Genomic DNA, 54657 nt, shown 5'->3' with positions numbered 1-54657 from the left:
CCACGACCTTGGGGGAATTCAGCAGCAACCTGGCAAATGCCAGCCGCTGCTGTTCTCCCAGAGAGAGCAACCGCGGCCAGTCCTGCTTGATATCGAGGTCGGGGTAACGCTGCAGCAATTTCGCGAGCATCACCTGATCCAGAACGGCCCGCAGCTGTTCATCGCTGAAACGGGCCTGATCTAATGGGTAACAGAGCTGTTCACGGAGCGATCCCAGAGCCATATAAGGCTTCTGCGGAATGAACAGAAGGTCCCCCTGTCCTGGGGAATACACAGTGCCTGTCGGTGATCCCCATAACCCACTCACAACCCGCAGCAATGAGGTCTTGCCACAGCCAGAGGGCCCGACCACAAGCAAGCCTTCAGAGGTGTCGAGCGAAAAGCTGAGATCGCGCACCAGCACGTTGTCGGTGCGCGGTGTTTTGACCGTGACCCCTTGAAGCGCCAAACGGTCGGACGGCACAATCCGCGGAGCGAAATCACTCCACTCCTCACGATCAAGGTTCGAGATATTCGACTGGAAACCTTCCAGCCGGTTAATTGATGCTGAGAATCGGGCCAGCGCTTCGATGTTGTAGACAATGAAGAAGAGCGATCCCTCAACCAGGTTGTAAGCAACATTTGCCTGAGCGAAGCCGCCGTAATCCATCTCACCCGCCAGAATCGGCGCAGCAAGAATCAGATAAGGGATAAAATTACTTGCGTAGATGCTGGAACGCTGCAGCACACGCAGCAACACCTCCCAGACGATCAGAAGATTGAAGTTCTCAACAACAGTGGCCAAGCGACGCGTTACCTCCTTGGCTTCCTGTTGTTCACCTGCATAGAAAGCAATCGATTCGGCGTTATCCCTTACCCGAACAAGGCCGTAGCGGTAATCCGCTTCGAAACGCAACTGAAAATTATTCAGACGCACTAGCTTGCGACCGGCAACAATCATCAAGACCGAAATAGCAGCGGCATAGGCCAACAAAGCGAAGGTCAAGCCCTCACTCACCGAGTAAAGGATGAGGATATTGAGAGAAAAGGTGAGAATCGAATCAAAGATATTGAGTGCGAAGCCAAGGGCTTGAGCCGTGAAATCACGAACATCTTCTGAAATGCGCTGATCAGGGTTATCAACGTTGGTCGCCGCCTCATCGTTGGGGTTGAGGACGTAATACGCCCGATCCCGGAGATAGTCGTCCACCAAACTCAGCGACAACCATTCCCGCCAGAACAGACCCAATTTCTGGGTGAAATAAAACTGCAGACTGCGAATCGGCAGGGCAACCGCAAAACAGGCGCCATAGACCCAGAGATTGCGGTAGGACGCATCACCGTCCTTGGCGATCAACGCATTGGTGAGATCCCGGGCCAGGAAAGTGATCCCCGCGTTGATGCCGTTCACACACAGCAGCATCAGGATGATCAGACCCAGAAACAGCCAAGGCAGCCAGCGACGGTGACGCAACTGTGAGCGCACAGATGCGAACACCACAGCCCCCAGCACAAAAAGGGCACTGATGCCCGCCCCCCATCCACGGGACCAGAGCATGGCCAGGGAGGACTGGACGCCACCGAGGTACTGGCTGGTCAACTCCGGCAGCAGCCACGACAGACCGTTCATCAGACCGGTCACCAGGAACAGCACGATCCCGGCCACACAGAACAGCAGGCTCACCAGAAGCCCGATGAACTGCCAACCGTTGTCTTCGGTGTATGGAAAGAAGTAGGGCTGCGAAAGTCGACGCAGCTTGGCGGCCTGATCCCGCAGGTTCTGAAGCTGGTGGGTCATGCCACTGCTGAACTTTGCTCAGTCTGGCGGCCATTGCACTGCTTCGCCGTCAGCATCAGCCGGGGGGCCAGGCCAGAGAACGCCCACCGATCACATGCACATGAAGGTGAAACACCGTCTGGCCAGCACCGGCGCCGCTGTTGATCACCGTGCGGAAGTCGTCCAGCCCCTCCTGTTTGGCGACCCGAGCAGCGACCAGCAGCAGATGGCCCAGCAGTGGAGCATCCTCTGCAGCACCGGAGCGCAGGCTCTCGATCGGCTTGCGGGGAATCACCAGCACATGAACCGGTGCCTGGGGGGCGACATCCCGAAAGGCCAGGCACTGCTCATCGCTATAGACCTCATCGCACGGGATCTCGCCGCGAAGGATCTTGCCGAAGATCGTGTCGTCTGCCATGGGCCTTGAGAACGAAGGAACAGCCATACCGGTGTGACAGCAGGGGCATGAATCTCCTGCGTCACCCACTTCAGAATGCTGGCACGTTGTCTCAGTGCATCCCTACAAGGTCTGGAGGCCAGGCCTGTGGTGGTGGAAGTGGATCTCGCCCCAGGCCTGCCGGGCGTCCAGCTGGTGGGTCTGCCGGACAAGGCCATTCAGGAATCGCGGGAGCGCGTCCGCTCCGCCCTGCGCAACAGCGGCTTCCGCGGCCCCCTGGTTCGCGTGGTGATCAACCTTGCTCCGGCCGATCTACGCAAGGAAGGCCCCTCCTTTGATCTCCCGATCGCCTTGGCACTGTTGGTGGCCAGCGGGCAGCTCGCCCGCCCCCAGTTGGAGGGCCTCTGGTGTGCCGGCGAACTGGGGCTCGACGGCAGCCTCAGATCCTGTCGCGGGGTGATCGCCCTGGCCGATCAGGCCCATCAACAGCAGGCCCGAGCCCTGATCGTCCCCCCCAGCAATGCCAGCGAAGCCAGCTTGATTGAGGGGCTGCCAATCCACACCGCGCCCAACCTGCGGGAGCTGGTTCTGCAACTCAAAGGAGAGCAACCGTGGCCCGTCATCGGTTGCAACGGCTCCCGATCATCAGGCTGCATCAACAGCCCGGAGCCCTTGCCATCCATTGAGACAAGCCTGGCTTCACGCGCCCTAGCCCTTTCCGCTGCAGGCGGCCACCATCTCCTGCTGGTGGGTCCCCCCGGCTGCGGCAAGACCCGCCTGGCCCATCACTTGCCACACCTGCTGCCGCCCCTGAGCCGGAAGGAAGCGCTCACCATCACACGCATCCATTCGATCGCCGGACATCTCCATGGCATCGATCAACTGCAGCAGCAACGCCCCTTTCGATCACCCCATCACAGTTGCTCCGCAGCCGCCTTGCTGGGGGGAGGACGCTCGCCCCGTCCAGGCGAACTCAGCCTGGCCCACGGTGGTGTGCTCTTTCTCGATGAGCTTGCGGAATTTCCGCGAACAGTGCTGGGTCAGTTGCGGCAGCCCCTGGAGGAAGGCGCCGTACAGATCAGCCGCTCCCAGCACAGCACTGTCTTCCCCGCCTTGATCACCTTGGTGGCGGCAACCAATCCCTGCCCCTGTGGATGGCATGGCGATCGCGACCATGGCTGTCGCTGCAGCATCAGCCAGCGCCAGCGGTACTGGCAGCGGCTCTCAGGCCCACTCCTGGATCGGCTCGACCTACAACTGCGGCTCGAACGGCGCTCCGCCAAGGAGATGGCGAACGTGCTGAATCCTCACGGCCCATCAAAAGTCTCCGAGTCCTGGTGCAGCCCGCCACGGATTCAACGGGCCCGCCAGCGGATGCAGAGGCGCAATCCAGCCGGCTGCCGCAACGGCCGACTGTCGGCAAAGGCGCTGCGGCAGAGCGGAGCAATCGAGACTGCAGCGCTGGATCTATGGGAACAATTGATCCAACAACGCGGCCTGAGCACCCGCAGCAGTCTTCAGCTGTTGCGGGTGGCACGGACCATTGCTGATCTGAACGATCGGTCCTCTGTTAATCGCAATGCCGTGGCGGAAGCGAGCTGCTACCGCTGCACCGATCTGCTGAGGGGACCTGAACCTCAGTAATTGCGCGCCCGCTTGTCCGGTGTATCCCGGTAGGGCTGGGTGCCGATCGGCGGGGGCTGGAGATGGCGGTCGTTGAGCGAGCCCAGCGCATGGGTCATCGCTTCACCGAACCACTCGAACCATTGCACAACTGTGGTTTTCATCACGGCCTCCTGGGTCTTCTTTCAGTGTGAGTTCACTGACAGGTCTCGACAACAGGTGTTTTGACCGGTTTTACCCCAGGATCAGGGAGTCGGTGCACTGTCTCGATAGACGTAGAGATGGCCCAGGCTTTTCTTGCCGTAGGCCCGTCGCTTCAGGGTCCACCCCGGCTCAAACTTCAGCTGAACAAAGCCACTGGCGGCCCCGCCGGCCCGGGCGACGAGCATGGTCGGTTGGGAGGGATTCCGGGTCGGTGTCGCCAGCAACTCAATATCACTGCCGCTGTTCACCACGCTGAGCCGATAACGGGTGCCAAGGTCATCACCACCGATGCGCAGGGAATAGCCGTTGCCGTCGATGTAACGGTTGCAGACCCCGGTGAAATCAAACTTGGACAGCAGGGGATCCACCATCGCCGGCGAGCCAGCACCCACCGCAAAACACGGCCGTTTCGTGGTCCGCTGTTCGTAGATGTTCAACTGCGAGCGTTGCCCCTGGCCGATGGGAGCCGACACCAGAACAAAGTTGCTCATCTCCACGGGCACCGCCGTGAACAGAGAGCCCTGGGCTAAGGCCACTGGTACCGAGGTTGCTGCGAGAGCTAGGCCAGCAGCAGCCACGGTTCGAAAGCGTGCCATCACGTCCATGGAGGAACTGAGCGGATCGTAAAAGTGATGTCTGAATCGGTCGCCCCCGATCAGGCCGGTTTATTGAGGCGTATGGCGACCAGCAGGGTGCCAACGGTTGCGGGGGCCGCAAGGGCCAAGATCCAACTGGTGGCTTTGACCCCGAGGTCGGGATCGCCATAGGCAAGTTCGAAGACACAACCGGTGCTGGCAATGCCAAGAACACAGGCAAGGGCCAGGAAAACGCCGGCCAAGGGTTTCATGGGCATGGCTCAGGCGACGCTCCGAACATGTTGGCGCTCAAAGCCCTTCTCCTTGAGCTCTTTCTGCAGACCGTCTTCATCAGTGACGCGATCGACGAACAACACGCCATTGAGATGGTCCATCTCATGCTGAATGCAGCGGGCCATCAAGCCATCGGCTTTCATCTTGCGGGGCCGACCCATCTCATCGCGAAAGCTCAGTTCAATCGCCGTCGGGCGCACCACATCGAGATACACCCCAGGAATGCTGAGGCAGCCCTCCTCGTAGGTATCAAGCCCGGCACTGGCCGCACTGATTTCGGGATTGATCAACACCAGAGGCGGTGTGGCCGCATTCTCCAAGTCGAGATCAATCACGAGCAGCTGCTGATGGATCCCCACCTGAGGTGCCGCCAGACCAATGCCCTTAGCGGTGTACATGCTGCGCAGCATGTCGCGGGCTAGCTCCCGCACCTGCTCATTCACCTTGCCGATGCGACGCGCCGACTTTCGCAGGACTTCATCGCCCAGGGTGTGAATCTCCAACGGCGGAGTTTCAAGGGCGGTTTTGGGGACCAGCATCGTGTCCCGCGACTTGTCAGCCTGACGTGCCAACTCTGCAAAGCTTCCTGCCAAGGCCAACGCCGCGTTGATTCAGCATGGTAAGCGGCCTAATTCAGCCGCCATGGGAGCCGTTCCGTTATCCGCGCAGCATGCCGTCGGCCGTTTGCCGGGGCTCAAGGAACCGGTACTGGTCAGCGGAGCAGATGCAACGGTGTGGCTGATCTGGCTGGAGCAACGTCCCCAGGAACGGGGCCGCACCACAGCCTTGATTCGCCGTTTCGGCGATTCCGAAGCGGACCCTCTGGAGCTGACGCCGGCCCCCAGCAACCTGCGCAGTCGCGTGCATGACTACGGCGGCGGGGTGCTCGCCACTGCTGTAGAGCAGGACAGGCTGGTGCTGGCTTGGATCGACAGCGGCTGCGTCTGGCGTCAGGACTGGCGCCTGCCAAAGACCAACACAGACCATCCCACCCCCCTAGCAGCAGCCGAACGGCTTAGCCGGGAGGGCGACTGGGAGCTGGCGGATGGCGTGCTCGATCTGCCCAGGCAGCGCTGGATCGGAATCCGTGAAATCGAGGGCCGTGACGAGCTGGTGAGCCTGGCGTTGAGCGGGGCCGATCAGACCCCGTTGCTGCTGCACCAACCGGCGGACTTTGCCGGCTATGGCTGTTTGAGCCCCGATGGCCAGCGCTTCGCCTGGGTGGAGTGGCAACAACCCGCCATGCCCTGGGACAGCAGCAGTCTCTGGTGCGCGGGGTTCAGCGACACGGGCGGGCTGCTCCAGCCCCGTCAGTTGGCCGGGGGCGACGGCGTCTCGGTGTTTCAACCCCAGTGGTTGCCGGACGGCCAGTTGCTCGTGGCGGAAGACAGCACGGGTTGGTGGAATCTGATGCTCCAACCCAGCGCCGATGCCGACTGGGAAAGGCCCTGGCCGATGGCCGCTGAAACAGCCATGCCCCAATGGATCTATGGGATGAGCACCACGGCTTGGGATGGCGAACAGCTGATTGCAGCCGTGTGCAGCCGCGGGGCCTGGTCATTGCAACGGCTCAGTCTGGATGGAAGCGTGCAGCCGTTGCCGCAGCCCTTTGATGATCTGGCGGGATTGAGCGCCTGCCACGGCCGCGCCGTGGCCGTGGCCAGCAACGGCACAAGCGTGGCCGGACTGCTGGAACTCGACCTGCGACCGGCGACCGCCCTCTGGAGCCACAGCCCTGCCATACCAGCACCCTTGGCGGTAGAAGAGATCAGCGTGGCCGAACCGCTGTGGTTCAACGGCCACCAAGGGGAACGCACCCATGCCTGGTACTACCCCCCCAGCGGCAAACCACCAGGGGCCGCCCCACTGCTGGTGAAAAGCCACAGCGGACCAACGGCCATGGCCCGCCGCGGCCTCAGCCTGGCGATCCAGTACTGGACCTCCCGTGGCTGGGGCGTGGTGGATGTGAATTACGGCGGCTCAACGGGGTTCGGCCGGGATTACAGGGAGCGGCTGAATGGTGGCTGGGGGGTGGTGGATGTGGCCGACTGCGCCGCAGCAGCCCGGGCCTTGATCGACTCCCGTCGCGCTGATCCCGACAAGATCGCCATCGAAGGTGGGAGTGCTGGAGGGTTCACCACCCTGGCGGCTCTGTGTTTTACCGATGTGTTCCAGGCCGGTGCCTGCCGCTATGCGGTGTGTGATCTCACGGCTATGGCCAAGGACACGCACCGGTTCGAAGCGCGCTACTGCGATGGCCTTGTGGGGGCATGGCCAACGGAACGTCATCTTTATGAGAAGCGATCGCCCCTGCTGAATGCCGATCAAATCCGCTGTCCGGTGCTGTTCTTCCAGGGATTACAAGACAAGGTTGTGCCTCCGGAACAGACCGAACGCATGGCCGAAGCCCTGCGCAGCAACGGCATACCAGTGGAGGTGCAGCTCTTCGATGACGAAGGCCATGGCTTCCGCAACCAAGCCACACAAATCCAGGTTCTGGAAGAAACCGAAGCCTTTTTTCGGCGTCAACTGGGCCTGGCGGAGCAGCGGAAGTGAAGACCAGAGGTCATCATCAAATCACGACAGATCGAGACAAATAAGCAACAAATACAAACTTCCCATAGGATCAAAAGACATCAATGTTCAGATCATGCTTCAACGTTGGCGCCGAGAATTTATCGAGTTCTTCTTCACCAAGGGCAGTGCTCTGACGGTCGCAATTGCATTCATTGTGGGGCAACAATTCACAAGAATCGTTGATTCAGTCACTAAAGACCTCTTGATGCCACTCCTGAACCCCTTTGTTCCCAAGGGCAGCTTCGAAGATCTCAAAATCAACTATTTCGGCGGCGCAATCGAGATTGGGAAGCTAGTTGACACCATCGTCGAAGCCCTCTTGGTGGCCTGGATGCTGTTCCTCATCCTCAAGGCGATCAAACGGATTGAGCGGCAAACCTCAGCATCCACCGAAGAATCAGGGCTGAGCTAGCAGATGGTTACAACCCACACAACCGGGTTCAGCAAATGTGATGGCTTAAGCGAGCAACCAACAGGAACGTTCAACCTGTGCCCCATGGAACGGATGAAACTGCATCGGGCCTGAGATGGTGTCCAAAGCTTCCTGAGTATTAATGCGGATCCTGCGTTATCGCGGCAACAGCTACGCCAGCCCTGAACCGATTAACGCAGCACCCCGTGCCGGCGTGCGGTCTTACCGCTGGGTGCAGTACACCATCCAGAGCGGCAACGTCGTCCCCCTGGAGCAACGCGAAGGCATTTCGAACGATCAGCAGCTGGCCGCCTGAGTCGGCTCAGCTGTGTTCGCGCAGGAAGGCGACCGTGGAGGCGAGCTCCTCGCTGAAGCGGTCGATCTCTTCAAAGGTGCTGGTGAAGCTCAGGCTGGCCCGGGCTGAAGCCGTGACGTCATACAAACGGTGCAAGGGCTGACAGCAGTGGTGACCACTGCGGATGCAGATTCCAGACGCATCAATCAGCGCGGCAATGTCATTGGCATGCACGCCATCCACAAGGAATGTGGCCAGGGCACCGCGGTCGGGCTGCTGATCCGGCGTCGGCCCCAAGACCCGCACACCATCAATGGCCTGCAGCCTGTTGAACAGATGCCGGGTGAGCTGAGCCTCCCAGGCCTGAATCGCCTCCAGACCAACTGCCTGCAGATAACGAATTGCGGCACCCATGCCCACCGCTTCTCCAATGGCAGGGGTTCCAGCTTCGAACTTGTGGGGCAGCACCGCCCAGGTGCTGTGATCCAGGTAGACGTCCTGGATCATCTCCCCACCACCGAGGAAGGGAGGCATCGCCTCCAGCAGAGACTCCCGCGCCCAGAGAAAGCCCATGCCGGTGGGCCCGCAGAGCTTGTGGGACGAGCCGACAAGAAAGTCGGCCTCCATCGCTGCCACATCAATCGGCTTGTGGGCCAGGCTCTGGCAAGCATCAACGAGCACGCAGGCGCCAACGGCATGGGCCGCCGGGATCACCTGATCAAGGGGATTGCAGCAGCCGAGTGCATTGCTGATGTGCACCAGGCTCACCAGCCGGGTGCGCTGGCTGAGCTGGGCCTGGAAATCGTCCAAATCCAGCTCACCGGATTCGGTGATGCCGACATGACGCAGCACACAACCGGTGCGCTGGGCCAGGAGCTGCCATGGCACCAGATTGCTGTGGTGCTCCATCACGGTGAGGAGAATTTCGTCCCCCTCCTTCAGGTTTGCGTCACCCCAAGTGCGCGCCACGAGGTTGATCGCTTCACTGGCATTACGGGTAAAGACGATCTCCCGGGCAGTAGCGGCACCCACGAAGGCCGCAGTCGTGCTGCGAGCTGCCTCAAAAGCATCGGTGGCGCGGGCACTGAGCTGGTGGGCGCCGCGATGCACGTTGGCGTTGTCGCAGCTGTAGTACTGCTGCAGCGCCTCCAGCACCTGGCGGGGCTTCTGACTGGTGGCGGCGTGATCGAGATATATCAGCGGCCGGCCATCGGGAGCCAACTGCTCAAGAATCGGGAAGTCGGAACGATATCGAGAGGATAAATCCACGAAATCCGCACCAGATCGTGCTTTTGCGGTGATTGTCATGGAGCAAGGCTGCCCATCACGCGCTCCAGGGGACGCCAAGCCTGCGCAGCAGCAGGAAGCTGCTCGATCACCTCCTGGCAGGCCCCGCGCAACAGCAGCGCGGTCGCCTCCGCCGCGGCGATCCCACGACTCTGGAGATAGAACAACTGATCGTCTTGGAGTTGAGACACGGTGGCGCCGTGGGCGCAGCGCACATCGTCCGCCACGATTTCCAGCTCGGGCTTGGTGTCGACCCGTGCGCGATCAGACAGCAGCAGGTTGCGGCTCAACTGCGCTGCATTGGTGCGCTGGGCATCGCGGGGAACACTGATAGCACCGTTGAAAATCGCGTGGGATTGGCCACCGGCCAGGCATTTCTGCAACTGATCCAACTCCCCTTCAGGCCCGTCGAAACGCACCGCGGTATGGGTGGCCAGCTGCTGTTCGGCGCCAGTCACCACCAAACCCTTGAGCACGGTCTGCGCTTGTCCATCCACCTGCACCACCCGGGGCTCCACCCGTCCAAAGCTCCAGCCCTGAACGACCGAGGTGAGGGCATAGGAGCTGCGGGGCTCCTGCTCAACCGCCAAATGCGCCATCAACGACGAAGCGCCATCAGCCGTGGCCAGCACCCCATGCCGAAGTTGCGCCTCCTGCCCCAAATGCACTTCCAGCAGGTGGCTGTGGGCGGACGCACCCTCCGCCAACAACACCTGCAGCAACTCAAGCTCCGCCTTTTCCTCGAGCAGAAGTAGCACCCGGGTGGCGTTCAACCCGGCACCCGCCGCGAGGACCAGTTCCAGCGAACCCACGCGCCCCCGCACCCTGAGGGCCAGGATCTGCTGCGCTTTGGCGTGGTTGAACTCCACCGGCCAGGCCTGGGCGCAACCGCAGCAATCAAGTGTGTGGCCGAGGGCCTGCTTCAGCTCATCAGCATTGAGAACCGTGATCCCCTCCGGGAGGAGCTGCCCTGCCAAGGGATCGTCAGAACCGTTGAGCACCAGACGGGTCACCCCCTCCACGCTGGGCGGCAGTGGTGCTGAAATCGTTGACGCACTGGTCGGCAACGCCGACACAGCCGCAAGACGCTTGAGGTCGGTGAGTCGCCAGGACTCTTCCCGGCGGCTGGGCAGACCGAGGTGCTCCAACGCGGCGCGACCGCGCTCCTGCACCGGCGCCAGCACGCTGCTCCCCATGATCAAGCAGCCCCCTGAGTGGCCAGCTCCTGATCCACCCAGTCGTATCCGGTCTGCTCCAACTCAAGGGCCAGTTCCCGTCCGCCAGTGCGCAGGATCTGGCCCGCAGCCATCACATGGACATAGTCCGGGGTGATCTCATCAAGAAGACGCTGGTAGTGAGTGATCAACAGCGTGGCGTTGTCTTCCGTCGCCAATTGGTTCACTCCACCGGCAACGATGCGCAGGGCGTCGATATCGAGACCCGAATCGGTTTCATCGAGAATCGCCACCACAGGCTCAAGCAACGCCATCTGCAGGATCTCGTTGCGCTTTTTCTCACCACCGGAGAACCCTTCATTCACACTCCGCTCGAGAAAGGCGGGGTCCATCTGCACCACCTTGAGCTTGTCGTGCACGTGATCCTCAAAGGCAAACGTGTCGAGCTCCTCCTCCCCCTCTTTCTCCCGCCGAGCATTGGTGGACACCCGCAGGAACTCCAGGTTGCTAACGCCGGGGATCTCAACCGGGTACTGAAATCCGAGAAAAACCCCCAAACGCGCCCGTTCTTCGGGCTCTAGATCAAACAGATCCTGACCGCGGTAGCGAACGGTGCCGGCAGTGACTCGATACGCCGGATGCCCAGCCAACACCTTGGAGAGCGTGCTCTTGCCACTGCCGTTGCGGCCCATCACGGCATGGATCTCACCAGCCCGCACCTGCAGATTCACCCCCTTGAGGATGGGCTTGTCCTCCACGGAGGCATGCAGGTCTTGGATGTCGAGCAGCAGCTCAGCGTCAGGGCGAATCACGGAAGAAGGCGTTGAAAAACAGAGACAGGGTGGAGACAGGGATCAGCCCACGGATCCCTCGAGTTTGAGGGCCAACAATTTGTCAGCCTCAGCAGCGAACTCCATGGGCAGCTGGTTGAAGACGTCGCGGCAGAAGCCACTGACCATCATTGAGACGGCTTCTTCAAAACCGATGCCACGGCTCTGGAGATAGAAGAGCTGGTCTTCGGAGATGCGACAGGTGCTGGCCTCGTGCTCGATGGCCGCCTGCGGCTGCTGAGAACGGATGTAGGGGTACGTGTTCGCAGCAGCCTGATCGCCAATCAGCATCGAATCGCACTGGCTGTAGTTACGAGCTCCCTTGGCATTGGGCCCCATTTGCACAAGGCCTCGGTAGCTGTTGCTGGAGCGTCCGGCGCTGATGCCTTTGCTCACGATCGTGGAGCGGGTGCGCGGTCCGACATGGACCATCTTCGTTCCGGTATCGGCCTGCTGGCAGTTGTTGGTGAGTGCAACGGAATAGAACTCACCTACTGAATCAGCACCCTGCAGCACACAGCTGGGGTACTTCCAGGTGATGGCCGAACCGGTCTCCACCTGGGTCCAGCTGATGCGGCTGCGGTCACCACGGCACTGGCCGCGCTTGGTCACGAAGTTGTAGATCCCGCCGACACCGTTTTCATCGCCGGCATACCAATTCTGAACCGTGGAGTACTTAATGGAGGCATCCTCAAGGGTCACCAGTTCAACCACCGCAGCGTGGAGCTGGTTGGTGTCAAACATCGGGGCGGTGCAGCCCTCGAGGTAACTCACCGAGGCACCTTCTTCGGCCACGATCAGGGTCCGCTCGAACTGACCGGTGTCCCCGGAATTGATCCTGAAATAGGTGGACAACTCCATCGGGCACTCCACCCCCTTCGGGATGAAGACGAAGGATCCGTCGCTGAACACCGCTGAATTCAGGGCGGCGAAGTAGTTGTCGTTGCTGGAAACAACGGTGCCGAGGTAACGCTCGATCAGCTCGGGGTGCTCTTTCACCGCTTCACTGAAAGAACAGAACACCACGCCGTGTTCCGCCAACTTCTCTTTGTAGGTGGTGGCGATCGACACGCTGTCGAAAACAGCATCAACAGCAACATTGCTGAGGCGCTTCTGTTCGCTCAACGGGATGCCGAGCTTGTCGAAGGTTTCCAGGAGCTTCGGATCCACCTCATCAAGGCTGGCCTTCTTGTCCTGCTGCTTGGGCGCGGCGTAATAAACGATGTCTTGGTAGTCGATCTCGGGATAACCGAGAGCAGCCCAATCAGGCTCCTCCAGGGTGAGCCAGTGGCGGAAGGCCTTAAGCCGAAACTGCAGCAGGAACTCCGGCTCTTCCTTCTTCGCCGAAATCAGACGAACGACCTCCTCGCTGAGACCTTTGGCGATCTTGTCGGTCTCGATCTCGGTAACAAAGCCGTACTTGTACGGCTGACTGACGAGATCCCGTGTGGAGGTACTGGTCATTCAGTTCAGCCGACGGTGGCGTTAATCGTTTCAGTGGAGATGGACTGCGTCTTGTCAGGGCAGGCGAAAGGATTGTCCTCAGTGAGGAAGAGCATGCAGTGGCATTCCTTGCGTTCACGCATCGGAACACAGGGGCAGTTCCAAAAGGCCTGGGAGACCTCGGCCTCTTTGTCGTCGTAGTGCCGGCATGGGCACAGAGCGCCTCCCAGGTCGTCCTTGTGACGCGCGAGACCTTTCAGAACAACAGCGGTGACACTGGGATCAGCACAGAAATAGGTGCCTGTCCGCTGCGCATAGGTTTGAGCGAACTTGCGGATCACCTCCAGGCTTTCTGCTGTCGGCTCTTGAGGGGCGTCGGACATGGAAGTGGAGGGAGCGGCGAATTACGAAACCCCGCGGTTTCCTTATCGGAAGCCTAGGCCAACAGGCCTCCGGTCAGCGGGCTTCCCATTGTGACCTGCAACCCGGCCGACATTCCGAGGCAATTCGATGGCATCGTGTGGGAAGGTTTGGCTTCTTCATGAGCGCCTCGGCTCCTGCCAGCACCCGCGACGCCGTGCTCTCCCTGCTGATGGAGCGCGGAGAGGAAGACGCTGGCAATCTGGCCGGCACCGTGGGCATTTCCGTGCAGGCCATGCGCCGGCACCTGCGCTCTCTTGCCGAAAGTGGCTTGGTGTGCGCCAGCAGCAACTCCAGCGGCCCAGGGCGTCCCAGTAACCGCTGGTGTCTCACCGACCAGGGACGGGCCCAGTTTCCAGACGGCAGTGACCGCTTCGCCCTGGGGCTACTGGATTCGATGCGCAGCCATCTGCCCGAAGCGACAGTGCGTCAGCTGCTGAACCAGCAGGCCGAGTCGAAAGCCAGCCAATACCGAGAAAGCCTGGGCAATGCCTCCCTTGAGGCTCGCCTCGAACATCTGGCACGGCTGCGGCGCGACGAGGGCTACGTCACCGTTTGCAGCAGAGACGACGACGGCGTCAGCTGGCGACTCGAAGAGGCCCACTGTTCGGTGCAACGCATCGCCGAGGAATTTCCTGCGGTATGCGACCAAGAATTACTACTGATCCGGCAGACCGTGCCGGACTGTCGAGTCGAACGCGTGCATTGGCGGCTCGAGGGAGGTCACGCCTGCGGCTTCCGGATCACTCCACTTTCCGAGGGCTGATGGCCATCGACCGGGCGACGATTGAACAGATCGATGCCACCTTGCTGCCACAGCTGGATCGGCATCACCTGCGGGTTCTAAGCCACTGTCTGGACAGCTTTCAGGCGATGGCAGAACGCGAGGCCACAGGCGCGATCCCCGACGAAGACCAACAGCGCCTCTGGTGCAGGCAGCAACCTGTCGTTGCGGACGACCCCGCCTTTCTCGAGACCCTGCTTGAGCAGCTCAGGGCGGCCGCCGACCAGCTCGATCAGCTGGCGATTGAGCTGGGCAAGCCACCCTTGGCGCTGACCCTCGACGATCTGATCAACTCCGCCGAAGCCCGCTGCCGTGGCTGACATGGCTGTCGTGACAGTCGTCGACGAGCTGCCATCATCAATTCATCTGTTTAACGCGGGCGATGCTTGATATCTCGGACGCCCTCAGCTTCTTTCGCCTGAGCTGTGGCCGGTGGACTTCGCAGCGCAGCCAGCATCATCTGCTGCATCGCCGAGCCGAAGCCGGAGCCTCCTTCATCGTCGTGGAGGAACTGCTGACGGGAGACGAGCGACTCGCGGAGATCGCCGAGCGCAACAACGAGAGCGTTGAGCGAATCGTCGGCGGCTGCTGGGTGCGCTGGAGCGGATCAATGGCCTGGGACCGCGCAGGTGAATCCCACGAAGACCAGACCATGTTCGGACTGATCCCCGAGGACGAGACAGGGCGACGCGGACTATTGCTGCGGGATCGCGGCTACGCCGAAAAAGCGCCGGTAGCTGGCCAGTTCCGCATGGACGAGGAAAACGGCCTAATCCTCACCACCGATTACGAAATGATGAGCTCCCTCGAGCGCTTCTGGTTCGCGGGACCGAACCTGCGGCTGCGCACCAGCACGGTTCAGGGGCTCTCCAACAACGCCTCCTTCTGCATGGAGACCAGGCAGCTGGATGACGCGCCGGAGTCCAGCCATAGCGCTCAAACTGCCATCAGCGCAGCAGGCCTCGCCCCCTTCGGCTGGTAAGCAGAAATACTTAGAAGAAGTATTACGGCATGTAATCGCTGCAACACCTGCTGAAGGGGGCAAGACCGAGCACTTCTACGATCCCGGACAGTGGATGTTGTAGCTCGCGTGGCCATTCCTCTTCTGGAGTACGCACCGATCACCCAGAACTCCCTCAGGAGTGGTGTTCCAAACATTCGCGTTGGCTCCGAGGAAGGATCGAGGGCCTACTCCATTGAGATTGCCGACGACCGGGACAACTTCGACACGGTGGTTGAGAGCGGCTACCGCCAAATCTTTTTCCACGCCTTCGAGACAGATCGGGACGTCAACCTTGAGTCCCAGCTCAAGGATGGCCAAATCACCGTTCGTGATTTCATCCGCGGCCTGGTGCTCTCCGACACCTTCAAGCGCACCTTCTACGGCTTCAACAGCAACTACAAGGTTGTCCGCCACCTTTGCGAGCGGATCCTTGGTCGCAAAGTCAACGGGAAAGGCGAGGAGCTGTCTTGGTCGATCGTGATTGCGACCAAGGGTCTCGAGGGCCTGGTTGACGTTCTCCTCGACAGCACCGAATACCTGGACACCTTCGGCTACGACACTGTTCCCTACCAGCGGAACCGTGTGCTTCCCGGCCGCGAGCTCGGTGACACTCCCTTCAACATCACCACCCCTCGCTACGACGAGTACTACCGCGGAATCCTGGGCTTCCCTCAGCTCATCTTCACCGGTGGTCCTGCCAAGAAATTGCCGGAACGCGCAAAGATCCGGAAGGGTGGTTCCCCTCAGGACTACATGGCCTGGGTCAGCGAAATCGGCAGTCCACGTCGGGTGGGTGGGAGCACCAGTGCCGACATCGACTACCTGGCAAAGGTTCCTTATCGCACCCTCGGCCGCTGAGTCCGGAGCCAAGCACAATCAAAAAAGCGGGGCTTCAGCCCCGCTTTTTTTGTGTGAGAGACAGTGATCCCCGGGATCGGAGCCCAACAAGTGGTCAGGATCCACTGACCCTTGGGCCATTGCCGGCTCGAAAAGGAATTTTTCGGATCACAATGATCCCAAACGAAACCTGGAGTTTTTAGACGTGTCTCAAACACTGTCATCACTGGCACGTCTCACCCTTCGTCAACTGCGTCAGATCGCCAGTGATCTGGGAGTGCCGCTCTACAGCCGCAAGAGCAAAGAGACACTTGTCGACGAAGTTGCCCAGCGTCAGCAAAAGCGCGGTGGAGACCTGAAAGCCATCGAAGCGGAGCTCAACGCACCGGCCGTGAGCACGAGCGACACCCGCGTTGTGTTTCTGCCCCGTGATCCCCAATGGGCCTACGTGTTCTGGGAAATCTCGGAAGCCGATCGCAAGGTTGCCCAGAAGGATGGAGCCAGCCGTCTTTGCCTCCGCCTGTCTGACGTCACCGGCATGCAGGACGGCAACGCACATCCACATACTCTCCAGGAAGTGCCGGTCGACAGCCACAGCACCGAGTGGTACCTGCCTGTACCTCTCTGCGACCGGGATTACCGCGTCGAACTGGGTTACCGCATTGGCACGACCTGGATGTCTCTGGCCTTCTCTTCGGTGGCGCGCGTGCCTGCTCTCCACCCCAGCGAACAGATTCTTGACCAGTTCGTTCCCTTCAGCCTCGATGCTGCCCCAGCAGCACCAGCAACAACGACGACTCCCGTCTCACCAAGTGAGTCAAGCAACAGTGGGCTACACGAGCGGCTCTACCAAAGCGCGACTGTTCAATTCCGCCGGCGCCGGGTCGGCTCCGAAGAATTCCAGGAAGGTTTCGATACCTCTGGCGAAAGCACCGGGTTGAACGACTCTGGTGTTGGTCTCTGGGCCAGCGGCCGCAACGAGTCCGGCCTGGGTGGCGTGGCACCTCGCCAACGCTCCTTCTGGCTGGTGGCCGACGCCGAACTGATCGTGTACGGCGCCACCGACCCTTCGGCCCGCCTCACCATCGGAGGCGAGGAGGTTCCTCTCTCCACCGATGGCACCTTCCGGATTCAGGTCCCCTTCCGGGATGGCGAACAGATGTATGCCATCGAGGCCACAGCCTCTGATGGAGAGCAGAAGCGCAACATCACGCTCAATTTCAAGCGTGAGACCCCTGAAGACAACAGCAACCCCGCCAGCGAAGCTCGCGCCGAGTGGTTCTGAATCCTTCTGATCCCAAAGCTCCAGCCTCCCTGCGCTGGTTCGTGGCCATCACCCCCCTCGCGGGGGCGATGGTTTTCCCATTGGTCGTGCCCTTGGTCATGACACGGGTGAGTATCGGAGCAGGTGTTGGTGTGGCCCTCGTACTGAGTGGCATCTGGTTTGTTGCGATGCTGAAGACATCGGAGATGCCCCACTAAAACCAGGGGAACTCTGATCAAGACAAAGGGCTTGATCGGGATGCTGAAGAGCAAGTTGGCATTGATGGCAGCGGCTCTTCTCTGCAGTGGCTGCAGCCAGGCGGGGTCGGTTGTGGGCGAAAGCCCAGCGGCTCTTGCACTGCCCAACAAGATCGATGTGGTCTTTAACCACAACGCCACATCGCGCTACAGATCACCCCTGACTGGGGCCTGGCGCAATGGTGACGACCTGGAGCAATGGCTGATTACAGCCATTGATGCCTCCAACCAGGAGGTGCTGGTGGCCGTTCAAGAGCTCAGCCTGCCAAGGATTGCCCAAGCACTGATCGCGGCGAAACAACGCGGTGTTCTTGTTCAGGTGATCCTTGAGAACAACTACAGCACCGCCTGGAGCGAACAACGGCCGAGCCGATTGAACCAGCGCGAACGGAAGCGTTGGCATCAGTTAAACCAGCTGGCTGATAGCGATGGGGATGGGACCACCAGCCCGGAAGAAGCCTTCCAAGGAGATGCCGTGGCCTTACTCAAAGCGGCGCATATTCCACTGCTTGACGACACAGAAGACGGCAGCAGCGGTAGCGGCCTAATGCACCACAAGTTTCTGGTGATCGACCAAACATCGGTGATCACCGGAAGTGCCAATCTCACCAGTTCCGGCCTGCACGGCGATTCGGGCAAACCATCCAGCCGCGGCAATGTGAATCACCTGCTTCGGTTCAACAGCCCTGGGCTGGCATCTGTGTTCAGCCAGGAATTCGCCCGGATGTGGGGAGATGGACCGGGCGGCGAGAACGACAGTCGCTTTGGCCTGCAGAAAGCAAGCGAGGGCTCTCAAACCGTGCGGGTCGGCAACACCCAGGTGGACGTGCTGTTCTCACCTCATCCCAAAAGAAATCAGGGGCACGGGCTCAACCTGCTGGCGAAGCAGTTGAACAAGGCAAGACAACGCGTCGACATGGCCCTGTTTGTGTTCTCCGCACAGCAATTAACGAACGTGCTGCGGGAACAGATCAAACAAGGCGTAGAGATCAGGCTGGTCGCAGATCCTGGTTTTGCCAGCCGCCCTTTCTCTGAAGTTCTCGATCTGCTGGGCGTCACCCTTCCGGATCACACCTGCAAGGTGGAAGCGAGCAACCAGCCGCTGGATCAAGCCCTTGAAGGCATCGGCACCCCGCGCCTCGCCCGCGGCGACAAGCTCCACCACAAGTTCGCCGTGATCGATAACAAAACAGTTATCACAGGTTCGTTCAATTGGTCGCCCTCTGCGGCACACACCAACGACGAAACCTTGCTGGTGATTCACTCAGCCCAACTCGCCAAACACTTCAACCGAGAGATGGATCGCCTCTGGAACACCGCCGAACTGGGAATCACACCGCACCTCCAACGCAAACTTGATCGTCAAAAAATCCGATGCGGAGATGGGGCAATGAGAAGGTGAAAAGCACTGGCTTAGCTCTAAACTCAAACAAGTGCAAAGAAATGAAGTGGCTGGATTTGGAGGAGCAGCAGATGGAAAAGCAAGTAAATCCTCAAAAAAGCCGCAGCTAAATTTTCAGAAATGGTTCAACCAAGCCATTTATTTTCACAAAACAGGCCGGCTCAGGGAAGCCGAGTCGATCTACAAGAAAATGATCGCCGCAGGAACATCCGACCCTGCGGTATTTTGCAATCTTGGTATCCTTTGCAAGAACAGCGGCAGAATCGAAGAAGCCCTTGAAAACTATGAACAAGCCTTAGATTTCGAACCGGACGACCCCCAGATCTACAGCAATATCGGAAATTTATACCGGGGCATTGGAAAACTTGATCAAGCACTTCAATTCACACTGAAGTCACTCGATCTTGACCACGACTCATCAACTATTCAGATGAATCTGGGCTGCATTTACCGAGACCTCGGAAAAACAGACGAAGCCTTAATAGCCACAGTCAAGGCCATCGAGTTCGATGAAGGCAACATCGAAGCGCTGCAGAACCTGAAAAGCCTTGCCAGCGACATCAAGATCAACGCATTAAACAGACACTACGCCACAAAAGCCTACGAAATACTGATCAATCGTGATGACTTTTCCCACCGCAAACTGTGCCCACTGTTCGTTCAAGACCACCTTGAAGACATCCAAACAGCCGCCAAATCAGCCCCCATCATCTCAGACCAAAATCAAGCTTTTCATCGCCTTGCATCAGACTGGAGATTCAGAAAATCGCTGGCATTACTGATACCACCCCATCAGGAGATTGAGGAATTCCTCACTCGCCTAAGAAAGGAATTCCTGGTACACATCAAAACCAACAGCTCCATACCCCCACAACTCAAACCCCTCCTAGAGGCGCTAGCCACACAATGCTTCCTCAATGAATACGTCTATTGGCAGTCAGAGAGTGAACAACAATGGATCAATGATCTGATCTCTTACACGAAGAACAACACAGAGGTGGTCAATGAATATTTGCCCATGATAGGCTGCTATATACCAATCCATGTCATCACCAATCAAGGGGAAATAAGTAGGTATCCCATCAACAGCGAGGAGAGCAAAGCCTTCATCGACACACAATTCAAAGAGGTTCAGAAAGAGGAGGCTATCAAAGCCCGCCTCAGCTACAGCGAAGAAATAAACGATGAGGTCTCACGTGTAGTGCAGCAAATGTACGAAGAAAATCCCTACCCGCGATACCAATATGCAGACCACACGCCTCCCCATTTCGCAAAACAAACGATTGAGTTCATATCCCTCGAAACAACAATTTCAAACCCCTTATTCACGAATGAGCTCTCATCACCCAACTCCAACCCAAAGATTCTGATCGCCGGATGCGGAACGGGAAACCAAATCATCAATGCCAGCCGCTATAAAAATGCGCAAATCACTGCCATTGATATCAGTAACAACAGCCTGGCCTACGCAACAAGGAAATCACAGGCGTACCAAATGAACAATATTCGGCTTCAACAACTCGACATTCTGGACGCCAATCAGCTTCAGGATGTCTATGACGTGATTGAGTGCAGCGGAGTCCTGCATCACATGCAAGACCCCGCTAAGGGGCTAGCAGCACTCAACAGCAAGCTCAAACCAGGCGGCTATATCAAGATTGGCCTGTACAGCAAACTTTCCAGACAGAAAGTCTCAGCCGCACGAGAGTTAATCTCAAAACTGAGCATTCAAAGCACGCCGAAAGGCATCAGAGATTTTCGCAAGCAAGTCTTTGACGACGATCAGCACGAGCTAAAAGATCTATCCATTCTTGCGAATGACTTCTATTCACTCTCCGAGTGTCGCGACCTTTGCTTTCACGTTCAGGAGCATCAGTTCACCACCGAGACTCTGGAAAAACTTTTAGAAGCCGAAAAATTAGTGTTTTGTGGATTCATGCTTCCGGAAGAAATCAAGAGGGCTTACCAGAGTCGTTTTCCAGAGGACAGGAATGGCACTTCACTGAGTAATTGGGGAGATTTTGAGAAAGACAATCCATCAACTTTTCAAAGCATGTATCAATTCTGGGCATACAAGCCTCTCTAGACATCTTTTGACGGAGATGATCACATCAAGCCCACCAAGAAATATCCAAACAAGTAATCAACAAAAGAGATTTTATCATCATCCACGAGCAAAGCAAATTGATCTCCCCCGCAACAAAAATTGGAGTCAGCGAAGGCTTACAAAATCAAGACATGACCAAATACTCTGTTGCCCTATTGTCAATAAATCTTGGCTTCAACTGCGCAAAAGCACGCCAGAATGATCACATGACTTCGAAAATCACACGCATCCTGCTGCTCCTCGCCATGGCCAGCCCCGCAATTGCGGCAGAGCCCTATGAGCCATGGCCCAGCAAGGACCAGTTGAGAGGTATCGAACATGCTGCCTACGCCTGTTCCCGCGACAACTCAACAGAAGCCTGCTCGCGCGTTCGGCAGCTGGCTGATCCTCTAATGGATAGTCAAAGGCTGCCTGGGCTTTGCAAAGACGTGCTGTGGACGTTGATGGACGAAGCCAAGGTCGCCAGCAGCAATGACTTCCGACGCAAAGACGCCATCACCAACACGGCACGGCGCATCCCAAAGGTCTGTGCCGAACCGGTCAAGAAAAAGGAAAAGCCCAAAGCACGTCAGGCCTAAGCCTCTCTAAGGCTCAATCAAAGTCAAAGCTGAACCGCTGACCTTGCATTTACGTGGGCACTTCTCCTCGAATGGCATCCAGGAGCGCCACACTCACGTCGGGGTGCTTCTTGATCTGGTCGACAAACATCTGCACGTCGGCAGCAGTGAAACCTTGACTGGAGATTCGGGAGTCCACCTTTTTGCGGAACGACTCCAGAAGACTTTGTTGATCAGCTTCGAGAGGCTTGGAACCGGGATGGGTGACATCCATCGAGGAAACAGAGGCAATCAGTCGGATATCGCCGAATCGTCGAGCAAATCAAGCAACGTCTCAGATGTAGCGAGCATCTCCCCCATGCTGAGTTCGCTTTCCTGACCGGCTAGTTCGGAGGCCAACTCACACGCCTTGGAGGAGTGGCCTGAGACATCACAACTGTTGGACAACTGCACGATGGCGTTGGAAAGCTTGCCGCGCAGGCATTCTTCCGAACCTGACTGGTTGATTACAGCATTGGCTGCCGTGACCGCCTCTTGAGACGCCTCAGGCAAAGGCTGGGCCCGCTTCCAACTTTGCGATGCACCCACAGAAGGGGACACGCAAGCGGTGCTGACGATCAACAGCAGCAGAAGGCGATGCATGGTCGTCGGCATTGGTGCGTGGCAAAGGGTAGCGATATCAACTGGTCGCGCCCATGGCATCGCAACTGGATTTCCATGTTTAGGTTCCGCATAAAGCCCCCCATCCGACGTGATGACCACCTCGGCCCCTGCGGAACCGACCCAACACCAGGTGCGCCTGGATGCCCCCTTCACCGACCAGAAGCCAGGAACCTCGGGCCTGCGTAAGAGCAGCAGCCAGTTCGAGGAGCCTCATTACCTAGAGAGCTTCATCGAGGCGTCGTTCCGCACTCTGCCGGGCGTGCAAGGAGGGACCCTGGTGCTGGGAGGCGATGGGCGTTACGGCAACCGCAGGGCCATTGATGTGATCCTGCGGATGGGCGCCGCCCATGGTCTGAGCAAGGTGATCGTCACCACTGGCGGCATCCTTTCCACGCCTGCCGCTTCCAACCTGATCCGGCAGCGCCAGGCCATCGGCGGCATCATCCTTTCCGCAAGCCACAACCCCGGCGGTCCAGACGGCGATTTCGGAGTGAAGGTCAACGGAGCCAACGGTGGACCCACCCCCGCCTCCTTCACCGATGCGGTCTACGAGTGCACCAAGACCCTGAAGCAATACTCGATCGTTGAGGCCTCAGCGATCCCCCTGGATGCACCCGGTCTGCACAGCATCGGTGCCATGCAGGTGGAGGTGATCGACGGCGTCGACGATTTCGTCACGCTGATGCAGGAGCTGTTCAACTTCGATCAAATCCGCGATCTGATCAGCAGCGACTTCCCGCTGGCCTTTGACGCCATGCATGCCGTCACCGGGCCCTATGCCACCCGCTTGTTCGAAGGGCTTCTCGGTGCACCGGCGGGGAGCGTGCGCAACGGCACACCCCTGGAAGACTTCGGCAACGGTCACCCCGACCCCAACCTCACCTACGCCCACGAGCTGGCTGAACTGCTGCTCGAAAGTGACGACTACCGCTTCGGCGGCGCCTGCGACGGCGATGGCGATCGCAACATGATCCTGGGCCAGCGCTGCTTTGTGAACCCCAGCGACAGTCTCGCCGTACTCACGGCCAACGCCACATCAGCTCCGGCCTATGCCAACGGCCTGGCCGGTGTGGCCCGCTCCATGCCCACAAGCGCTGCGGTGGACGTGGTGGCCAAAGAGCTGGGCATTGACTGCTTCGAAACCCCCACCGGCTGGAAATTCTTCGGCAACCTTCTGGACGCCGGAAAGATCACCCTTTGTGGTGAAGAGAGCTTTGGCACTGGCAGCAACCACGTCCGCGAAAAAGACGGGCTCTGGGCGGTGCTGTTCTGGCTGCAGATCCTGGCCGAACGCCGCTGCAGCGTCGCCGAGATCATGGCGGAACACTGGAATCGCTTCGGGCGCCACTACTACTCGCGTCACGACTACGAAGCCGTCGCCAGCGACGCCGCCCACGGTCTGTACGACCGCCTGGAGGCCATGTTGCCGAGCCTGATCGGCCAATCCTTTGCCGGACGCGTCATCAGCGAAGCGGACAACTTCAGCTACACCGACCCCGTGGATGGTTCCGTGACCACGGGTCAGGGCCTGCGCATCCTGTTGGACGACGGCAGCCGGGTGGTGGTTCGTTTGTCGGGCACAGGCACCAAAGGAGCCACGATCCGGATCTACCTAGAGAGCTATGTGCCCAGCAGTGGCGACCTCAACCAGAACCCCCAGGTCGCCCTCGCCGACATGATCAGTGCGATCAACGACCTGGCCGAGATCAAGCAACGCACGGGGATGGATGCCCCCACGGTGATCACATGAGGCAGGTAAACACTTGAAGCTTGCGATCACCTGAAGCGGCTCAACCAAAAAGCCACCCAGCGGGTGGCTTTTTTTATGGCTTTTATTGATTCCTCAGCGACGACGACCACGATGGGAGTTGTAATGCCGGTAGGCCGGATCGGTGGCATCTTCCTGCAGCTGACGCATCGTCTCGATCGCAAAACCACCCAAGCCTCCTGAGGTGATCACCATCAAATAGAAGAGACGCAAGCGCCCAACATCGATCTCGGCCGGGCTGTTTTCGATCAGCACCTTGAGGAAATAGGCAACAGCCAAACCAAGGCCAGCGCCAATGGCCACAGCAATCAAGACGCGCATGCCACTGAAGGACTTGCGCTGATTCACCTCAGGCTTCGGCTCGGACATCAGCTTGGTTGCGGGGTGGGAGTAGCGCCATCCTCAGGAGGCTTGGCTTCGTCTTGTCCCAACAAGGTCTTCATCACCACGTAGAAGACAGGAACCACCAGGGTTGAGAGGAAGGTGGCCACCAGCAGACCCCCGAACACCACCAAACCCAGGGACGACTGACTCTGGGCACCAGCACCACTGGCCAACATCAACGGCAAGAAACCGGTGAGGGAGGAGATCGCCGTCATCAGAATGGGCCGCAAGCGCGACTTGGCCGAGAACGTGGCAGCTTCCAGGGCGGAGGCTCCTTCTCCCATCTTCTGGTTAGCCAAGTCGACAATCAGAATCGCGTTGCCGCCTGCAAGACCAATCAACATCACCAGTCCCACCTGGGCATAGATGTTGAGCACCTGACCGGCCGCCCCTAGGAACACAAGCGCTCCCAGCAGGGCCGTGGGCACCGTCAGCAAGATGATGATCGGATCGGTGTAGCTCTCGTACTGGGCGGAGAGCACAAGGAACACAGCCAGGATGCCCAGGGCGAAGATCACAACGGCCAGGGATCCGGCCTTCACTTCCTCTCGGGAGATTCCGGTCCAGTCGAAGCCGAGGCCTTGGTAACTACCCGTGTTGAAGATCTGCTTCATCGCCCCGATCGCCTGACCCGAGCTATTGCCCTCCTTGGGGGTGCCGTCAATCTTGATCGAGCGGTAGAGGTTGAAGTGAGGAATGACGCTCGGGCCCACCGTCTGCTTCACCGTGAAGAATTCCGAGAGTGGAATCTGTTCACCCTGGGCATTGGCGACGTAGATGGCTGACAGCCGCTGTGGGGTGGCCCGGCTCACCTCATCCGCCTGCACATAAACCCGCCGCACCTTGCCTTCCTGGAAGGTGTCGTTCACGTAGGCACCACCGAAGTTGACACTGAAGGCCGACATGGCTGAACCGAAGTCGACACCGAGGGAGGCCATCTGCTCCCGGTCAACATCGATCTTGTATTGCGGAGCCTGCGGCGAGAACAACGAATAGACCTGATTCAGGACGGGATCGGTGTTCGCCGTCTGAATGATCTGCTGGGCAGACCCGAAAAATTCATTCAGCGAATACACACCGCTGCTTTGGTCAAGCAGCTGGAACTCGAAGCCGCCACCGGTGCCGTAGCCGGGAATCGACGGGGGTTCGACCACAAACACCCGACCGCCATCAATAGCGCCGTACAACTTGGCGTTGAGGCGCTTCACCACAGCACCCACGGTGTGGTCATTACCGGGACGTTCATCCCAATGCTTCATGCCAATGAAGAACAGACCCTTGTTGGGGGCGTTGCCATCGAGGCTGGCGCCACTGAACAGAGCAGCCGATGAGATGTCGTCTTCCGAACGCATCACTTCGGCCACCTCACGGTTGATCTCCAGGGTTTTCGCGTTGGAGACCCCATCAGGAGCCTGCACGAAACCGATGGCGTAGCCCTGGTCTTCAATCGGCACAAAACCACCAGGGATGCGGGTGAAGGCAAAACCGGTGAGCAGGATGCCGGCAGCCAGAGCCGCCATCACAATCGGACGAGCCTTCAGCACGCCATCGAGGATCGTGGCGTAGCGCTTCTCAAAGCCGCCGTAGAGGCGATTGAAGTTGGTGAAGATCAGGGGAACGAAGTAGCCGACACCGCCACCGATGGCGGTGAACAACACCACAGGGATCGGATTGGTGAAGATCACCCCGGTGGTGATCACGCCCACTGCAGCGCCACCAGCGGTGAAGGGAAGACGCAGGGGCAGACCGGTGATCCTGCCGGCGATGAAGCCGATCACGGCACCGATCACCGTGGGAATCAGGGCGGCGGCGGCTCCATTGCCAGCACTGAGAAGGCCGTAGATGAAACCAAGGACAACACCGGCCGTGGCGTACTGATTGCGGCTGAGCTCCTTGGTCTCGCGAGACAGCAGCAGGGCCGAGAGCATCGGCGAGAACGTCAGCGCGTTGAAGGTGGAGATGCCGATCGAAAAGAGGATCGTGGCGGCGAACTGCTTGTAGATCGTGCCGGTAGCACCGGGGAAAAACAGCACCGGCAGGAACACCGCCATCTTCACTAGGGAAGTGGCGATCACAGCCCCAAACAGCTCATCCATGGTTTCCATGGCGGCCTGCACGGAGGTCATGCCCTCAGCCTTCTTGGCTGAGGTGTCTTCCACCACCGTGATGGCATCGTCAACCACAAGGCCGGTCGCCAGCACCAAACCAAACAGTGTGAGCTGGTTGAGCGAGAAACCGAAGGCCAGCACCAAAGCGAAGGTGCCGATCAACGCCACTGGAATCGCAATGGCGGGAACAAGCGTGGCCTTCCAGTTCTGAAGGAACAGGAACAGAATCAGCACCACCAGAATCACCGCATCCCGCAGGGAGTTGGTCACACCTTTGATCGACTGGTTGATGAAGTCGGTGGTGTCGTAGATCTTCTGCACCCCGAGGCCGACCGGCAGGGTTTTCTCGAACTCACCGAGCACGTCCTTGACGCCGTTGGAGACCTCAATGGCGTTACTGCCGGAGAGCTGGTAGATGGCAATACCCACCGAAGGCGTGCCGTTGAGATCCATGGCATCGATGCCGTAGGTCTCACCTCCGAGCTCCACCCGGCCCACATCCTTGAGCCGCACCAGACCACCGGCATCGGTGGTTCTCAGAATGATGTTCTCAAATTCCTGGGTGCTGGTCAGACGTCCCTGCAGCTGAACGGTGAAGGTGAACTCCTGACCTTCAGGAGCAGGGGCACCGCCAATCTGGCCAGCAGGCACCAGACGGTTCTGACTGCGCAGCTGATTGACCACATCTGTGGCCGAGAGATTATTGGCCGTCAGTTTCTCCGGATCCAGCCAGAGCCGGAAGGCGATCTTTCTGTTGCCGAAGTAAGTGACGTCGCCGACGCCCTTCACCCGCTTGACGTTGTCGGTGAGGTTCTTATCGAGATATCCACTGATCGTCTCCACCGAGTATTCGGTCTTGGAGGGGTCTTCGTTGACGAAGTTGTAGACGAGCAGAATCGAGTTGGAGGCCTTGTTGACCGTCACACCCGACTTGCGCACCTCCTCGGGCAACTGCGGCTCCGCCAGGGAGACGCGGTTCTGAACATTCACCTGGTTGATGTTGCCGTCGGTGCCGCTTGCAAATGACACCGAGATCGAACTCACACCATCCGACGAGCTGTTGGAGGTGATGAAGTCCATGTTCTCCACCCCATTGATCTGCTGCTCGAGAACGGAGGTCACCCCCTGCTCAACAGCAACCGCATCTGCGCCCACGTAGGTGGACTGCACCTTCACCGTTGGCGGAGCAATGTCTGGAAGGTTTTCGATCGGAAGGATCGGAATCGCGATCAAACCGACGATCACAATCAAAAGGCTGCAGACCGTGCTGAGAACAGGCCTGGTAATGAAGTTATTGGATGCAGACATCGTTCAACCTCAGTTCGCCTTGGCGGGTTGCACCTGCACGGGCATGCCGTGTTTCAGGTTGAGCAGATTGGTGGTGACCACCATCTGGTTGGCTTCAAGGCCTTTGGTGATCGGGTAGAGCTGGTTCTCCAATTCGCCCACCGTGACCGGCGTTTGCAGGGCGAACTTGGCGTCAGCGGGCAGCTTGCCGGCCTTGATTCCCTTCTCCAGGGTTTCAATATCAGCCTTGCCGGGGTTCTCCTTGAGCTCCTCAAACGTGCCGAGGCGGAACACGAAGCTCTGGCCTGACGTCTGGGTAACGGCTGCAAAAGGAACGGCAAGTTCTTCTTCAGCCTTGATCTGGACCCGGGTGCGAAGACGTTGACCATCCCGCAGTTTTCCATCCTCATTTGGGAAGACCGCCTTCACCAGCAATCCCTGGGTCTGCTTATTAACTCGGGGGTCGATCGAGCCCACCTCTCCGGTAGCAAGCAGGTCGTAACTACCCGGCGCACTGAGCAGCACCGGCTGCCCAAGGGCCAGACGAGAGGAGAAGACTGCGGGCACCTCGACCCGTGCTTCGAGTTCGTTGTTTTGCACCAGGCTGGTGAACACCTGGCCTTGCTGAATCACATCGCCAACCTTCACGTTCACATCAGCGACCGTGCCAGCAGAAGGAGAAGTCAAGTTGTTGTAATCAAGCTCGGCCTTCGCCGAGATGTACTGGGTGCGATAACGATCCAATTCCTTCTGTGATGCAGCTCCTGTCTCAGTCAAATATTTGTAGCGCTCGTAGTTGGCTCTAGCGGTTTCGGCTTTGGCCTTTTTCTCGACTTGATCAAGCACCACCAGCAATTCACCGGCTTCGACTTCATCACCCTGGCGAATCTTCAACTCAAGGATTCGACCTCCCGACTGGGCGGCGAGCTCGACAAGATTGCTGGCTTCCAACGTGCTGACGGTGTCGACACCCTCAGTGAATTCAGCCATCTGGGTCGAGACGGCCTGCACCTTCGGCGGCGGCGGCTTCGGTGCTTCGCTCTTGCAGGAACTGACCGTGATCAGGGCGGCGAGGGTGAGCAGGAGTCGCTGCGGATGACGCACGGCAAAAAGGCTTTCTCGGATTATGCAGCGTTCCTGAGAGCCTGGCCGCACAGGGTTTGCACCTCTGGGAACCGACACGCCCAAAAACGTTCGATTCGGACCAGTTCCAGCGCCGATTGAGAACGTCAGGGACACTGGGTCAACGCCGATTGTCCGTTGGGTCAGGACCTCTTCGCTTTTCACGGTGAGCAGCAACGGCGGCGGCTGGCCCCCCTGGCTGACCGGATGCGCCCTCGCACGCTGGAGGAATTTGAGGGCCAGAGTGGGATCTTGGCGGACGGACGGCTACTGCGTCGCGCCATCAAGGCCGATCGGGTTGGCAACCTGATCCTGCATGGACCGCCAGGGGTCGGCAAAACCACCCTGGCGCGGATCATTGCCAACCACACCCGCGCTCACTTCAGCAGCCTCAATGCCGTTCTCGCAGGCGTAAAGGACCTGCGGATCGAGGTGGATGCTGCACGCCAACGGCTGGAACGGCATGGATTGCGCACGATCCTGTTCATCGATGAGGTGCACCGCTTCAACAGTGCCCAGCAGGATGCGCTGTTGCCATGGGTGGAGAACGGAACCGTCACCCTGATCGGTGCCACCACGGAGAACCCCTATTTCGAAGTCAACAAAGCGCTGGTAAGCCGTTCCCGGCTGTTTCGTCTGTTGCCACTGGAGCCGAAGGATTTGCAGCGGCTGCTACAACGCGCCCTTGCTGATGGGGAACGGGGTTACGGCGACCGGTCGATCGTCATCAGCAGCGATGCCACCGACCACCTCGTGGACGTGGCGGGTGGTGACGCCCGCAGCCTTCTCAATGCCCTTGAACTGGCGGTGGAAAGTTCGGAGCCCGATGGCGAGGGGGTGATTCAGATCAATCTGGCCATCGCCGAGGAATCGATCCAACAGCGGGCGGTCCTCTATGACAAGCACGGCGATGCCCACTACGACACCATCAGCGCCTTCATCAAATCGCTGCGGGGCTCAGATGCCGATGCGGCGATGTTCTGGCTGGCGCGCATGGTGGAGGCCGGCGAGAACCCGCGCTTCATTTTCCGCCGGATGCTGATCGCGGCGGGGGAAGACATCGGCCTAGCCGACCCGCAGGCCATTGTTGTGGTGGAAGCCTGTGCCGCTGCCTTCGAACGGGTGGGACTGCCGGAAGGGCTGTATCCGCTAGCCCAGGCCGCCCTTTACCTGGCGGGTACCGAAAAGAGCAACAGCGTTCTGGGCTTCTTTGATGCCCTGAAAACGGTCCGCGCCGCCCGTCAGCAGGACGTGCCCGGGCACTTGCGCGATGCCAACCGAGACGGAGCCGCCTTTGGCGACGGCGCGGGCTACCGCTACCCCCACGCCTATGCCGAACACTGGGTGGAACAGCAATACCTCCCCTCTGCACTGCAAGGGGAAGTGTTCTGGCAACCCGGCCAACTGGGATGGGAAGGGGAACGGCGAGAAAGGATGGCAGAACGCCGGGCAGCCCAACTCGCCGCGGCCGCGGAACTGGCGGCCGACCAGCCCTTGCTGCTCAGCAGCGGACCCGACCGTCCCGGTGTGGACCGCTGGGTGCAACGCCAACTCGGCCAAGAGGGGGAACGCCTTCAGCGGCTGCGCGAGCGACTCTGGCGAGACATCCCCTGGACCCGCAGGGATCGAGTGCTGCTTTTGGGGATGCGTTCGCTGATCTGGGCTATCGATCCCTTGCGGGCCACCCCGGAAGGTGGCGTGACCGTGCTTTGCGACAACGAAGCGGATCGCAACCGATTGGAAGCGCAGCTGGATCTGCTCGAACCGGAGCATCGACCCCAACTGCTGACCGACAACCTCGACACCCTGTCTTCGACCCAAGCCTTCGACTGGATCGGAGGACGGCTCGCCGCAGCAGACCTGCAAAAGCAGAACTGGACGGCGCTACTGGATGCGATCAACCGGCATTCCCTCCCGACGACGGGCTTACGGCTGCTGCTCAGTCGCGCCGAACTGGGTCCCGCCGGTGCTCTGCAGCAGAACGGGGGCGCAGAGGAGCTCTTAGGCCCTGTTGTGGCCCAGGAACAACGCTGGCTCGAGCTCCAACAGCGCCCTGAAGAGCTCTTGGCAAACGCGGGCTGGCAGCTCAGTTGTGACGATTGGCTGGAACCCCTAACCCTGCCGGGGGGAAAAGAGCTGGCCGACCGATGGCTGGCCGAGGGGTCGCCTTACCGGCAGGCCATGGGAGAAATCAAAACCGAGGTGCTGGCGGAATTGCGCCGGACGTTGAATGGCCTGGGCGACGGCGGCCTGCGGCTGCCCATGCGCCATCAACTGATCAAAGGCAACCAAATCAAGCCATAAAAAAACCCCGGCCGAGGCCGGGGCGATGACACAGGGCTCAGGGCCTGATCACCAGAGGGGACGGGCAGGAGCGACGTAAGCGGAACGAGCAGCGGGCTCGGGCAGCACGGAGTTGGCCTGCACGCAAGCGGGCAGGAAGACGTACCAGGACAGCAGGGAGGTGCACTGGGCGTCGCCTTCGCACTTGTCGGGGGCACAGACGTTCTGGATGCCGTCGTAGGTGCCGCAGGTGTCAGCCAGGCGGAAGTCCACGGGCAGCTCAGCCATGATGCTGGCGGAGGAGATTTCGCCGTCGATGGAGTCGGCGATGATCGCGGAACGCAGGGCCACCACGGAGGTGGACTTCATCTTCCAGTAAGGGAAGTAGGAACGGGTCTGATCCTTCAGGAACTTGACGCCGTCGTCGGAGTACAGGAAGCGGGACACACCGACGATGTCGACGGCATAGGTCTTGGTCATGCCTTCCTGGATTTCTTCGGCAGTCCAACCGGAGTTGTTGATGCCGGCATCCAGAGCACGGTCGGTGACTTCACCGGTGGTCAGGAAGGTCTTGAACTCAGAAGAGGTGGTGGTCCACACAGCACCGCCGGTGTTCCAGCGGACGGGACGCTTGGTGCCTGCTTCAGCAGGAACTGCCAAAGCGGCGAGGGAGGCGCCGGCCAGAAGGCCAGCGGCGAGACGAGAAAACACGGACGACAAAGAGAGCACGTCACTAAAAAAATAGCTCCCAAAAGAAAAATCGCCAACAAGAACAAGCCTCTGAAAAGGCCAGCACCACACGAATAATCAGAATTTCGCGAGAACAGTCTCGCGAGACTCAATATTTCAGGTCGATTTGTGCCTTTTCCCTGCCAAACGAAAGCAGAAATCTCTGGTCAATTCAAGTGAATCCTTTGCCATCCGTCCGGGCAGCGGTCTTCATGCACCAGACCCACGCCATCCCGGTCACCGCGGCAGTGACGCATCCGAAGGCGACCGCCCCAGCGCTCCACCTCGGCCAGGTAAGCCTCCGTGCCGTGATGAGGCTGAATCCACAGCCGGGTTCGAACGGCATCACGATCGACCGTTGCCATCAGCTGTGGACCGGCAGAAAGACCCAGATCCTGCAAGGAGCCTGCGAATTCACCCCAGTAGTGGCGTGTCATCTGAGCACGGGTGAAATCCATAAGCAGTGTTTCGGCTTCACTGCGTTGATGCAAAGTGATTTCGCGCTGCAACAACCTTCGGCTGAGGTTCACCTGCGACGGCCGTGGAACGGCTTGATCCAAGGAGAGACCATGACGAGGGGCGACGAGCGCACTCACCCCGATGGCCAACAGACCGAGAGCAGCCAGGGAACGTCCGATTTGATTGGTTCGGGTCCGCGACTCCATGGCCGACCAACTGCAAGTTGGTCGCAACGTAGGCAGCACAAACAGTCTTGTCCTGAACCGGGCTTGTCCTGAACGCCGTACGCTGCCGCCACTGCCAAAGCACAGTCTGTGAGCCTGCAAATCGGCGACGCCGCCCCTGACTTCACCCTTCCCGATCAAAACGGTGAATCCGTCAGCCTCGCTTCACTGCGGGGACAGAAAGTTGTTCTGTACTTCTATCCAAAGGACGACACCCCTGGATGCACCAAAGAAGCCTGCAATTTCCGCGATCGCTGGGATCAACTGAAGGCCAACAACATCACTGTTCTAGGCATCAGCAAGGACGGAGCCACCTCCCACGGCAAATTCATCAGCAAACACGAGCTCCCCTTCACGCTGCTCACCGATGTGGAGCCCTGTGCGGTAGCCAGCCTCTATGACAGCTACGGGCTGAAGAAGTTCATGGGGCGCGAATACATGGGAATGATGCGCCACACCTTCTTGATTGATGAAGAGGGAAAACTCGAGCGGATTTATCTCAAGGTGAAAGCGGCCACCATGGCCGACACACTGATCAGCGATCTCGGCCTGAGCTGAGCCCAGCATCCAAATTCAGCAGCGCTTGCAGCTGAAGATCGGGCTCCACCTGCAGCAATTCCGTTGCACATGTCCAGTGCGTCTTGATCAGCTCAGCGTCACCACCGCAGATCCAAAGCAACCCTTGCGAGTGTTGCTGGGCCGCCGCAATGGCAGCCAGCAACCCTTGCAACACACCCTGCTGCATGGCCGCCACCGTTTCTTGGGGAAAGATGTCTTGTGGGGAGGCCTCTTGAGGACGCTCCAGCGTTGATGGAAGGCCAACAGTTCCCTCCGCCATGGCCCTGAGCTGCAGGCGATATCCCGGTAGCAACTGCCCTCCTAAAAAACAGCCATCCGGACCAACCTTGGTGACGCTCAAGACGGTGCCGGCATCCACCAGAAGCAAGCCCCTGGAACAGTCGAGCTTTCGCTCCTGACTGCAGCGCCAGGCCATCCAGGCCCCGAGGGCTCGATCCACACCCAACCAAGGTGGCGCCTTCGGCAATGGAACATCCTCCAGACGAATGCGCAGGTGCTGGTGGTGCCTGAGCTGCTCGGGCACCGGACCTACCGCTGCCCAGATCGGAGGATCTGTGCCGATTCGACCAGGGTCTGGATCACCGTGATCAATACGAACGCCCTGCTCAGTCCGCTGGGCCCAATGCCAGCGACTGTTGCCAATCAGCAGAACGCGGCCGCTACTCCGTTCAAACGCCTTCACTCAGATGCCTTCACCCATCAACCCTTCAACAGCGTCCTGGGGGAGATGAATTCCACACTCCTGCTTTAGCCCCCCAAATCGGGTGTCGCGGCCACTCAGGTCTCCCACATCAGGGCCACTGGAATGCCAGTCCCCCACTGTGGAATAGCCCTGCTCGAACAACGGATGCTGAGGGAGATTGTTTGATTGCATGTAGTAGTAGACGTCGCGCTGGGTCCACTCGAGGAGTGGTCTTAATGACCAGCGCTCCCGAATCGGGTCCAAGGCCGTCATCGAGCGACGGTGATCGGTCTGACCACGCCGCACGCCGCTGGCCCAGCAGCGCGTATCGAGGTCATTGAGCGCTTGCTCCAGAGGTTCCACCTTGCGGATCCGGTGATAGGTCTCCAGGTCTTCGACACGGCCAGACTCCCAGAGCTGACCATGCAGGGCCTCCATTCGAGCCGGGGACATCTCGCTCTGACGAACCACCAGACGAATCTTGAGCTGATCGGTGAGTTGGTCGGCGTAGGAGTAAGTCTCCGGGGGCAAATAACCGGTATCAATCCAGATCACCGGAACAGCGTCACCTCCGGGAAGTGTGCTCAGCATGTGCAGGAGCACAGCCGATTGAATGCCAAAACTGGTCGTCAGAGCAAATCGGGCGCCGAATTGATCCAGCCCCCAGGCCAGACGCTCCTGCGGCTCCATGGTCTCAAGCAGCTTGCGCCCATCGCGCAAGTCGTTTTGCACCGCCATGGGCACCATTGCGTCGGGGGCCTCCGTCATCACGCCATCCTCCCCTGTCGTGGGACCGGCTGTGCTTCCTATCGTTCTCAAACCAGCGGTTTCTTTCATGCGTTCACCCTCGTCCACGTCGGATGCCGTGGTGATCGTTGGTGGTGGATTCGGGGGACTTTTCACAGCTCTTGCACTTCAGCGTCGGCAGCCCGGCTGCCCCATCGTTCTGATCGAACCGCGGGATCGGTTTCTGTTTCAACCGCTGCTGTACGAACTACTCAGCGATGAACTTCAAACCTGGGAGGTAGCCCCCCGTTATGACCAGCTGCTGAATAACAGCATCTGCTGGATCCAAAACAGTGTTGTTCGCATCGATCAAAGCAGCCAAACCATCGAACTCGATTCGGGAGACCGATTGGGCTGGGCCCAACTGGTGCTGGCGACAGGCTCGAAAGCCAATGATTTCGGCATCCCCGGCGTAAAGGACTACAGCTCTGGTTTCCGTGATCTCAGCGATGTAGGCCGGCTAAAGCAATGGCTCAACAATCTGCTCAAGCAGCGTGATGGAGACGCAGGGCTAATCATCGTTGGAGCTGGACCCACCGGAGTGGAACTGGCTTGCAAGCTCGCGGATCTGATCGAAGGAGCCGCCAGCATTCGCTTGGTGGAAATGGGCGATGAAATCCTGCCCAGCAGCACGGCGTTCAATCGGGAGAAAGCCCAGGCAGCGCTGGAACGCAAAGGGGTCGTGGTGCAGCTGAACACGAGCGTGAGCGAAGTGCAGGCCAACAGTGCCGTTCTGGCAGATGGCGTGGTTTTACGTCATGCGGGATTGATCTGGACTGCAGGGAGTAGATCCTCCATCCCAGCCATCTCGCCTACACCAGTGCTGGAGAGGGGACGCCTGGCCGTCAACGATGACCTGCGCTTGGTGGGCAGCGCCAATACTTTTGCCCTGGGGGATCTCTCAGCTCGGGCGGACAGCCCATGGCCCGCTAGCGCCCAAGTGGCCATGCAGCAGGGGGATGCCACTGCTGCAGCCATCGCAAGCCTGCGGATGGGGGAAGAGCCGCAACCCTTCCAGTTTGAGGATCGTGGCGAAATGCTCAGCCTCGGGGTCGGCGACGCCACACTGACTGGCATGGGATTCACCCTGGCCGGACCACTGGCATTTCAGTTGCGACGGGCCACGTACCTGACCCGCCTACCGGGACTGTCCCTGGGACTGCGCTCCGCCGGCGCCTGGTTGCTGAGCCGTTGAAGCAATCCCACCTGGGAGGGCGCTGCCGCGGTCTGCGCCCCAGCCAGCAACGCCAGCTGGAGCGCCTGAGTCATCGGCGTCATCCCGAGGGCTGCGGAGCCGATCTGCTGAGCCTCGAACGACTGGCGGATCTGGTTCTGGATCTCGAGATGCCGCTGCATCTGGTGCTCGACGGCCGTGGCCTTTGCCGGCTGCTCTGGTTGGGCCCCCTCACCGGCAGCGATTCACCGCTGCAGCACCTGCCAGCAACACCGCGGCGGAGCAGCGGAGGCTGGCGCCTGATCAGCTGCCCCTTCGCCCGCAAAGGGCTTCACCAGGATCCCCGCGACGCTGTTGTCGCTCTCGACATCGCCCCGAGGCACTGGCTGCGCTTTGCACCGTGCCCCTCGGCCGATGGCGGGCGCCCGGCAGAACTACTCATTCCTGATCCACTGCAGCCCGATGGGTGGAGAGAGTTCGAACAGGGCGACCTGCGTGACCTTTGCTCCCTCACACCAGACGAACCCCAAGCCGCAACCATCCGAGCCGCCACCGGAGAGGAGCGGGTGCTCCTGCTCACGCTCACCAGCGGAGATGGGCAGCGCGACCAGCGTGAATTAGCTGAACTGGAGGGACTGGTGCGCAGTGCCGGCGCCCAGCCCGTGGCTCTGACCAGCCAGCGTCGGGGCCAAGCCAATCCCCAGACGGTCTGGGGCTCCGGGAAACTTCAGGAAGCCGCCCTCGAGATCCGTCGTTGCCAAGCCTCACTGGTGATCACAGACCGGGAGCTGACCCCAGTGCAGGCACGCAATCTGGAACGACTGCTGAGCTGCCCGGTCTCTGACCGCAGTGAGCTGATCCTCGACATCTTTGCCCAGCGGGCCGGCAGTGCTGCAGGGCGCCTCCAGGTGGAACTAGCCCAACTGCGCTACCGGCTGCCACGCCTACTGGGACGGGGCAGCAGCCTGTCGCGTCAGGGCGGCGGCATCGGCACGCGCGGGCCAGGGGAAACACAACTGGAAAAAGACCGTCGGGCCATCAGCCGACGCATCGAACGGCTGCTGCGGGATCAGCGCCAGCTCCAATCCCACCGCAGCCGATTGCGGGATCAGCGGCGTGGTCTGCCGCGGGTGGCCCTGGTCGGTTACACAAACGCCGGCAAATCCAGCCTGCTCAATGCCTTATGTGGCAAACGGGCGAGCGATCGCGTGCTGGCAGAGAACAAATTGTTCGCCACGCTGGACCCCACCACGCGCAAACTCGACCTCCCCTGCCCTGGGGCGCGCCCCCAACGGCTGCTGCTCACCGACACAGTGGGCTTCATTCGCGATCTCCCTGCCCCACTGGTAGAAGCCTTCCGCGCAACGCTGGAGGAGGCACTGGACGCGGATGTGCTGTTGCTGGTGCTGGACCTGGCTGACCCCGACTGGCAAGGCCAACTGAACACCGTGCATCGCTTGCTCGATGACCTCGGCAGCACCGCCCTGCGCAGGGTGATCGCCAATCAGATCGACCGTTGCGAGGCAACCGCCATCGAAGCGATTCATCAGCGGGAGCCGGATGCACTATTCCTCTCAGCCGTGCGGGGGGATGGGCTGCAAGGCCTGCAGCAGTGGATGCGCGAGCAATTTTTTGATCCCAGGGCAGAATCCCCGCAATTGACGACCGGCGACTCGCCGCCATGGCAGAGCTGAGCAACGCTCTTCAGAACCCTCAGGCGTTGATCACGCTGGCCGTGCTGGGTCTGGCGGTGGTGTTGTTCATCACCGGGGTAATTGCACCGGAGCTCACAGGATTGCTGAGCCTGAGCTTGTTGATCGCGACTGGGGTGCTCAACCCACAGGAGGCCCTGGCGGGGTTCGGCAGTCCTGCACTGATCACCCTGTTGGGACTGTTTCCTGTCTCCGCAGCACTCTTCAAAAGTGGTGCGCTGGACCGACTGCGGGCCCTGATCGCATCAGAACGGATCCGTTCCTCACGCCGCCTGATCGCCCTGATGGCCTTTGTCATCGCCCCGGTTTCGGGAGTGGTTCCCAATACTCCAGTGGTGGCATCCCTGCTTCCCGTGGTCGAGGGCTGGTGCCAGCGGCGCGGTATTTCTCCATCCCGGGTGCTACTGCCGTTGTCGTTTTCCACGGTTCTGGGGGGCACCCTGACCCTGCTGGGCAGCTCTGTGAATCTGCTGGTGAGCGACATCAGCCAGCAACTGGGCTACGGCTCCCTTGATCTGTTCAGCTTCACCCTGATCAGCCTGCCGGTCTGGCTGGCAGGGGCCATTTATCTGGTGTTGGCTCCAAGGGTGCTGCTGCCGGACCGAGGTGCCAGCACGGATGACCTCGGCGGCAGCCCCAAGACCAGCAGCTACTGCACGGAAGTGCGCATCCCACCCGAGTCGGAGCTGGTGGGCAGCTCTCTCCTGAACAGTCGATTGCAACGTCGTTTCGACGTTGACGTGCTGGAACTGCAGCGCGGTGGAGAGCGACTCCTGCCACCCCTGGCAGACCGTCGTCTTGAGGCCGGCGATCATCTGCTGTTGCGGGTCACCCGCCTTGATCTGCTACGGCTCCAGCAGGATCACACGGTTCAGCTCACAACCCAGGGGCAGAACGCAGGTTTCAGCCTGAACACCGAAGAGGCCAGTGGACAGAAAACCGTGGAGGTTTTATTGCCTGCTGGCTCCACCCTGGCCGGTGCCAGTCTGCGGGAACTGCGGTTCCGGCAGCGCCACAACGCCACTGTTCTCGCCCTGCGCCGCGGCCAAGAGACCGTCCAAGAACGCCTGGGGCAAGTCATCCTGCGGGAAGGCGATGTGCTGCTGCTGCAGGCACCGATCGACTCCATCCGTGGTCTGCAGGCCAGCAATGACCTGTTGGTCCTGGATCGACTGGAAGACGACCTCCCCACAGTTCGACGCAAGCCCGTGGCGGTCAGCATTGCCCTCGCGATGCTGCTGCTGCCCAGTCTGACCCCGATCCCCCTGGTGGCCGCTGTGCTGTTGGCCATGGTGAGCGTGGTCGCCACCGGCTGCCTGCGCCTAGGAGAACTGCAGCGCTCGATCCGTCTGGACGTGATTCTACTGCTGGGATCCCTCACCAGTTTCAGTGTTGCCATGCAGAACACGGGACTGGCCGACGCCCTGGCTCTAGTGCTCCAGCAGGGGCTGGCGGGCTGGCCGAGCTACTCCGCACTGATGGTGATCTTCATCGGCACAACACTGTTAACCCAAGTGATGAGCAATGCAGCCTCGGTGGCCCTATTGGCGCCCGTAGCAGTGCAACTGGCTCCCTCCCTGCAGCTCTCTCCCACTGCACTGCTAATCACGGTGCTGTTTGGAGCCAGTCAGTCCTTTCTTACCCCTGTTGGATATCAGACCAATTTGATGGTGTTCGGTCCGGGCCGTTATCGCTTTCTTGATGTCACACGGTACGGACTTGGACTAACCGTGATCATGACCATTCTGGTGCCGGCCTTGATCCTCTGGCATTACGGCGGATCCTGAACAACACTGGTCAGATCTCGCACACGCCTGTGCCGATCGGAAGAGCCATCGAACGCAGCCAGGGCTGGCATCGTCGGCTCACGGTTCCCCAGTTCACCGTGGTGACCGGTTTGCTGGTGGTACTGATCGGCACGCTGCTTCTGGCCACTCCGCTGTGCTCCTCGAGCAGCGTGGGGCTTTGGGAAGCTCTGTTCACAGCCACGTCCGCCATCACCGTGACGGGGCTCTCGATCATCGACATCGGCACGGACCTGACGACCTTCGGCCAGGCGGTGCTGGCCTTGATGATCCTGGCTGGGGGCCTTGGCCTGATGGCCATCACCACATTTCTACAGGGATTTGTGGTGCAGGGAACAGCCTTGCGTCGACGCCTCGACCGGGGCCAAACCCTCGACGAATTCGGCATAGGGGGCGTAGGGCGCACCTTTCGTGGCATTGCCCTGACGGCAACGCTGGTGATCCTGATGGGCGCCGTGATTCTTTATCACTTCGGCTTCGATGACATACCCAACCACGGCGAACGTCTCTGGGCCGCCGTGTTCCACAGCATCTCGGCTTACAACAACGCGGGGTTTGGCCTCTGGGCCGACAGCCTCGAGCGCTACCGCAGCAATGGTGTGGTGAATGCCGTCGTGATGCTGCTGATCGTGACCGGCGGCCTTGGTTGGCGGGTGACGAACGATCTGAGCACACAGCTCCTGCGCAGAGGGCGAGGACGACGTCGCCTGAGCCTGCACTCCCGCCTGGTACTCCGCACCACCGTGCTGCTCATCGGCTTCGGGGCGGGGGGTTTAGCCCTTACGGAATGGTTGAACAAGGGCGAAATCTTCACGGGCATGCCCGTGCCTGAGCGTTGGCTGACCGCACTGTTCGAATCGGTTACGGCTCGCACGGCCGGCTTCACCACCGTTCCGCTCTCGCTCGAGAGCGTCACCGAATCCAGCCTGCTGTTATTGATGGTGCTGATGTTCATCGGAGCCAGTCCCGGCGGCACTGGTGGAGGGATCAAGACCACCACCGTGGCCGCATTGATGGCGGCCACGCGCTCCACCCTGCGAGGCCGTGAGGCGGTGGTGATCCGCAACAGAACCATCAGCGACAAAGTGGTGCTGCGGGCCGTTGGCATCACAGTGGGCTCTCTGCTGTTCGTGATGGCCATGGCTTTGCTGATCAGCATCGCCAGCAATTTGAACGGCAAAGACTCGTTCACCTTCATGGAAATGCTGTTCACCTGCGTCTCCGCGTTTGCCACCGTGGGGCTCGATCTCGGGGTAACCGTTGAACTGCCCCGTTTCGGCCAGGCTGTTCTGATGGTGGGAATGTTTGTGGGACGACTGGGAATCCTGCTTCTATTGAGTGCGATCTGGGAAGCGATGACCCAGGAACAAATTCACATGAATCGCCAGAATCGAATCGGTTATCCCAACGAGGATCTGTATGTCTGAGGACTATCAGCGGGGGATAGAGCAATGAAGGAGTGGTGGCAGTGGAGCCCACTGCAAGGCAGCGATCGCCTCGGGTTCGCGATCATCGGCGTTGGCCGTTTCGGCATCGCCGTTTGCCGGGAACTGCTCCAGAACGGAGCAGACGTTCTGGCCGTGGACCGCTCGGAACGGGCGGTAGATGAACTGCGTCAGGTGGAGCCCAGCGTGGAGGCCCGCGTTGTCGACTGCACCGACGAAGAAGCTCTGCGGGAGGCTGGCGTGCTCGAGATGGGCACTGTGGTGGTGGCGATTAGTGAACCGATCGAAGCCAGCATCACCGCGACGTTGATCGCCAAGGACAGCGAGGGAAGCCGGGTGCGCCAGGTGATCGCCAGGGCGACGAGCGACCTTCACGAAAAAATGCTGAAACGGGTTGGGGCCGACCGGGTGATCTTCCCCTCCCGGATGCAGGGTGAGCGCCTGGGTCTTGAACTGGTGCGCCCCAACTTGATGGAGCGCTTGGCCCTGGATGAACAGCACTGCATCGAGGAGATCAAGGTTCCGGAACCGTTTGTGGGGCGTTCGCTCCGAGATCTGAATCTGCGCAAGAACTTCCGGGTCAATGTGCTGGCAGCTGGGCCGCAAAGCAGCTTGATGGTGAACCCACCGGCATCCCATGTGCTCGAGGAGGGTCACCTTCTGGTGGTGATGGGGCTGGTGGACGACCTGCAACGCCTGCCGAAAATCTGAGCCAATGCACTGCCTCGGGCTGATGAGCGGGACCAGTGCCGACGGTGTCGATGCAGTGCTGGCGCGCTTCGACGGCCCCGCCCAACGTCCGCATTGGTCCTTGCTTCGCCACCACCATCAGCCCTATCCGCCCCAGCTGCAGCAGCAGGTGGTGGCCGCCGGCCAGGGAACAGCGATGCCCGCGCCCCGCTGGCTGGAGCTGGCGGAAGCGATCACGGAGGTGCAGGCAGATGCAGTGCAAGCTTGCGATCCCGAAGAGAAAGCCAAGGTGATCGGCTGCCATGGTCAGACCATCTGGCACCGCCCGCCGGCCCAGGGGACTCGGGGTGCTAGTTGGCAGATGCTGCAGGCTCCGCTACTGGCCCACCTGCTCCAACGGCCTGTGATCCATGACTTCCGCGCCGCTGATCTGGCCCTTGGCGGGCAAGGGGCACCCCTGGTGCCTCGGGCTGATGCAGCGCTACTGGGGGGCACGGAGGGCTGGCGGGCACTGCTGAACCTGGGGGGAATTGCCAACCTCACCCTGATCCCCCCCTGCCGTGGCGCGGACCGCCATGCCGCGGTCTTGGGATGGGACTGCGGACCAGCGAACAGCCTGATCGACCTGGGCATCCACCATTTCACCGATGGGGCGCAGAACTTCGACCAGGGAGGAGCGATGGCAGCGCAGGGCCATGCGGATGAGGCCCGGATCCAACGCTGGCTCCAGGAGGAATATTTCCAGATAGCACCGCCGAAATCCACGGGACGGGAGTGCTTCGGGCAGGAGGATCTCAACCGACGACTGCATCAGCTCAAGGGGGCCTCAGCCGCCGACGCCATGGCAACCCTGACGGCCTTCTCCGCCGCCGTCGTCGCCCAGGATCTGGAGCATCTGCGCCAGACACGCGGCATCGCACCGATCGAAGTGATCACCGCTGGAGGTGGCAGCCAAAACCCGGTGCTGATTAACGAGCTGCGCCGACGCTGCCGGGGTGCCCAAGTCGACGAGAGCAGCACCGTGGGGGTACCAGCTGAGGCCAGAGAGGCCCTGGTCTTCGCGCTGCTGGCCTGGTGGCACCAGCGGAACCACCCCGGCAATGTGCCTGCCGTCACAGGGGCCAGTCGCGAGACAGTGCTTGGCGTACTGGTGCATCCAGCCTGATCGGAACGTCCTGGACCTAGCCAGGTCGATGCAAGCGCAAACGCCGGGGTGCTCCTCGCAGTCGGCGGGGCTGCTGTGATTCCAGTGCTGACCGGAGGCGTTCCTCGCGCGTTGGGGCAGGAGCAGACGCCTCCTGCTCCTGCTCATGGCGCTGCACCCCCTGCTGGATCAACACCCGCGCCATGTTGCTCACCGTGCGGGATTCCAGCTCGGCCATGGCGGTCAAGCGCTCACAGAGATCCTCAGGCAGAACCACCTGAATTCTCGGGGACTTGGGCTTCCCACTGGATGAGGTCTGACGGGTGGGCACGACCGGATCCCCAGAAAGAGGCTCAGTTAGTGAAAAGTGTACAGAGGTGGTCAAGGGTAGTATCCATGACTATGGTGGGGGCATTGGTCCTCCTCGGAGAACCCCATGACACAAGCCACATCTCGCTCCCGTCGCAGCCCTGCCGGATCACGCAGTCGGTCGCGACGCCCCCGTCGCAGCGCTGAAAACAGCGATGTTCTGGTGTCAGCGGTGATCAGCACCTACCTACTGACCCACCTGCACCATGTGCTCCAGCGGGCTGAATACGGTGCTTCGCAGGAAGGGCGCAACACCCAGGCAGCCAACTACGCCCAATTGCGCAAGGTGCTCTGCATGGATGCCCGCAGCATGGAGGACGCTTCTGCTCTGGGGCAGCACGATGACGGCATCGAACAGGCCGCCTGACAAGGCCTTCGGTCCTGAATAGCGTTTGAAGAGTTGCTCAAACCGCGATGTCTTCCAACGCCGCATCGCTGTACGCCCGCATCAGGAGCAATCCTGAGCAGACGCAGGCGCTGTTTCGCCAGGCTCTCCAGGACCCCAACGGCGCCATGAACAGCATCTGCAATCTGGGCGACGAACTGGGCCTGCCGGTCACAGCCCAAGAGGTGCGCGAGCATCTGGCAAGCCTGGATGATGAAGACAGCAAGCGCTGGGTGGTTAAAGCGAGGGGAGGTCTTTGAGGTTGGGTGAGACGGACTTCAACAGAGCCTGGGGCTCGACGCGCTGCCGGCGTTCATAGCCGCCACCACCGGCCCAACTGAAAAACAGCACATAACTCACGATCGCCAGACCTGCGGCCACCACAAGAGCGGCCAGCTGCTCCAGTTTCAGCATGGCGAGCGCCCTCCGGAAACCTTCACCAGTGTGCCGACAGGGATGATGGGGGGAAGGACGCCTTCCGCCGGTGCTGCGACTCGAAAACGTCAGCAAGATCTATCCCACTGGGGAAGTGCTTCGCGCGGTGACCTGGGAGGTGAAACCCGGAGACCGAATCGGACTGGTGGGGGTCAACGGCGCCGGCAAATCCACCCAGATGCGTCTGATTGCGGGACACGAGGAACCGACCAGCGGCCAGGTGGTGCGTCAGGGAGAACCCCGCATCGCCTATCTGCAGCAGGAATTCGATGTGGATTTGGAGCGCACAGTGCGCCAGGAGCTGTTCCAAGCCTTTGGTGAAGCCGCCGAGGTGATGAACCGCCAACGGCAGGTGGAAGAGGCGATGGGGTCGGAACGCGCTGCTGAAGATCCCGATCATCTGGATCAGCTGATCCAACAACTGGGACAGCTGCAGAGCCGTTTCGAAGCACTGCATGGCTACGAACTCGACGCCCGGATCGACAAACTCCTGCCCACGATCGGCTTCACCCCTGAGGGTGCTGAGCTGCAGGTGAAGGACTATTCCGGGGGCTGGCAGATGCGGATCGCCCTGGGGAAAATTCTGCTTCAGGAGCCGGATCTGCTGCTGCTGGATGAACCGACCAACCATCTGGATGTCGAGACCATCCAGTGGCTGGAAAGCTACCTGCTGGAGCAGAGCGCTGCCCTCGTCGTCATCAGCCACGACCGCACCTTCCTCGACCGGGTCTGCAATCAAATTGTCTCCACCGAAAGGGGGGTGTCCCGCAGCTATCTGGGGAACTACACCGCCCACCTGGAGCAAAAACAGATGGAACGGGAGGCCACGCAGGCGGCCTTCGAACGCCAGCAGAAAGACATCGCCACCCAACAGGCCTATATCGATCGTTTTCGCGCCAGCGCTACCCGCAGCACCCAGGCCAAAAGCCGTGAGAAGCAACTGGACAAGGTGGAACGGGTGGAGGCACCGATCGAATCTGTGGCGGGGCCGAGTTTCCAGTTCCCGCCCGCTCCGCGCTCAGGGGCACAAGTTGCCCTGATCGAAAACGTCACCCACAGCTATGGAGACAAGATCCTGTTTCTGGGCGCTGAACTGGAGGTGGAGCGGGGCGACCGCATCGCCTTCGTGGGTCCCAACGGTGCAGGCAAGTCCACCCTGCTGCGCCTGGTCATGGGGGTGGAACTCCCCGATGAAGGCAGTGCCCGACTGGGGGAACACAACGTTATTGCGGGCTACTTCGAACAGAACCAAGCCGAAGCCCTGGATCTCTCCAAGACCGTGATTGACACGATGTACGAAGCGGTCCCGGATTGGACCCAGACCCAGGTTCGTTCGCTGCTGGGCAGTTTCTGCTTCAGCAACGACTCGGTATTCAAGGAGGTCGGGAAGCTCAGCGGAGGCGAGAAAGCCCGCCTGGCACTAGCGCTAATGCTGCTCACACCCTGCAATCTTCTGGTCTTGGATGAACCCACCAATCACCTCGACATCCCGGCCAAGCAAATGCTTGAGGACGCCTTAATGGCCTACGAAGGAGCCGCGCTGCTGGTCTCCCACGACCGCTATTTCATCTCCCGCGTGGCCAACCGGATCGTCGAACTGCGGGAGGGTGAACTGGTGATGTACCGAGGGGATTACAACTACTACCTCGAGAAAAAAGAAGAGGAAAGGGCTGAAGCCAAGGAGAAAGAACTGGCTATGGAGCGAGAGGCCAAGCGGAAAGCCAACAAGGAAAAGCAGAAAGCTCGAGATGCCCGGCGCAAAAAGGCGGCCTGACGAGCATCGAGCCACCCCACCGAAAACTTCACACACCCTTAGGCAGGAAGACTTATTTCTCTTTACCTGCTGTTTTCGTCTGCATAGGCTGACAAAACTGATCCCCAGCCCCGATGAGAATGGTTTCCGGCCCCGGCAACACCGAACCCGTTGGCGGTTCATCAGCCCCAGGCACGGAAATCCATGAGCAGACCTGGGACGCCGTGGAAACCTATTTCCAATGCATCACCACCTGTTCGCTCGACGACGGCGAATGCATCACCCAATGCGTTGAACAACTGAGGGACTCCGACGACGCCTGACGCCGAGACTTCAGCTTGAGGTCAAGGCCGACAGATCGACCGGCTTGACTTCGATCGTGACCTGGTCCTCACCGCGCCGCACCCCCAACACAACCGTGGCTCCCACACCGCGGCGATCGATTGCACTGACCACGGCTGCAGGGTCAGCAACAGCCTTGCCATCAAAACTCGTGATCACGTCATCCACCTTGAGCCCGGCGCGGTCCGCTGGCCCCCCAGGCTGGACAGAGCGAATGACCGCTCCCGCTGGGACCTGGGACGTCGGCGTTGGCCGGGGGACAGGAGACAGACGGATGCCGATCACCGGATGAAGGGCCTTGCCGCGGGTCACCAGCTGTTCCGCGATGGCACGGGCGCGATTGCTGGGAATGGCAAAACCAAGACCCGCCCCTGGCCCTGATCGGACCAGGGTGTTGATCCCGATCACCTCCCCATCGGCATTGAGGAGCGGCCCGCCCGAATTACCGGGATTAATCGCCGCGTCGGTCTGAATCAGATCCAGACGCTTGCCCGAAATCCCAAGCTGAGCAACGTTGCGGTTGAGGTTGCTGATAATTCCTAATGTCACCGTGCTCTCCAGGCCAAAGGGGTTACCAACGGCAATCGCCCAGTCGCCAACACTGAGCCGATCAGAATCCCCTAAGTCAGCGACTGGCCAGGGCCCAGCCCCCTCCAGACGCACCACCGCGAGATCCGTCAGGCTGTCTTTGCCCACCACCCGAGCAGGCACCCTTCTCCCGTCGGAAAGCCCCACGGTGAGTTGATCCGCCCCCTCCACCACGTGGGCATTGGTCAGCAGCAGACCCTTGCCATCGAAAATGACCCCACTGCCCTGGCCGCGCTGAACCCTGGGGCGCGGTGCTGTGGAGCGTGGAATGCCAAAGAAATGGCGAAACAGGGGGTCCCGCATCAGGGCTGGCGGCACGCCCGCAGCACCGGACTGATTCACGGTCCGAGCTGTCTCCAGAGTGACCACAGCTGGACCACTGCGCTTGACAGCAGCGGCCACAAACGAGTCGCGACGGATCGCTGGCCGCGCCTCAGCCTGCTGAGGGCCAACGATGAACGGGGTTGATGAAACACCGGCAACCAACAATCCTCCCGCCAGAGCGGAGGCGACGAGCGAGCGGGACTGGGAAGTCATCACAGCTGCTGGGCGATCGGTTGACTCGACGCTACGCAGAGCAGACCAAAAAACAGCCACCATCGGTGTCAAAGCTGTGACCGCGTGCAACCGGGATCCCGATAGCGTGAGAATGAAGAGATTCAGTTAGGAGGGAGGGTCATGCTCAGTTCGCTGTTTCCGCTTCTCTACGGCGCTTTGTTCGTCGCCCTGCTCTGGCAGGCCTTCCGCGTCATGAGCAAGGGTTTTCGTGCTGCCAGTGGTCCAATCAGCAGTGGCCCAAGCAGCGCTCCCATCGACCGCACTGGCCAGGTCACCATCCACCCGGAACTGCTGGACAGCGAGGGACGCATTACCGAAGAAGACCTGCTGACGGTGCGCTTCGGCGGTGACGATGACGAGGCTTCGACGGCCGCAGGACCGGGCACTGAATAAATTGGGCACTTGGAGTCGACAGGGGTCGCCTGAGTGGATCAGAGAACACGCATCGTTGCCGCAGTCATCAAGGGCCTCAAACTGCCTCCCCGGTTTCGGCTTCGTCTGATGAAAGAAGATCCGGTTCGCCTCGAACTGAGCCTTACGCCCGCCTACGGCAAGGACCCGATCACGGTGGGGCTTGTGGAATCACTCGATCTGGTCGCCCGACGTGACCGGGAAGGCCGAATCCCGAGGGACCTTCAGGGCACTTGGGACTGGACTGTGCGCCACGGACAAGTGAGCACTGGCGGCTGGAACCCCTATCTCAAGGAGGCTCTACAGACCATGTTTGAAACCGGCCTGCCAGCAATCGTGTTTGAGGAACTCACCGGGGAGGAGTACCACCCCGTTGATGGAACCCGCCACGTGCGCTGATCAAGGCACCACATGTGTAAAGGCGTGCAAATGAAAGCAGCGGCGCAAAAACCAAGGGACTAGACCGGAATCAATTCGGCCTTTAAGAAAGTCTTTATGACCTCCCTCGTTGTTTCCATCGGCCCCCTTGTGCGTTTGCTGGCCGCTGTTGGCGCCATCAGCAGCCTGCTTCTGTTGGGCCTGATGGATCTCGTCCCGTGAATCGAGCGGCAGCACCGGTTTGAACCAGTTCCCGATCGACGCCCTGCTGGCACAGATCTGTTCTGAAGTTCGCCCGGGGGGAACCGTTTTGCTGCAGGCGCCACCGGGGGCAGGCAAGACGACGCGCGTACCCCTGGCTCTGATCGGTGCCCTAGCGCAAGGCCAGGGGATGCTTGGGGCGAAGCAGAAAATTTGGATGATCGAGCCGCGGCGTCTGGCCACCAAAGCCGCGGCGGCCCGCCTCTCCGCGAGCCTGGGAGAAGAGGTCGGTGGGCGCATCGGTTATGCCGTGCGCGGGGAACAGAAACGATCCAGCCGCACCCAGGTGGAGGTGATCACCGACGGGCTCTTCCTGCGGCGTCTGCAAAGCGACCCCTCGCTGGAAGGGGTGGGCTGCGTGATCTTCGATGAATTTCATGAGCGCGGGCGTGATGCGGATCTGTCCCTCGCTCTGCTGCGGGAGGCGCGCCCACTGCTGAATCCTGACCTGGCGTTGATGTTGATGTCAGCCACGCTGGATCTCTCTGATCTGAGGGAACGACTTCCCGAGGCGAAGGTTCTTGAAAGCCCAGGCCGCTGCTACCCGGTGGAGACCCATCACCAATCGCCAAGACCGGACGAACCCCTGCCTCGACAGGTGTTACGCGCCATTGAGCAACATGCCCTCGAGCAACCTCAGGGAAGCGGTGTACTGGTCTTCCTGCCTGGACTGGCGGAGATTGAACGCTGCAGACAGACCCTGAGCGAAGCAGCGGCTCTGCAGAACTGGCGCATTCAGGCGCTGCATGGGCAACTCCCAATGCAACAGCAGAGTTCAGCCCTCAAGCGCTGCGATCCAAACCAGGACGGCAGCATCATCCTGGCCAGTGCCATTGCCGAAAGCTCCCTCACCATCGACGGCGTGCGACTGGTGATTGACAGCGGCCTCAGCCGTCAACTGCGCTACGACCCCAACACCCGAATGGAAGGCCTGGAGACGACAGCCTCCAGCCTGGCCAGTGCGGAACAGCGCAGGGGCAGGGCCGGCCGACAGTGCCCAGGCAGCTGCATCCGCCTCTGGTCGCCCGCGGAGCAACAGCGACGACCACAGTTCCACCCCCCCGAACTGCTGCTGGCGGATCCCCAGCCTGTATTAATAGAACTGGCCCAGTGGGGCGCTGGACTGGGCGAAGAACTGCCATGGCTGGATCCTCCACCAGCAGCAGCCATGCAGGAGGGACAGCGCGGACTGCAACAGCTCGGCCTTTTGGAGGAGGACGGCCGCATCAGTGGCCGGGGACGGTTGATCAGCGGCCTGAGCGTTCACCCCCGCATCGGCATGCTGCTGCTGGAAGCCCATGAACGGGGCGTCCCCCAGCTGGGATGCGATCTGGCTGCAATCCTCAGCGAACGGGACCCCTTCAACACCCGCCAAATCGGCAGCGATCTGGAGGCCCGACTGAACGGCATCCAGCGCCATCCATCCCTTCGGGTTCTCAGCCAGCAGCTCAGCCGCCAACTGAAGCGACTAGGCCCTTCACCCCAGAAACAGGGATCGTCCGTCAGCGCTGGCGATCTGATCCTGGCGGCCTTTCCGGAATGGCTAGCGCAAGAGCGACCGGACCAAACCGGTCGCTATCAGTTGCGCCAGGGACGCGGCGCCGTGCTGCTTCCCTGGGATCCGCTTCAGGGGAGCCCGGCCCTGGCTGTCGCCAGGGTCGACATGGGCGACAGAGACACCCGCATCCAGATGGCAGTAGCCCTGAGCCAGAGCACCCTGCTGACCATCGCTGAGCAAGAAGGCCATTGGCAGGACTTAGTCAGCTGGGATCCTGAACGCCAGAGGATCCGCGCCGAACGACTGCTGAAACTGGGTGAATTGGTGGTGCGCCGCACGCCACAGCCTTCGCCAGCAGCGCCGCTATGCCGGAGCCTGCTCATCGAACAGTTGCAGAAGAACTCCAGCCTTGACGCACTGCCCTGGACGGAGAGCACCCACCAGCTGCGCCAACGGCTGGAATGGATGCATCAGCAGGTGGGCAGCCCATGGCCGGCCAGAGATCTCACGACGCTGCTGGAGCAGGCTGAAACCTGGCTTGGTCCAACCCTTGAGGGCTGCCTGGGTTGGGGCGACATCAGCACAGCAGCACTTGAAGAAGCGCTCTGGGGCGATCTGGATTGGAGCCTGAGGCAACAGCTGGATGCGCTTTTGCCGCGTCGCGTCCAGATTCCGGCCGGCAGGCAGGCCACACTGCTTTACACAGGGGAGGAGGTCATCCTTGCCGTGAAATTGCAGGAGATGTTCGGATGTGACGACGGGCCCCACGTGCTGGATGGTCGTATCCCCGTCACCCTGGAACTGCTCTCACCGGCAGGTCGTCCCCTGCAACGTACCCGGGATCTCAAAGGCTTCTGGCAAGGCAGCTATCAGGACGTGCGCCGCGAGATGCGAGGGCGCTACCCCAAGCACCCCTGGCCCGACGACCCCCGCCAGGCACTACCGACCGCCCGGACGAAACGCAGGTCAAGCGGAGGGCAGGCGTAAACAATGGAAATGGATCCCCCTTCCTGTAGCCGTTAGCACTCGCAACAAAACTCCAACCTTTGTTACATTGTTACCAAACCAAATCGGTCCTTCCCCATGTCTGACAACGCACGCTTCGGCTTCGTCAACTTCGCTGAGACCTGGAACGGTCGTCTGGCCATGATGGGCATCGTGATCGGTCTCGGCACCGAGCTCCTGACCGGCCAGGGCATCCTGTCCCAGATCGGCCTCGGCTGATTTCCGCACCGCGGATCCAGAGAACCCCTCGGCTCACCGGGGGGTTTTTTGGTGCCTCGGTATCGGCTATCGCTGATGCATCAAAATGGGTGCATTCCACAGAGACAGTCGTTGGCACCGCTTTACGTACAGAACAGACGCGATGGATCGAGGATGCTCAGCAGCGCCTTGGTGATCTGCACGATCGGCGCCACCCAGATTCACCAGCACTGGGGCGTTCTTGTGACCAGCATCTCCGCCATTGTCTGCATCTACTGGGGTTACGCCTACAGCCGCCTTGAGCGTTGATCGCCTTCCGACTTACTCCGTTGCTGAACTGAACACAGCCATCGGAAGCCTGCTGGAACGCGGCTTTGCGCCGCGTTTTTTGTTGGAGGCAACAGTCTCGCGGCCTCAACTGAAGAAAGGCCACCTCTGGCTAACCCTCACCGACGGAGCCGCCAGCATTTCGGGAGTGGTGTGGGCTTCGAAACTTGCCCAGCTGAGTTACAGACCCGAGGACGGTGACGGCGTCACTGTGGTGGGCAAGCTGAATTTCTGGGCAGCAAGGGCCAGCCTCACCGTTCAGGCTCTGGACATCCGCCCAAGCCTGAGCACCGTGCTGAGGGACTTTGAACGGGTGCGTCAACTGCTGGAAGAGCAGGGGGTGATTGACCCCAGCCGTCAGCGGCGGCTACCGAGCCAGCCTTCAACCATTGCGGTGCTAACCAGTGTGCCCAGTTCCGCCCTGGCCGACATGCTGCGCACCGCTGCTGAACGCTGGCCGCTGACGCAACTCATCGTGGTGCCGATTCCAGTGCAGGGAGCAGTGGCCTCCAAGATTGTCAGCACGCTTGAGGGTCTGGCCGAACGATCGGTTGACCTAGGGATTCAAGCCCTGGTGCTGGCGCGCGGTGGCGGGAGCCGGGAAGACCTGGCGGTGTTCGATGACGAGACGCTCTGCCGCGTTCTGGCGAACTATCCAGTGCCTGTGGTGACGGGCCTCGGCCACGAAGACGATCTGACGGTCGCAGATCTAGTCGCGGACCATCGCGCGGCCACCCCCACGGCGGCGATCGTGGCGCTGCTGCCCGACCGCGATGCGGCGCGGCAGGGGCTTGTGCAACGACAGAGCCGATTGAGAGAAGCGCTGCTGGGGCGAATCCTTCGCGAGCGACAGCGGCTCCAGGATCGGGCCTTTGTGCTGCAACAACAAGCTCCCCTCGAGCGAATCAGGAGCTACCGCCATGAGCTGGCGCAGAAACAGCTCTTGCTGAAGGCGCTTTCGCCGGAACGCTGGCTGAAACGCGGGCTTGCCCTTATCAGCAATACCGCCGGCGACACCATCTCAGACCTTCAATCCGTCAAGATCGGAGACCAGCTCAACATTCGGATGAGCGACGGAACGCTTGAGGCACGGGTCGATCAGATCCAACGCAGTTCCCCAGAAACCACCTCCTGATGAGCAAGCGCCAACCCAGCAAAGAGTTACGCGATCGGATCGAAGGCTGGCGCAGCGATGCCGCCGGCCTGAACTACGAAGAAGCCATGCAGGCCCTTGATCTGCTGCTCGCTGAGCTGCAGAACGACAGTGTGCCCCTGGCGGAATTGCAGCAACGGGTTCTCCACGGTGAGGTCTACCTCAGCCGTTGCCAGAGCCTGCTCGACAGCGTCGAACAGTCGATTGTCGAACTCGACCCCACAACCCTTGAACCAACGAACAATGCGTAAGGCACTGCCCTGGATCTATCTCCTCCTTGCACTTGCAGGGGCGATCCTGCCCTGGAAAGCCAATCTGGAGTTCATTGCTGAAGGTGGCGGTCAGGCCTTCGATTTGGCTCGGTTCATCGCCGATGCGAACAGCACAGCGGCCTCACGCTCATTGAGCGCTGACCTGCTGGTGGGAGCCAGTGCGGTCACCCTGTGGATCTGTGTAGAGGGTCCACGCCAGAAGATCAAAGGCTGGTGGCTGGCCATTCCTCTGAGCTTTGGCGTTGCCTTTGCCTGTGCTGCACCATTCTTTCTGTTCCTTCGGGAACGGCAGCTGCAGGCTCAGGAATCAGAATCCACGTCCTGAGCGATCACATCAATCGTGAGATCTCTAGCGGGTGTGGACTGGGCAGCTGAAACTCCAGTGTTGTCCGCAGCGGTGGGATAAGGCGTACCGCAAAACGAACAAACTCCAGCGCCCTTCAGACCAGTCGCCCCACAAGCCGTGCAGGTGATCATTCTCGACTGCAACAGCTTCCAGCCAATCCACCCCAGACCGGACAGGATCAACGGCAGCGCCAAGAGCGTGAGCAGCAGACCACCGGCGAGATCGAGCAACAGACGACCAGCCGCTGTTGGCACCAGCAACAGCAAGACAACTGCAATCCACAACACTGCTGGCGGTCGATTCATTTGCCTCAACGGAAATGGTCCGTTGGATCAGCTTCGCAGAGGGGTATCGAAGTTCAAGACGTCGGGGTGTTCGGTTCTCCGAGCCGAGGTTTAGCAAGACGAACTGCGGCCAATTCCACACTTAAACACTGGCCAAAATAAAGAATTACACCAACCAACCAAACCCAAAGCGTTAAAACCAAAACACCACCGATCACCCCATAAGCCTGATAGCGATTACCAAGAGAAACGATACTTAAACTCAGAATTTTGTTAAGCAAAGCCAAGCCAAAGCCGATCAACAATGAACCAGGAATCAAAGGTGCTCTTGGGACACGGCGACTGGGCAAGGCCATCTGAAGCAGCAGGGCCATCAAAGACAAAATCAATGCTGGAGCGAGAATTCGCCCAAGGGGAAGAATGGGACTGGATCGCACAAGAGCCATCAACCCAGGAATAAAACCATCCAAAACACCAAGAATGTCTTCCGGAAGCTGTCTGATGCTGAGAACCAATTGCTGAAAGACGATAAGAATCGATATAACAAAGACGGTTAAAAAAGCTTCAACACGTGTTCTGCAGAACTGCACCACTTGTTGCCACCAAGGTAGGTCAATCGCCGGTTCCGGGAGAATGTCTGACCAAAGGCGATCAGCCCCGCGCTGCAATGTTAAGTAGGCATTACTTGCAGTGAGAAGCAAAACAATCACGCCAAGAATTCCTGCACCAAATCCCTGATTCACCAACCCACGCAGGGTGGAATCCACCAGATTGGTTGCGGAAGGTGGGAGGACCTGGGTAACCGCCGCCAAAACATTATCCAAACTATCTGTTTCACCAAACACCCTGGCTGCCACAGACAAAGCGATGAGCAGCAGCGGGAAAAAAGACTGAAGAACGAAATAAGCAAAAGCAGCACTCAAATCCACACATTCAGCGTTATTCCAGCGCTGACAGGCATTCCATATCCGCCCACCTAACTGTCGAACAAGCGAACGTCTTGACACAGATTCGCTCAGAAGACTTCTAAAACCTTACAACAAAAAAAGCCACCTCGAATGAGGTGGCTTTTTCATGGTTGGCAATGGTGATTGCTACAACAATCAGCCAATCATCAACCTATTAAGAGAATGTTTTACCTGGCATCGAGCTATTTTCTCAGGGGGCTACCCCCCAAATATCGTCGCCGCTGATGCGTTTCACAACCGAGTTCGAGATGGATCGGAGTGGGACCACACCGCTATGGACACCAGGATAGTTATAAACATTCTCAAGGGTTGAACCCTGAGAACTGCATAGGATCTGTGGCTAACACCACACGTCTGAATCAACAAAGAATTTTGTCTTCAGGCAAGAACCAAAATGTTGGTCAAGCCCTCGGTCTATTAGTACTCCTCCGCTGCATCCATTACTGGACTTCCACGTAGAGCCTATCAACGGGTGTTCTTCCCGTGACCTTACTGGGTTACCCCATGGGAACACTCATCTTGAGGTGGGCTTCCCACTTAGATGCTTTCAGCGGTTATCCACTCCGCACATGGCTACCCAGCG

Annotated in this window: 59 protein-coding genes and 2 rRNA genes (1 of these 61 only partly in view); 34 read left to right on the top strand and 27 right to left on the bottom strand. The window is 59.9% G+C overall.

Translation table 11 applies throughout. The features are described 5' to 3' along the window. Both FZZ88_RS00590 and FZZ88_RS00585 read right to left on the bottom strand, forming a co-directional pair. Positions 1 to 1777 carry the 5' portion of an ABC transporter ATP-binding protein/permease gene (locus FZZ88_RS00590; protein ID WP_166017733.1) on the bottom strand. The gene continues 200 nt to the left of window position 1, outside the view, so 1777 of the gene's 1977 nt are visible here — the first part of the coding sequence; it begins with the start codon at positions 1775 to 1777; the stop codon falls past the left edge of the window. A 55-nt stretch (positions 1778 to 1832) separates the two neighbouring features. After that, positions 1833 to 2174 carry a histidine triad nucleotide-binding protein gene (locus FZZ88_RS00585; protein ID WP_115022512.1) on the bottom strand — a complete coding sequence of 114 codons (342 nt, stop codon included), beginning with the start codon at positions 2172 to 2174 and terminating at the stop codon, positions 1833 to 1835. A 75-nt stretch (positions 2175 to 2249) separates the two neighbouring features. Between FZZ88_RS00585 and FZZ88_RS00580 the strand changes: the two genes are divergently transcribed. Continuing rightward, positions 2250 to 3797, top strand: coding sequence for a YifB family Mg chelatase-like AAA ATPase (locus tag FZZ88_RS00580; protein WP_166017732.1), 1548 nt, complete (start codon positions 2250 to 2252; stop codon positions 3795 to 3797). Here the strand turns inward: FZZ88_RS00580 and FZZ88_RS00575 are convergent. The 4 genes from FZZ88_RS00575 to def all read right to left on the bottom strand — a co-directional run bounded on the left by FZZ88_RS00575 (position 3791) and on the right by def (position 5442). Then, complete coding sequence (locus FZZ88_RS00575; protein WP_166017731.1) at positions 3791 to 3940, bottom strand: hypothetical protein; 150 nt, start codon at positions 3938 to 3940, stop codon at positions 3791 to 3793. The genes FZZ88_RS00580 and FZZ88_RS00575 overlap by 7 nt on opposite strands. Before the next feature lie 81 nt (positions 3941 to 4021). Beyond that, complete coding sequence (locus tag FZZ88_RS00570; RefSeq protein ID WP_166017730.1) at positions 4022 to 4585, bottom strand: DUF3747 domain-containing protein; 564 nt, start codon at positions 4583 to 4585, stop codon at positions 4022 to 4024. Positions 4586 to 4635: 50 nt separating this feature from the next. Further along, positions 4636 to 4833, bottom strand: a complete 198-nt coding sequence (locus FZZ88_RS00565; protein WP_115022517.1) for a hypothetical protein — start codon at positions 4831 to 4833, stop codon at positions 4636 to 4638. A 3-nt stretch (positions 4834 to 4836) separates the two neighbouring features. Beyond that, complete coding sequence (def, locus tag FZZ88_RS00560) at positions 4837 to 5442, bottom strand: peptide deformylase (RefSeq protein WP_166017729.1); 606 nt, start codon at positions 5440 to 5442, stop codon at positions 4837 to 4839. Between the two features lie 49 nt (positions 5443 to 5491). On the opposite strand from def, the gene FZZ88_RS00555 reads away from it, so the two are divergent. The 3 genes from FZZ88_RS00555 (at position 5492) to FZZ88_RS00545 (ending at position 8154) form a co-directional block, all read left to right on the top strand. Then, on the top strand, positions 5492 to 7405 hold the full coding sequence (locus FZZ88_RS00555) for a prolyl oligopeptidase family serine peptidase (RefSeq protein ID WP_166017728.1): 1914 nt from the start codon (positions 5492 to 5494) through the stop codon (positions 7403 to 7405). Further along, the gene (locus FZZ88_RS00550; RefSeq protein ID WP_226423718.1) at positions 7311 to 7838 is read left to right on the top strand and encodes an MscL family protein; all 528 of its coding nucleotides are present in this window, start codon (positions 7311 to 7313) and stop codon (positions 7836 to 7838) included. The genes FZZ88_RS00555 and FZZ88_RS00550 overlap by 95 nt, the downstream gene beginning before the upstream one ends. Before the next feature lie 142 nt (positions 7839 to 7980). Continuing rightward, positions 7981 to 8154 (top strand): hypothetical protein, encoded by a 174-nt coding sequence (locus FZZ88_RS00545; RefSeq protein ID WP_166017727.1) that lies wholly within the window; start codon positions 7981 to 7983, stop codon positions 8152 to 8154. Positions 8155 to 8160: 6 nt separating this feature from the next. Here FZZ88_RS00545 and FZZ88_RS00540 read toward each other — a convergent pair whose 3' ends face one another. The 5 genes from FZZ88_RS00540 to FZZ88_RS00520 are packed head-to-tail and all read right to left on the bottom strand — an operon-like array spanning position 8161 to position 13251. Then, positions 8161 to 9441 (bottom strand): SufS family cysteine desulfurase, encoded by a 1281-nt coding sequence (locus tag FZZ88_RS00540; protein WP_166017726.1) that lies wholly within the window; start codon positions 9439 to 9441, stop codon positions 8161 to 8163. After that, positions 9438 to 10616 (bottom strand): Fe-S cluster assembly protein SufD, encoded by a 1179-nt coding sequence (gene sufD, locus FZZ88_RS00535; RefSeq protein WP_166017725.1) that lies wholly within the window; start codon positions 10614 to 10616, stop codon positions 9438 to 9440. The genes FZZ88_RS00540 and sufD overlap by 4 nt, the downstream gene beginning before the upstream one ends. Positions 10617 to 10618: 2 nt before the next feature. Continuing rightward, positions 10619 to 11407 carry a Fe-S cluster assembly ATPase SufC gene (sufC, locus tag FZZ88_RS00530; RefSeq protein ID WP_166017724.1) on the bottom strand — a complete coding sequence of 263 codons (789 nt, stop codon included), beginning with the start codon at positions 11405 to 11407 and terminating at the stop codon, positions 10619 to 10621. Positions 11408 to 11449: 42 nt separating this feature from the next. Beyond that, positions 11450 to 12889, bottom strand: a complete 1440-nt coding sequence (gene sufB / locus FZZ88_RS00525) for a Fe-S cluster assembly protein SufB (RefSeq protein WP_115022526.1) — start codon at positions 12887 to 12889, stop codon at positions 11450 to 11452. Positions 12890 to 12894: 5 nt separating this feature from the next. After that, entirely contained in the window at positions 12895 to 13251 is a 357-nt protein-coding gene (locus FZZ88_RS00520; protein ID WP_115022527.1) for a ferredoxin-thioredoxin reductase catalytic domain-containing protein, read from the bottom strand. 158 nt (positions 13252 to 13409) lie between these two features. Here FZZ88_RS00520 and FZZ88_RS00515 point away from each other — a divergent pair, with 158 nt between their 5' ends. The 9 genes from FZZ88_RS00515 (at position 13410) to FZZ88_RS00475 (ending at position 21520) form a co-directional block, all read left to right on the top strand. Further along, positions 13410 to 14054, top strand: a complete 645-nt coding sequence (locus FZZ88_RS00515) for a metalloregulator ArsR/SmtB family transcription factor (RefSeq protein WP_166017723.1) — start codon at positions 13410 to 13412, stop codon at positions 14052 to 14054. Beyond that, positions 14054 to 14392: a hypothetical protein gene (locus FZZ88_RS00510; RefSeq protein WP_166017722.1), complete on the top strand. Its 339-nt coding sequence runs from the start codon at positions 14054 to 14056 to the stop codon at positions 14390 to 14392. The genes FZZ88_RS00515 and FZZ88_RS00510 overlap by 1 nt, the downstream gene beginning before the upstream one ends. A 62-nt stretch (positions 14393 to 14454) precedes the next feature. Then, positions 14455 to 15054 carry a phycobiliprotein lyase gene (locus tag FZZ88_RS00505; protein ID WP_166017721.1) on the top strand — a complete coding sequence of 200 codons (600 nt, stop codon included), beginning with the start codon at positions 14455 to 14457 and terminating at the stop codon, positions 15052 to 15054. Between the two features lie 90 nt (positions 15055 to 15144). After that, the gene (locus FZZ88_RS00500) at positions 15145 to 15933 is read left to right on the top strand and encodes a phycobilisome rod-core linker polypeptide (protein ID WP_166017720.1); all 789 of its coding nucleotides are present in this window, start codon (positions 15145 to 15147) and stop codon (positions 15931 to 15933) included. A gap of 184 nt (positions 15934 to 16117) precedes the next feature. After that, positions 16118 to 17197: a DUF4912 domain-containing protein gene (locus FZZ88_RS00495; protein ID WP_166017719.1), complete on the top strand. Its 1080-nt coding sequence runs from the start codon at positions 16118 to 16120 to the stop codon at positions 17195 to 17197. Continuing rightward, the gene (locus FZZ88_RS00490; protein WP_115022537.1) at positions 17188 to 17394 is read left to right on the top strand and encodes a hypothetical protein; all 207 of its coding nucleotides are present in this window, start codon (positions 17188 to 17190) and stop codon (positions 17392 to 17394) included. Before FZZ88_RS00495 ends, FZZ88_RS00490 begins: the two co-directional genes overlap by 10 nt. A gap of 40 nt (positions 17395 to 17434) precedes the next feature. Next, a complete protein-coding gene (locus tag FZZ88_RS00485) occupies positions 17435 to 18835 on the top strand; it encodes a phosphatidylserine/phosphatidylglycerophosphate/cardiolipin synthase family protein (RefSeq protein ID WP_166017718.1) in 1401 nt (466 codons plus the stop codon). Positions 18836 to 18881: 46 nt separating this feature from the next. Further along, a complete protein-coding gene (locus FZZ88_RS00480; protein ID WP_226423717.1) occupies positions 18882 to 20921 on the top strand; it encodes a tetratricopeptide repeat protein in 2040 nt (679 codons plus the stop codon). Positions 20922 to 21148: 227 nt separating this feature from the next. Then, complete coding sequence (locus FZZ88_RS00475; RefSeq protein WP_166017717.1) at positions 21149 to 21520, top strand: hypothetical protein; 372 nt, start codon at positions 21149 to 21151, stop codon at positions 21518 to 21520. A gap of 49 nt (positions 21521 to 21569) precedes the next feature. Here the strand turns inward: FZZ88_RS00475 and FZZ88_RS00470 are convergent, their stop codons facing one another. Both FZZ88_RS00470 and FZZ88_RS00465 read right to left on the bottom strand, forming a co-directional pair. Beyond that, entirely contained in the window at positions 21570 to 21773 is a 204-nt protein-coding gene (locus FZZ88_RS00470) for a hypothetical protein (protein ID WP_166017716.1), read from the bottom strand. A gap of 17 nt (positions 21774 to 21790) precedes the next feature. Continuing rightward, a complete protein-coding gene (locus tag FZZ88_RS00465) occupies positions 21791 to 22141 on the bottom strand; it encodes a hypothetical protein (protein WP_166017715.1) in 351 nt (116 codons plus the stop codon). 112 nt (positions 22142 to 22253) lie between these two features. Here FZZ88_RS00465 and FZZ88_RS00460 point away from each other — a divergent pair, with 112 nt between their 5' ends. After that, entirely contained in the window at positions 22254 to 23912 is a 1659-nt protein-coding gene (locus tag FZZ88_RS00460; RefSeq protein ID WP_166017714.1) for an alpha-D-glucose phosphate-specific phosphoglucomutase, read from the top strand. Between the two features lie 93 nt (positions 23913 to 24005). On the opposite strand, the gene FZZ88_RS00455 is transcribed toward FZZ88_RS00460, so the two are convergent. The 3 genes from FZZ88_RS00455 to FZZ88_RS00445 are packed head-to-tail and all read right to left on the bottom strand — an operon-like array spanning position 24006 to position 28813. Then, a complete protein-coding gene (locus FZZ88_RS00455) occupies positions 24006 to 24299 on the bottom strand; it encodes a hypothetical protein (protein WP_166017713.1) in 294 nt (97 codons plus the stop codon). Continuing rightward, positions 24299 to 27730 (bottom strand): efflux RND transporter permease subunit, encoded by a 3432-nt coding sequence (locus tag FZZ88_RS00450; RefSeq protein WP_166017712.1) that lies wholly within the window; start codon positions 27728 to 27730, stop codon positions 24299 to 24301. The genes FZZ88_RS00455 and FZZ88_RS00450 overlap by 1 nt, the downstream gene beginning before the upstream one ends. 9 nt (positions 27731 to 27739) lie before the next feature. Then, the gene (locus FZZ88_RS00445; RefSeq protein WP_166017711.1) at positions 27740 to 28813 is read right to left on the bottom strand and encodes an efflux RND transporter periplasmic adaptor subunit; all 1074 of its coding nucleotides are present in this window, start codon (positions 28811 to 28813) and stop codon (positions 27740 to 27742) included. 156 nt (positions 28814 to 28969) lie between these two features. Here FZZ88_RS00445 and FZZ88_RS00440 point away from each other — a divergent pair, with 156 nt between their 5' ends. After that, positions 28970 to 31135: an AAA family ATPase gene (locus FZZ88_RS00440; protein WP_166017710.1), complete on the top strand. Its 2166-nt coding sequence runs from the start codon at positions 28970 to 28972 to the stop codon at positions 31133 to 31135. Positions 31136 to 31183: 48 nt separating this feature from the next. On the opposite strand, the gene FZZ88_RS00435 is transcribed toward FZZ88_RS00440, so the two are convergent. After that, the gene (locus tag FZZ88_RS00435) at positions 31184 to 31825 is read right to left on the bottom strand and encodes an alpha/beta hydrolase (protein WP_226423716.1); all 642 of its coding nucleotides are present in this window, start codon (positions 31823 to 31825) and stop codon (positions 31184 to 31186) included. Between the two features lie 185 nt (positions 31826 to 32010). Then, positions 32011 to 32508 (bottom strand): thymidylate synthase, encoded by a 498-nt coding sequence (locus FZZ88_RS00430; RefSeq protein ID WP_166017708.1) that lies wholly within the window; start codon positions 32506 to 32508, stop codon positions 32011 to 32013. 108 nt (positions 32509 to 32616) lie between these two features. Here FZZ88_RS00430 and bcp point away from each other — a divergent pair, with 108 nt between their 5' ends. Beyond that, positions 32617 to 33084: a thioredoxin-dependent thiol peroxidase gene (gene bcp / locus FZZ88_RS00425; protein ID WP_166017707.1), complete on the top strand. Its 468-nt coding sequence runs from the start codon at positions 32617 to 32619 to the stop codon at positions 33082 to 33084. Here the strand turns inward: bcp and FZZ88_RS00420 are convergent. Together FZZ88_RS00420 and FZZ88_RS00415 are read right to left on the bottom strand one after the other, a co-directional pair. Next, the gene (locus FZZ88_RS00420) at positions 33062 to 33787 is read right to left on the bottom strand and encodes a type III pantothenate kinase (RefSeq protein WP_166017706.1); all 726 of its coding nucleotides are present in this window, start codon (positions 33785 to 33787) and stop codon (positions 33062 to 33064) included. The genes bcp and FZZ88_RS00420 overlap by 23 nt on opposite strands. After that, complete coding sequence (locus FZZ88_RS00415; RefSeq protein ID WP_166017705.1) at positions 33788 to 34555, bottom strand: phosphoadenylyl-sulfate reductase; 768 nt, start codon at positions 34553 to 34555, stop codon at positions 33788 to 33790. Positions 34556 to 34622: 67 nt separating this feature from the next. Here FZZ88_RS00415 and FZZ88_RS00410 point away from each other — a divergent pair, with 67 nt between their 5' ends. The 6 genes from FZZ88_RS00410 to FZZ88_RS00385 are packed head-to-tail and all read left to right on the top strand — an operon-like array spanning position 34623 to position 42564. Beyond that, positions 34623 to 35768: an NAD(P)/FAD-dependent oxidoreductase gene (locus FZZ88_RS00410; protein ID WP_166017704.1), complete on the top strand. Its 1146-nt coding sequence runs from the start codon at positions 34623 to 34625 to the stop codon at positions 35766 to 35768. Beyond that, positions 35765 to 37441, top strand: a complete 1677-nt coding sequence (hflX, locus tag FZZ88_RS00405) for a GTPase HflX (RefSeq protein ID WP_166017703.1) — start codon at positions 35765 to 35767, stop codon at positions 37439 to 37441. The genes FZZ88_RS00410 and hflX overlap by 4 nt, the downstream gene beginning before the upstream one ends. Next, on the top strand, positions 37429 to 39246 hold the full coding sequence (locus FZZ88_RS00400; protein ID WP_166017702.1) for an SLC13 family permease: 1818 nt from the start codon (positions 37429 to 37431) through the stop codon (positions 39244 to 39246). The genes hflX and FZZ88_RS00400 overlap by 13 nt, the downstream gene beginning before the upstream one ends. Before the next feature lie 29 nt (positions 39247 to 39275). Further along, on the top strand, positions 39276 to 40691 hold the full coding sequence (locus FZZ88_RS00395; protein WP_166017701.1) for a potassium transporter TrkG: 1416 nt from the start codon (positions 39276 to 39278) through the stop codon (positions 40689 to 40691). Between the two features lie 24 nt (positions 40692 to 40715). Beyond that, the gene (locus FZZ88_RS00390; RefSeq protein ID WP_166017700.1) at positions 40716 to 41420 is read left to right on the top strand and encodes a TrkA family potassium uptake protein; all 705 of its coding nucleotides are present in this window, start codon (positions 40716 to 40718) and stop codon (positions 41418 to 41420) included. 4 nt (positions 41421 to 41424) lie between these two features. Beyond that, positions 41425 to 42564: an anhydro-N-acetylmuramic acid kinase gene (locus FZZ88_RS00385; protein ID WP_166017699.1), complete on the top strand. Its 1140-nt coding sequence runs from the start codon at positions 41425 to 41427 to the stop codon at positions 42562 to 42564. A gap of 16 nt (positions 42565 to 42580) precedes the next feature. Here the strand turns inward: FZZ88_RS00385 and FZZ88_RS00380 are convergent, their stop codons facing one another. Further along, positions 42581 to 42874: a hypothetical protein gene (locus FZZ88_RS00380; protein ID WP_166017698.1), complete on the bottom strand. Its 294-nt coding sequence runs from the start codon at positions 42872 to 42874 to the stop codon at positions 42581 to 42583. A gap of 105 nt (positions 42875 to 42979) precedes the next feature. Between FZZ88_RS00380 and FZZ88_RS00375 the strand changes: the two genes are divergently transcribed. Then, positions 42980 to 43279: a hypothetical protein gene (locus FZZ88_RS00375; protein WP_166017697.1), complete on the top strand. Its 300-nt coding sequence runs from the start codon at positions 42980 to 42982 to the stop codon at positions 43277 to 43279. A gap of 47 nt (positions 43280 to 43326) precedes the next feature. Continuing rightward, entirely contained in the window at positions 43327 to 43557 is a 231-nt protein-coding gene (locus FZZ88_RS00370) for a hypothetical protein (RefSeq protein ID WP_166017696.1), read from the top strand. Here the strand turns inward: FZZ88_RS00370 and FZZ88_RS00365 are convergent. Next, entirely contained in the window at positions 43535 to 43711 is a 177-nt protein-coding gene (locus FZZ88_RS00365) for a hypothetical protein (RefSeq protein ID WP_166017695.1), read from the bottom strand. The two genes, FZZ88_RS00370 and FZZ88_RS00365, sit on opposite strands and share 23 nt — an antisense overlap. Positions 43712 to 43781: 70 nt before the next feature. Between FZZ88_RS00365 and FZZ88_RS00360 the strand changes: the two genes are divergently transcribed. Both FZZ88_RS00360 and FZZ88_RS00355 read left to right on the top strand, forming a co-directional pair. Then, on the top strand, positions 43782 to 45506 hold the full coding sequence (locus FZZ88_RS00360) for an ABC-F family ATP-binding cassette domain-containing protein (protein ID WP_166017694.1): 1725 nt from the start codon (positions 43782 to 43784) through the stop codon (positions 45504 to 45506). 119 nt (positions 45507 to 45625) lie between these two features. Further along, positions 45626 to 45808 (top strand): hypothetical protein, encoded by a 183-nt coding sequence (locus FZZ88_RS00355; RefSeq protein WP_370520028.1) that lies wholly within the window; start codon positions 45626 to 45628, stop codon positions 45806 to 45808. Between the two features lie 10 nt (positions 45809 to 45818). Here the strand turns inward: FZZ88_RS00355 and FZZ88_RS00350 are convergent, their stop codons facing one another. Further along, complete coding sequence (locus tag FZZ88_RS00350) at positions 45819 to 46952, bottom strand: trypsin-like peptidase domain-containing protein (protein ID WP_166017692.1); 1134 nt, start codon at positions 46950 to 46952, stop codon at positions 45819 to 45821. A 141-nt stretch (positions 46953 to 47093) separates the two neighbouring features. Between FZZ88_RS00350 and FZZ88_RS00345 the strand changes: the two genes are divergently transcribed. The 8 genes from FZZ88_RS00345 to FZZ88_RS00315 all read left to right on the top strand — a co-directional run bounded on the left by FZZ88_RS00345 (position 47094) and on the right by FZZ88_RS00315 (position 52801). Beyond that, on the top strand, positions 47094 to 47366 hold the full coding sequence (locus FZZ88_RS00345; protein WP_166017691.1) for a DUF2973 domain-containing protein: 273 nt from the start codon (positions 47094 to 47096) through the stop codon (positions 47364 to 47366). Positions 47367 to 47399: 33 nt separating this feature from the next. Beyond that, positions 47400 to 47783 (top strand): hypothetical protein, encoded by a 384-nt coding sequence (locus tag FZZ88_RS00340; RefSeq protein ID WP_006851931.1) that lies wholly within the window; start codon positions 47400 to 47402, stop codon positions 47781 to 47783. Positions 47784 to 48003: 220 nt separating this feature from the next. Further along, positions 48004 to 50508, top strand: a complete 2505-nt coding sequence (gene hrpB / locus FZZ88_RS00335) for an ATP-dependent helicase HrpB (protein ID WP_166017690.1) — start codon at positions 48004 to 48006, stop codon at positions 50506 to 50508. A 96-nt stretch (positions 50509 to 50604) separates the two neighbouring features. Then, positions 50605 to 50745 carry a chlorophyll a/b-binding protein gene (locus tag FZZ88_RS00330; RefSeq protein WP_115022585.1) on the top strand — a complete coding sequence of 47 codons (141 nt, stop codon included), beginning with the start codon at positions 50605 to 50607 and terminating at the stop codon, positions 50743 to 50745. Positions 50746 to 50898: 153 nt separating this feature from the next. Beyond that, positions 50899 to 51033 carry a hypothetical protein gene (locus FZZ88_RS12100; protein WP_255453121.1) on the top strand — a complete coding sequence of 45 codons (135 nt, stop codon included), beginning with the start codon at positions 50899 to 50901 and terminating at the stop codon, positions 51031 to 51033. Next, complete coding sequence (xseA, locus tag FZZ88_RS00325) at positions 51023 to 52186, top strand: exodeoxyribonuclease VII large subunit (RefSeq protein WP_166017689.1); 1164 nt, start codon at positions 51023 to 51025, stop codon at positions 52184 to 52186. Before FZZ88_RS12100 ends, xseA begins: the two co-directional genes overlap by 11 nt. Next, positions 52186 to 52455 carry an exodeoxyribonuclease VII small subunit gene (xseB, locus tag FZZ88_RS00320; RefSeq protein WP_166017688.1) on the top strand — a complete coding sequence of 90 codons (270 nt, stop codon included), beginning with the start codon at positions 52186 to 52188 and terminating at the stop codon, positions 52453 to 52455. Before xseA ends, xseB begins: the two co-directional genes overlap by 1 nt. Continuing rightward, positions 52448 to 52801, top strand: coding sequence for a DUF2834 domain-containing protein (locus FZZ88_RS00315; RefSeq protein WP_115022590.1), 354 nt, complete (start codon positions 52448 to 52450; stop codon positions 52799 to 52801). The genes xseB and FZZ88_RS00315 overlap by 8 nt, the downstream gene beginning before the upstream one ends. Here the strand turns inward: FZZ88_RS00315 and FZZ88_RS00310 are convergent. The 4 genes from FZZ88_RS00310 to FZZ88_RS00295 form a co-directional block, all read right to left on the bottom strand. After that, the gene (locus tag FZZ88_RS00310) at positions 52777 to 53127 is read right to left on the bottom strand and encodes a hypothetical protein (RefSeq protein ID WP_166017687.1); all 351 of its coding nucleotides are present in this window, start codon (positions 53125 to 53127) and stop codon (positions 52777 to 52779) included. The two genes, FZZ88_RS00315 and FZZ88_RS00310, sit on opposite strands and share 25 nt — an antisense overlap. Before the next feature lie 53 nt (positions 53128 to 53180). Next, positions 53181 to 54113 (bottom strand): YihY/virulence factor BrkB family protein, encoded by a 933-nt coding sequence (locus FZZ88_RS00305; RefSeq protein WP_166017686.1) that lies wholly within the window; start codon positions 54111 to 54113, stop codon positions 53181 to 53183. A 130-nt stretch (positions 54114 to 54243) separates the two neighbouring features. Next, positions 54244 to 54360: ribosomal RNA gene (gene rrf / locus FZZ88_RS00300) — 5S ribosomal RNA — on the bottom strand. Between the two features lie 111 nt (positions 54361 to 54471). Further along, a 23S ribosomal RNA gene (locus tag FZZ88_RS00295) occupies positions 54472 to 54657 on the bottom strand; the annotation flags it as partial.

Source organism: Synechococcus sp. PH41509 (assembly GCF_020514285.1).
GTDB lineage: Bacteria > Cyanobacteriota > Cyanobacteriia > PCC-6307 > Cyanobiaceae > Parasynechococcus.
Note: the sequence above shows the minus strand (reverse complement) of the source record. Positions and strands in the feature narration are given on the sequence as shown.

Bases quoted from the DNA above. Each gene is read 5' to 3' on its own strand.
- FZZ88_RS00330 (WP_115022585.1), top strand. From the start codon at position 50,605: ATGTCTGACAACGCACGCTTCGGCTTCGTCAACTTCGCTGAGACCTGG.
- FZZ88_RS12100 (WP_255453121.1), top strand. From the start codon at position 50,899: ATGCTCAGCAGCGCCTTGGTGATCTGCACGATCGGCGCCACCCAGATT.
- FZZ88_RS00315 (WP_115022590.1), top strand. From the start codon at position 52,448: ATGCGTAAGGCACTGCCCTGGATCTATCTCCTCCTTGCACTTGCAGGG.
- FZZ88_RS00450 (WP_166017712.1), bottom strand. From the start codon at position 27,730: ATGTCTGCATCCAATAACTTCATTACCAGGCCTGTTCTCAGCACGGTC.
- FZZ88_RS00540 (WP_166017726.1), bottom strand. From the start codon at position 9,441: ATGACAATCACCGCAAAAGCACGATCTGGTGCGGATTTCGTGGATTTA.
- FZZ88_RS00505 (WP_166017721.1), top strand. From the start codon at position 14,455: ATGCTTGATATCTCGGACGCCCTCAGCTTCTTTCGCCTGAGCTGTGGC.
- FZZ88_RS00545 (WP_166017727.1), top strand. From the start codon at position 7,981: ATGCGGATCCTGCGTTATCGCGGCAACAGCTACGCCAGCCCTGAACCG.
- FZZ88_RS00350 (WP_166017692.1), bottom strand. From the start codon at position 46,952: ATGACTTCCCAGTCCCGCTCGCTCGTCGCCTCCGCTCTGGCGGGAGGA.
- FZZ88_RS00470 (WP_166017716.1), bottom strand. From the start codon at position 21,773: ATGGATGTCACCCATCCCGGTTCCAAGCCTCTCGAAGCTGATCAACAA.
- FZZ88_RS00355 (WP_370520028.1), top strand. From the start codon at position 45,626: ATGGTTTCCGGCCCCGGCAACACCGAACCCGTTGGCGGTTCATCAGCC.
- FZZ88_RS00555 (WP_166017728.1), top strand. From the start codon at position 5,492: ATGGGAGCCGTTCCGTTATCCGCGCAGCATGCCGTCGGCCGTTTGCCG.
- FZZ88_RS00475 (WP_166017717.1), top strand. From the start codon at position 21,149: ATGACTTCGAAAATCACACGCATCCTGCTGCTCCTCGCCATGGCCAGC.
- FZZ88_RS00345 (WP_166017691.1), top strand. From the start codon at position 47,094: ATGCTCAGTTCGCTGTTTCCGCTTCTCTACGGCGCTTTGTTCGTCGCC.
- FZZ88_RS00485 (WP_166017718.1), top strand. From the start codon at position 17,435: ATGCTGAAGAGCAAGTTGGCATTGATGGCAGCGGCTCTTCTCTGCAGT.
- sufB (WP_115022526.1), bottom strand. From the start codon at position 12,889: ATGACCAGTACCTCCACACGGGATCTCGTCAGTCAGCCGTACAAGTAC.
- FZZ88_RS00310 (WP_166017687.1), bottom strand. From the start codon at position 53,127: ATGAATCGACCGCCAGCAGTGTTGTGGATTGCAGTTGTCTTGCTGTTG.
- FZZ88_RS00565 (WP_115022517.1), bottom strand. From the start codon at position 4,833: ATGCCCATGAAACCCTTGGCCGGCGTTTTCCTGGCCCTTGCCTGTGTT.
- FZZ88_RS00430 (WP_166017708.1), bottom strand. From the start codon at position 32,508: ATGGAGTCGCGGACCCGAACCAATCAAATCGGACGTTCCCTGGCTGCT.
- FZZ88_RS00460 (WP_166017714.1), top strand. From the start codon at position 22,254: ATGACCACCTCGGCCCCTGCGGAACCGACCCAACACCAGGTGCGCCTG.
- FZZ88_RS00580 (WP_166017732.1), top strand. From the start codon at position 2,250: ATGCTGGCACGTTGTCTCAGTGCATCCCTACAAGGTCTGGAGGCCAGG.
- sufD (WP_166017725.1), bottom strand. From the start codon at position 10,616: ATGGGGAGCAGCGTGCTGGCGCCGGTGCAGGAGCGCGGTCGCGCCGCG.
- FZZ88_RS00465 (WP_166017715.1), bottom strand. From the start codon at position 22,141: ATGCATCGCCTTCTGCTGCTGTTGATCGTCAGCACCGCTTGCGTGTCC.
- FZZ88_RS00415 (WP_166017705.1), bottom strand. From the start codon at position 34,555: ATGACGGAGGCCCCCGACGCAATGGTGCCCATGGCGGTGCAAAACGAC.
- FZZ88_RS00575 (WP_166017731.1), bottom strand. From the start codon at position 3,940: ATGAAAACCACAGTTGTGCAATGGTTCGAGTGGTTCGGTGAAGCGATG.
- FZZ88_RS00515 (WP_166017723.1), top strand. From the start codon at position 13,410: ATGAGCGCCTCGGCTCCTGCCAGCACCCGCGACGCCGTGCTCTCCCTG.
- xseB (WP_166017688.1), top strand. From the start codon at position 52,186: ATGAGCAAGCGCCAACCCAGCAAAGAGTTACGCGATCGGATCGAAGGC.
- FZZ88_RS00550 (WP_226423718.1), top strand. From the start codon at position 7,311: ATGGCTTCCGCAACCAAGCCACACAAATCCAGGTTCTGGAAGAAACCG.
- FZZ88_RS00375 (WP_166017697.1), top strand. From the start codon at position 42,980: ATGACACAAGCCACATCTCGCTCCCGTCGCAGCCCTGCCGGATCACGC.
- FZZ88_RS00410 (WP_166017704.1), top strand. From the start codon at position 34,623: ATGCGTTCACCCTCGTCCACGTCGGATGCCGTGGTGATCGTTGGTGGT.
- FZZ88_RS00390 (WP_166017700.1), top strand. From the start codon at position 40,716: ATGAAGGAGTGGTGGCAGTGGAGCCCACTGCAAGGCAGCGATCGCCTC.
- FZZ88_RS00400 (WP_166017702.1), top strand. From the start codon at position 37,429: ATGGCAGAGCTGAGCAACGCTCTTCAGAACCCTCAGGCGTTGATCACG.
- FZZ88_RS00370 (WP_166017696.1), top strand. From the start codon at position 43,327: ATGTCTTCCAACGCCGCATCGCTGTACGCCCGCATCAGGAGCAATCCT.
- FZZ88_RS00570 (WP_166017730.1), bottom strand. From the start codon at position 4,585: ATGGACGTGATGGCACGCTTTCGAACCGTGGCTGCTGCTGGCCTAGCT.
- FZZ88_RS00365 (WP_166017695.1), bottom strand. From the start codon at position 43,711: ATGCTGAAACTGGAGCAGCTGGCCGCTCTTGTGGTGGCCGCAGGTCTG.
- FZZ88_RS00510 (WP_166017722.1), top strand. From the start codon at position 14,054: ATGGCCATCGACCGGGCGACGATTGAACAGATCGATGCCACCTTGCTG.
- FZZ88_RS00520 (WP_115022527.1), bottom strand. From the start codon at position 13,251: ATGTCCGACGCCCCTCAAGAGCCGACAGCAGAAAGCCTGGAGGTGATC.
- FZZ88_RS00585 (WP_115022512.1), bottom strand. From the start codon at position 2,174: ATGGCAGACGACACGATCTTCGGCAAGATCCTTCGCGGCGAGATCCCG.
- FZZ88_RS00385 (WP_166017699.1), top strand. From the start codon at position 41,425: ATGCACTGCCTCGGGCTGATGAGCGGGACCAGTGCCGACGGTGTCGAT.
- FZZ88_RS00455 (WP_166017713.1), bottom strand. From the start codon at position 24,299: ATGTCCGAGCCGAAGCCTGAGGTGAATCAGCGCAAGTCCTTCAGTGGC.